Here is a 56929-nt window from a genome sequence, read left to right as displayed (position 1 = left end):
CCTGCCGGTTAACAGCCGGCTGCTCTGCCAATTGAGCTATCGAGGAATGCTGAAACAGCTTAGTCACGTTATCACGAAACCGCTGGCGTGCTTTTCAGCTGGAATCAACCGAAGCGCACTGCCGAAACGCAGCAGGAAAAAGCATACCGCACTGGCGGCGAGACCACGATTCGAGGCCGGCGACGGGAGGGAAGAAGGGGCGAGTGAGGCCGCTCAGGCTCCGCCGTCGAACGTGTCGACCCCGGGCATCCACTGCTGTCCGGGGCTTCCCCAACTGCGTTTGCGTGCAATCTTCGAGGCGGCCTTGGCGTACGAGAACTCAAGCCGGTCGACGTACAGATACCCGTCGAGGTGGTCGTACTCGTGCTGGAAGATGCGTGCGAGCCAGCCGGTGGCACTGACTTCGAACGGTTCGCCGTCGACCGTATATGCCCGCAGGAGCGCATCGGTCGACCTCACCAAGGGGAAACGTTCACCCGGAAACGAGAGGCAACCCTCGGCGTCGAGGTCTTCGTGCGCCTCCTCCACGGGCGGGGGGCTGATCAGCAGCACCGGGTTCACCGCAGCGCCCGAATGCAGCACATCGTCGGTGTCCGTGTACTCGTAGACGAACAGTCGCAGCGCCACACCGACCTGCGGTGCTGCCAGCCCGACACCAGGCGCGGCGTGCATGGTGTCGATCATGTCTCCGACGAGGCGACGAAGGTCGTCGTCGAACGCTATGACGGGCAGGGCGGGGGAGTGGAGTACGGGATCGCCGAAGATCCGAATGGGAAGAACAGCCATGTCGCCAAGCCTATCCGCGCAGAAACCGCGATACTGTCGAACGGTGCCTCCCGAACTCGAAGCTGTGACCGAGCTCGCCCCGAACCTCTTCCAGTCCGTGGGAATCCCTATCGCTCTGATCGGCGCTGTCTTCCTGTCATTCGGTGCGCAGTTCCAGCACCGGGGGGTCGCGAAGGTCGAAGCCGCCAGCCGCGAGGTCAGCGGTGGTCTGGATGTGCGCCAGCTCCTGGCGCTCGTCGGGCGTCCGTCCTGGGTGCTCGGCACGCTCATGCTGGGCCTCGCAATCGTGTTCCAGCTCACGAGCCTGAACTTTGCGCCGATCATCGTGGTGCAGCCGCTCGGCGCGGTGGCTCTTGTCATCACCTCGATCCTGAACGCCCGCGTCAGCCGCACGAAGCTGAACCGGGCATCCGTGGTCTCCATCGTCATGTGTGTCGGCGGGGTCGCGATCTTCGTGCTCATCGCTGCCTTCACCGCCGTCGACAAGCCGATCGAGGATGCGCAACTGGTGACGATCGTCATCATCCTGGCCATTGTGCTCGCGGCCTTCATCACCCTGTTCGTCCTGTTCAGGAAGCGGATGCGCGCCGTCTCGTACATCCTCGGCGCAGGCGTCCTCTACGGATTTGTCGCCACCCTTGCGAAAGTGGTCATCAGCCGACTGCAGCAGGGCGACTTCGAGTGGCTGACGTTCGTCTGCCTGGTGGGACTGCTGGCATCCGCAGCCTTCGGCGGCTATTTCGTGCAGACGGCCTATGCCTCCGGCCCTCCTGACCTCGTCATCGCCGGACTGACGGTGATCGACCCGCTGGTGGCCGTCGGTATCGGCATCATCGTTCTCGGCGAAGCATCCCTCGCTCCGCCCCTGGCCCTGGTCGGCTTCGTGCTGTCCGGCATCCTCGCGATCCTCGGAGTGTTCGGTCTTGCGCGGTACCACCCCCAAACCGGTGCGAAGTCCGTCACGAATCACTCCATACAGTCCGTTCACTAGGGTAGATTCACCCCCACAGCGAAACAGTCCTCGGATGCTCGACCTCCTCGTCCCGAATCAGAAAGTTCTCACTTGTCAGCTTCTTCCGGCACAAACCCTGCTTCAGCAGACGCAGTCCCCGCGAAGCCCTTGAAAATCATCATCGGTGCCGACACTTTCTCGCCGAACGTGAACGGTAGTGCGCGATTCTCCCAGCGTCTGGCATCCGGCCTGGCTGCACGCGGGCACGAAGTGCACGTCGTCGCGCCCTCGGCGTCCCGGAAGCACGGCACCTGGACCGAATCGTACGACGGCCAGGACATCACCGTGCATCGCCTTCGGAGCTTCCGCTGGTACCCGCATGACTGGCTGCGCTTTGCCGAACCGTGGTTCATCAACAAGAACAGCGACCGCATCCTCGCCGAGGTCGAACCTGACGTCGTGCACTTCCAGTCGCACATCATCGTCGGCCGCGGCCTGTCGATTGCTGCGCGGAAGCGCGGCAACGTGCGTGTGATCGGCACCAATCACTTCATGCCCGAGAACCTGCTCGAGTTCACGCTGCTGCCGAAGTCGTGGCAGGAGAAGGCCGTCGGCATGGCCTGGAAGGCCGCCAAACGCACCTTCGGCCGCGCCGACGTCGTGACGACGCCGACCCAGAAGGCCGCGGAGTTCCTCGAGAAGTCGACGGGGCTCGACGGCGTGCTCGCGATCTCCTGCGGCATCGACGCCGACAACTACACTCCCAGTTTCGAGCGACGCACGGCCAACCGGATCCTGTTCGTCGGCCGTGTCACGGGCGAGAAGCAGATCGACGTGCTCATCAAGGCTGTCAGCCTGCTGCCCTCCGATCTTGACGTTCAGCTCGACATCGTGGGCGGCGGCGACCTGCTGAAGCACCTCGAGAACGTGTCGAAGACGCTGGGGGTGGATGACCGGGTGCACTTCAGCGGCTACGTGACCGAAGACGAACTGCGCGAGGCCTACACGAATGCCACCATCTTCGGCATGCCCTCGATCGCCGAGCTGCAGAGCATCGCGACGATGGAGGCGATGGCCTCGGGCCTGCCCGTGGTCGCCGCCAATGCGATGGCACTTCCGCACCTCGTGAAGGACGGCGTGAACGGATATCTCTTCGCGCCCGGCGACGCGCAGCAGATGGCGGACAGGATCGAATCGCTCCTCCGCCTGCCGCAGGACGAACTCGACGCGTTCAAGAAAGCGTCTCTGAAGCTCATCGAGAAGCACGACCTGGTGCGCACGATCGTGACGTTCGAGCGCCTCTACCGCGGAGAGAGCACGGTGGATGTCGCGGCCATCGACGAAATCATGGCGGCAGAGTCGCTCAATACGTCATCGATCCGCATCGTCGACGTGGCTCCCGAGCAGTCCGACGCAGCGCACTGAGCAACAGCTCTTCCTGCTGCGCCGGCAGCGCGAGGGTGGGGCGTGCGGGACTTGAACCCGCGACCGACGGATTATGAGTCCGCTGCTCTAACCAGCTGAGCTAACGCCCCGCGCGCGGAGGGCCTGGGCTCTCGTTGCTCCTTCACGATACAGCGTCCGGAGCAGATGGCGGTGCAGCGCCGCTTCAAGGGCCCTGCCGCGACGGTTGAGACTCCGGCGGCGGCATTCTGGCGCGCGTTTGTTGACGCGGCTGCGGTGTGCCGTTATCGTTTTCACGGCCCGCTTTCCAGGGGCCTTAGGGGACAGCATTACCAGGCGCGCACCTTCGGGCGGCGCTGCCTCAGAATTGGGATAGACGCATGCCAGCACCTACTTCGGTGGAGACATCTTCCTCACAGCCGGTCGACAGACACGTCACCAAGGACATTGCGGTTCGGGGCGGAGTCATGCGCGTGGGGGAGTGGTCTCCGGCGCCCCTGCAGACGGCGGGTTCCGAGCCGGCGGCCGTCGTCCTGGCGCTCCACTCGCTCGCCGGAGCGCATCTCTCCTGGGCCTGGCTGGCCGACCAGCTTCCCGAAGCCAGGATCGTCGCCCCCGACCTCCGCGGTCGTGGCCTGAGCGCCGACCTTCCGGGCCCGTACGGTATCGATGAGCACATCAGCGATGTCCTGTGCATTGTGGATGCCCTGCAGCTCTCAGAGGTGACGCTCGTCGGTCACTCCCTCGGTGCGTTCGTCGCTCTCGGGGTCGCCGCGGCCCGACCGGGGATGATCGTACAGGTCGTGCTCGTCGACGGCGGTCTCCCGCTCACGGTTCCGCTCGCCCTGCATACCGAAGACCTGGTCGAGCTGGTCTGCGGACGGCCGAAGTCCCGGGTCGACTTCGCCTTCAGCAGTCGCGCCTCCCATCGACGCTTCTGGCAACTGCATCCGGCTTTCGCGAAGGACTGGTCGCCCCTCTCCGACGAGTACGCCGACTATCTCGTCGATGAGGTGATCGCGAAGGACGCGAGCATAGAGTTCCGTCCGATTGCGTCCTGCGAGGCGATCGAGACGGATGCCCGCGAGCTCAGCGGCACCGTGACCATTCGTCGACGATTGCGGGAGGCCCCCGGCCCCCTCCATCTCCTGACGGCATGTCGCGATCTCTCGAACCACATGCCCGGAATCTACGCACCCCGGGAACTCGAGCTGACAAGCATCGACGTGCCGCATCTCCGCATCCGTGAGGTGCAGCAGGTCAATCACTACACGATCGTCGAGAGTGTCCGTGGCGCGACAGAGATCGCCCAGGTCGTGCGGGACGGCCTGCACGCGGGGCAGATCTGAACGACCGTCAGCTCATCTGGTGGGGTCGCCGCCCCCGCCGGGGCCGTTCGCTCGAGAGCGGGTGCGGCTGGATGTCTTGACCGAGGATCGAGGTGCGGAGATCATTGAGCCAGCCCAATGCCACCGATGCGAGCAGCTGGTCTGCGTTCTCGGATGCACGTGCGACCCCGTCGCCAGCGGAGTGAGCATCGGAACCGGACGACTGCTGCAGAGCGCCCCAGGCTGCGTTGTAGTCGGCGATCAAGGGCTCTGGATCGACGCCCGGGAGAGTGGCGACGAGCAGCACGTGCTCGACCATCTCGTTCCAGTCGGGCTTTCCGGACCCGCAGCCGGCGATCCAGCTGTTCGCCTCTGCGAGGCCAGCCGCCGAGAGCGAGTAGCGCGGAAGCTGGTTCGCGGCATCCCGCGCCACCTGCACGACGAGCCCTGCGTCCGTCAGGCGGTTGAGGGTCGAATAGATCTGACCGACGTTGATTCCCTGGGCGCGGGCCGTGCGTGTTTCGAGTTCTGTGTGGAGCTGGAGCCCATACGCCGGCCCGAGTGTCAGGAGTGCGAGGATGCCGGATCGCACGGACACGGAGCGCTCCTCTTCCTCGGTGACAACCGGCCACATGCGCATCCGGAGAATGATGTACCGAGTATACGATCAACGAATCACAGTGTTGTGATTCGCCGGGCCAGTCGTGCATACTGGGAGAAGCGCACGGCCGGGAGGTCGAGCCACAAGTGAATACGCTTGTCACCGTTCAGGGTCTCGTTGCCCGAGCATCCATTCACAGGTCGTTGGGGAAGACGTACCTCACGAATGGAGATGAAGATGGTGGCATCAGTCGCACGCGGAGTGATTTACGTTCACTCTGCTCCCCGCGCGCTCTGCCCTCACGTCGAGTGGGCCGCAGGTCGCGCCATTGGTCGTGCCGTGAACTTCGAGTGGATCGAGCAGCCCGTGCTGCGCGGTTCGCAGCGCTCAGAGTTCTACTGGGAGGGTTCCGCCGGCACCGGAGCCGCCATAGCGTCGGCCCTTCGCGGCTGGGAACATCTCCGCTACGAGGTCACCGAGGATCCCGCTCCCGGTCGCGACGGCGGCCGTTGGATGCACACCCCCGACCTCGGCATCTACTTCGCCCAGACCGACAGTGCCGGCAACACGGTCATTCCTGAGGACCGCGTGCGTGCGGCGATGGAGACGGCCGGCACCAACGCGCTCGAGCTGCACCGCGAGCTGCGACTCGCCCTCGGCCAGGCCTGGGATGACGAACTCGAACCATTCCGTTACGCGAGCGACTTTGCGCCCGTGGTCTGGCTGCACTCGGTCGGCTAGCTGCGTTCTAGACCGTCTTGAAGGCCGCCACCGCGTTGTGGCCACCGAAGCCGAAGGAGTTACTGATCGCCAGCAGATCTCCCGCGGGCAGAGCGCGGGGCTCCGTCACGACGTCGAGGAGGATCGCCGGATCCTGTTCGGTGAGGTTGATGGTGGGCGGGGCGAGCCGCTCCTGCAGCGCCTTCACGACGAAGATCGCCTCGATCGCCCCCGCGCCACCGAGCAGGTGGCCCGTCGAGGCCTTGGTCGCGGAGACGGGGATGCCTTCGACGGCTTCGCCGAAGACCCGTCGGAGGGCGTTGTACTCGGCGATGTCGCCGACCGGCGTGCTCGTCGCGTGGGCATTGATGTGGCCGACGTCGTTGAGCGAGAAGCCCGCGTTCTCGATGGCCGCCTTCATCGCACGGGCCGCGGCCGAACCCTCGGGGTCGGGTGCCGTGATGTGGTATGCGTCGCTGGTGACAGAGCCACCGAGCAGTTCTGCGTAGATCTTCGCCCCGCGGGCGACTGCGTGGTCATAGGTCTCGAGCACGACGGCTGCGGCGCCCTCGCCGAGAACGAACCCGTCGCGGGTGACGTCGTAGGGCCGGGAGGCGGTGGCCGGGTCATCCATGCGCTTCGAGAGGGCCTGCATGGCGGCGAACGAGGCGATGGGCAGGGGGTGGATGCACGCTTCCGAGCCGCCCGCGATGATCACGTCGGCGAGGCCGGCCTGGAGGTGGTCGTAGGCGTTGGCGATCGACTCGGTGCTCGAAGCGCACGCGGAGACATCGGTGCGGCTGAAAGCGCGCGCTCCGATGTCCATGCTGATGGCCGCGGCCGCTCCGTTCGCCATGAGCATCGGCACGGTCATCGGCAGCACGCGGCGAGGTCCACGCTCACGCAGGGTGTCCCACGCATCGAGGAGGGTCCAGAGGCCACCGATACCGGTCGCCCAGTTCACTCCGAGACGTTCGGGCTCCACGCCCGGCGAGCCAGCGTCGGCCCATGCCTCGCGGGCAGCGGTCAGCGCGAACTGGCTGTTGGGGTCGAGGCGCTTGGTCTCCTGGCGCGAGAGCACGTCGACGGAGGGCACCACGACCTGGGCGGCCATGGTGATCGGCACGTCCCACTTCTGAACCCAGTCCTGTTCGAGCGCACGGTTGCCGGAAACGCCGCCCAGGAGGGCCTGCCAGCTCTCTTCGGCGGTTCCGCCCAGGGGAGTGGTCGCACCGATTCCCGTGACAACGATTCTTTTGCTCATGCGAGGAACTTTCTGTGGTTCAGGCGGGCGCGTGCTGTGGTTCAGGAGATCAGTGGTGCAGGAGACCGGGGGCGCGAGGGCGACCCCGGTCATCCGGGAACGAACGGGAAGCGGTTACGCCTGTGCGTTCGTGATGAAGGTGACGGCGTCGCCGACGGTCTTCAGGTTCTTGACCTCTTCGTCGGGGATCTTGACGTCGAACTTCTCTTCGGCGTTGACCACGATGGTCATCATCGAGATGGAGTCGATGTCGAGGTCGTCGGTGAACGACTTGTCGAGCTCCACCGTGTCAGCCGCGATTCCGGTTTCGTCGTTGATGAGCTCGGCGAGGCCGGCGAGAACTTCTTCGGTGGACAATGCCATTGTTTTTTCTCCTTGGGTGGTGCCCCTGGAAGGCGGGGATGCTCTCTCCAGTGAGGCGGTGTCGTTTGAGGCGACATTCAGTTTAGGTCAGGCTGGGCGTGTTCCCCGGCAGAACGACCACCTGCGCGCCGAAAACGAGCCCCGCGCCGAAACCGATCTGCAGGGCGAGGCCGCCGGCGGCTTCCGGATGCTCGGTGAGCAGGCGGTGCGCGGCAAGGGGAATCGACGCTGCCGAGGTGTTGCCTGTGGTGGCGATGTCGCGCGCGATCAGCACACTCGCGGGCAGCTTCAGCACCTTGGCGAACTCGTCGACGATTCTCATGTTCGCCTGGTGCGGGATGAACGCGGTGAGGTCGGCGGCTGTGATGCCCGCGGCATCCAGTGCCTGCTGCGCCACCTTCGCCATCTCCCACACCGCCCAGCGGAACACGGACTGGCCGTCCTGGCGCATGGTGGGCCACTCATTGTCGCCGGCGCGGAAGCCGGTGTACGTGCCGTCCATGCCGACGGCACCCCACTTCGACCCGTCCGAGCCGAGGATCGACTTCGAGATGCCCGGGAAGTCACTCGGCCCGACCACTGCAGCTCCCGCGCCGTCGCCGAGCAGGAAGGAGATGGAGCGGTCGGTGGGGCTGACGAAGTCGGAGAGCTTCTCTGCGCCGATGACCAGCACGTAGTCGGCCACGCCCACGCGCACGAGCGAGTCGGCCTGGGCGATGGCGTAGGCGTACCCGGCACAGGCCGCCTCGATGTCGTAGGCGGCGGCGGTGCCGGCCCCCACACGGTGCGCGACGAGCGCGGAGACCGAGGGGGTGACGACGGGGTTGCTGACGGTCGCCACGATGACGGCGCCGATCTGGTCGGCCCGGATGCCCGACTTCTCGATCGCCTCGAGGCCTGCCTCGACCGCGAGATCGACGGCCGTCACCTCTTTCGGCGCACGGCGACGCTCGACGATGCCGGTGCGCTGTTGGATCCACTCGTCGGAGGAGTCGATCGCCTCGATGAGCTGGTCGTTTCCGACCACCAGGCTGCCGCGTGCGGCACCGAACGAGAGGATACGGGTGAATTCGTGGCCGGTTGCCTGCTTCAGGCGCGGAGCCGTCATGAGGTCGCCTCCGAGCCGGCCTTGGCCGAGGTGAGTAGCGCAATCGCTGCCGGCAGGTCGTCAGGGGTCTTCACGGCGACCGACGGCACACCCTTCAGCCCGCGCTTCGCGAGGCCGACGAGGGCCCCAGCGGGGGCGACCTCGATGATGCCGGTGACGCCCGCGTCCTGGAACGAGGCCATGTTGCGATCCCAGCGGACGGGCGAGGAGACCTGGCCGACCAGCAGGTCGAGGAACGCGTCTCCCGTGTCGACGACGCCGCCGTCTCGGTTGGTCCAGATGGTCAGCGACGGATGTGCCGGGGTGAGCGTGGCCGCGACCTCGGTGAGGTGCTCCACGGCGGGCTGCATGTAGCGCGTGTGGAAGGCCCCTGCGACCTGGAGCGGAATGACCCGGGCGCCGCGCGGAGCGAGCGCGGCGAGCCCGGCCAGCTTGTCGAGGGCGCCGGCGACCACGATCTGGCCGCCCCCGTTGAAGTTCGCCGGCTGCAGGTCGAGTGTCTCGAGAACGGCGAGCAGCTCTGCCTCGTCGCCGCCGACGACAGCGCTCATGCCGGTGGGAACGATCGCTGCCGCCCCTGCCATCGCCGAGCCACGTTCGCGCACGAACGTCATAGCGTCGCTCTCGGTGAGGATGCCCGCAGCCTGGGCGGCCGTGATCTCACCGACGGAGTGTCCGGCAACACCGCCGACAGCAGAACGGCGGCCGTCGGCAAGCAGGGCCCCGAGGGTGAGGAGACCGGCAGCCACGATGAGAGGCTGCGCGATGCGGGTGTCGCGGATGGTGTCGGCGTCACTCTCTGTGCCGTACTTCAGCAGGTCGAGGCCTGCCAGTTCGGAGAGTGTGCCGAGGTGGTCGGCGAAAGCCGGCTCAGCAACCCAGGGCGCGAGGAAGCCGGGAGTCTGGGAGCCCTGTCCGGGGCAGACGATGACGATCATGGATTCAGTCTTTCAAGGATATGGAGCTGAGTGATGTGAGAAAGCGATCAAAGATTCGCGGAATGGCTGTAGGAAGCCTCTCGCGCAGACGGATTCAGCGCCTCCGGGCGGAGGGCTCGGGTTCGTTCATCGACCCGAGGATCAGCGCGGACTGCAGGATGAGGGCCTCACGGGCACCCGTGGCGTCCCAGCCGATGACCTGCGAGACGCGCTTCAGCCGGTAGCGCACCGTGTTCGGGTGCACGAAGAGTTCGCGGGCCGTGCCTTCGAGAGAGCGCCCGTTGTCGAGGTAGCACCAGAGAGTGTTCATCAGTTCCGGGCTCTGGTCCTGGAGGGGCCGATACACCCGGTTGACAAGGGTCGAGCGTGCGAGGGGGTCCCCGGCAAGGGCCCGCTCGGGCAGCAGGTCGTCAGCGTAGACGGGGCGGGGGGCGTTCCGCCAGGACTTCGCCACGGCGAAGCCGGCCAGAGCCGCTTTGGCGCTCCGGGATGCCTCTACGAGGCTCGGAACTTCATGCCCTAGCACGAGATGACCCGGGCCGAAACCCGGTTCGAGCGCGCGGGCGATGTCCATGAACGAGAGTGTCGGGGCCACGGCGGCGCCGGGGAGGGGTTCGTCGGCCGATCCGACGGCAGGTTGCGAACGACCGATGACCAGCACGAGACGACCGCCCTGCACCCCGATGAGTACATCGGCGGAGAGATGCCGGGCGGTGCGCCGCAACTGGTCGACGTCGAGCATCCGGGGTGTCGTGCCGACCAGCACGCTGACCTCTCCGTGTCCGTGCCAGCCGAGCGCGGCGATCCGGCTCGGCAGTTCGTCGTCGTATTCACCCGAGAGGATGGAGTCGACGACGAGTGCTTCGAGCCGGGCATCCCAGAGCCCGCGTGCTTCGGCGGCTCGGGCGTAGACGTCAGCTGAAGCGAAGGCGATTTCCCGCGAATAGAGCAGGATCGCCTCACGGAGGGACTGGTCGCCGTTCGCGATGCGCTCCTCCACCACCTCGACGACGACGCGGATCAGCTGCAGCGTCTGCTGCAGGCTCACCGAGCGAAGCAGCTCTCGAGGAGCCGAACCGAAAACGTCGGAGGCGATCCAGGTGGTCGTGGTGGGGTCGTCGTACCAGGTGATGAACGACTTGATGCCGGCTTGCGCAACCAACCCGACGGCCGAGCGCCTCCCCGGCGGCATGTCGCCGTACCAGGGAAGCGTCTCGTCGAGCTTCTTGATCGTCGCCGTCGACAACTCGCCTGACACCGTGCGGAGCCAGGCGAGCGTCTGTTCTTTTGTGCGGGCCATCGTGAGTCAGCGCAGCGCGTCAGCGTGTGCCGGTCAGCTCTCGCCGCCCGCCGACCCTGATGTTCCGGCCGAGACGTCGTGCAGCCGGTACTTGTCGATCGCCCACTGCGGGGCGTTCGGGTCGACCTCGTTGCGAGCAGCGAGCTGTTCGAGCACCCGCACCACAACCGACGGGCCGTCGATCTTGAAGAACCGGCGGGCGGCGGGGCGCGTGTCGCTGAAGCCGAAGTCGTCGGCCCCGAGCGTCGCGTAGTCGCCAGGCACGAACTGCCGGATCTGGTCGGGGATCGCGTGCATGTAGTCGCTCACAGCCACGAACGGCCCTGCCGCACCAGAGAGCTTGTCCGTCAGATAGGGCACCTGCGGCTGCTCGCTCGGGTTCAGGAAGTTGTGCTCTTCGGCCTTGAGACCGTCGCGGCGGAGCTCGGTCCAGCTCGTGACCGACCAGACGTCTGCGGAGACTCCCCAGTCGTCGGCGAGCAGCTGCTGCGCCTCGAGCGCCCACGGCACACCGACACCCGACGCGAGCACGTTCGCCCGCGGGCCACCGTCGACCCAGCCGGACTTCAGGTGGTGGATGCCCTTGACGATGCCCTCGACGTCGACGTTCTCCGGCTCGGCCGGCATAACCATCGGCTCGTTGTAGAGGGTGATGTAGTACATGACGTTCGGGTCGGTATGGGTTCCGCCGTACATCCGCTCGAGTCCGGCGCGCACGATGTGGCCGATCTCGTAGCCGTAGGCGGGGTCGTAGGACACCACGGCCGGGTTCGTCGAGGCGAGCAGGTGGCTGTGGCCATCCGCGTGCTGCAGGCCCTCGCCGGTGAGCGTGGTGCGACCGGCGGTGGCTCCCATCACGAAGCCCCGCGCCATCTGGTCCCCAGCGGCCCAGAGGGCGTCGCCGGTGCGCTGGAAGCCGAACATCGAGTAGAAGACGTAGACCGGGATGAGCGGCTCGCCCTGTGTCGAATACGAGGTGCCGGCCGCGGTGAAGGCCGCCAGGGCACCCGCTTCGTTGATGCCGACGTGCACGATCTGGCCCTGCGGGCTCTCCTTGTAGGCGAGCAGCAGGTCGCGGTCCACCGAAGTGTAGTGCTGGCCGTTCGGGTTGTAGATCTTCGCGCTCGGGAAGAACGCATCCATGCCGAAGGTGCGGGCCTCGTCGGGGATGACCGGAACGACGCGGTTGCCGAAGTCCTTCGACCGCGTCATCTCCTTCAGCAGGCGCACGAACGCCATGGTGGTGGCGATCTCCTGCGTGCCGGAGCCCTTCTTCATGATCGCGTAGGCCGAGTCCTCGGGCAGCGTGATCGCGGTGTGCTTCGTGCGGCGCTCGGGCAGGTAGCCACCGAGCGCACGGCGGCGCTCGTGCATGTACTCGATCGCCTCGTCGCCCTCGCCGGGGTTGTAGTACGGCGGGAGGTACGGGTTCTCCTCGAGCTTGGCGTTCGTGATGGGGATGTGCATCTCGTCGCGGAACTGCTTGAGGTTGTCGAGCGTCATCTTCTTCATCTGGTGGGTGGCGTTCCGCCCCTCGAAGCTCTTGCCGAGGCCGTAGCCCTTGATGGTGTGGGCGAGGATGACCGTCGGCTGGCCCTTGTGCTCACTCGCCGCCTTGAAGGCTGCGTACACCTTGCGGTAGTCGTGGCCGCCGCGCTTCAGGCCCCAGACCTGGTCGTCGCTGTAGTTCTCGATGAGCTTGAGTGCGCGCGGGTCGCGGCCGAAGAAGTTGTCGCGAACGTACCCGCCGTCTTCGGTCTTGTACGTCTGGAAGTCGCCATCCGGAGTCGTGTTCATCAGGTTCAGCAGGGCGCCGTCGGTGTCGTTGGCCAGGAGCGAGTCCCATTCGCGGCCCCAGATGACCTTGATGACGTTCCAGCCGGCACCGCGGAAGAAGCTCTCGAGCTCCTGGATGATCTTGCCGTTGCCGCGCACCGGGCCGTCGAGCCGCTGGAGGTTGCAGTTGATCACGAAGTTCAGGTTGTCGAGGCCCTCATTGGCTGCCACCTGCAGCTGGCCGCGGCTCTCGACCTCGTCCATCTCGCCGTCGCCGAGGAACGCCCAGACCTGCTGGTCGCTGGCGTCCTTGATGCCGCGGTTGGTGAGGTACTTGTTCGACTGCGCCTGGTAGATCGCGTTGATCGGGCCGAGGCCCATCGAGACGGTGGGGAACTGCCAGAACTCGGGCATGAGACGCGGGTGCGGGTAGGAGCTGAGGCCACCGCCGGCGTGCGACTTCTCCTGGCGGAAACCGTCGAGCTTGTTCTCGTCGAGCCGGCCCTCCAGGAAGGCACGGGCGTAGGTGCCGGGGGAGGCGTGGCCCTGGATGAAGATCTGGTCGCCGCCGCCCGGGTGATCCTGGCCGCGGAAGAAGTGGTTGAATCCGACTTCGTAGAGGCTGGCGCTCGACGCGTAGGTCGAAATGTGGCCGCCGACGGCGATGCCGGGGCGCTGAGCACGGTGCACCAGCATGGCAGCGTTCCAGCGGATCCAGGCACGGTACCGGCGCTCGATGTCCTCGTTGCCCGGGAACTCGGGTTCGTTCTCCGTGGCGATCGTGTTGATGTAGTCGGTGGTCGGAACCATCGGAACGCCGAGGTGCAGCTCCTTGCTGCGCTTCAGCAGGCTGAGCATGATCTCCCTCGCGCGACCGTGGCCGCGAGCGGCGACCAGAGCGTCAAGGGATTCGGACCACTCGGCGGTTTCATCGGGATCTGCATCGATGTTGGTCACCGAATACGGGTCTTGATCGTTGACAGTCAACGTCAACCTCTCTCTTCTGGGTTGTAGAGATCATTCATGGCTGGGGTCTCCGGTTCACGGAATCCACACCGCCCTCAAGCCTAGTGAATCCGAGTCGGCACAGAGGCCCTCGCGGAGGGGTTGTCTGCGGATTGGAGGAATAGACTGGATGATTGGGTCTGGCGGGCAAATTACCCGCCACCGGAAGGATCGCCGTCATGGCACTCGAAAACGACACATTCGCCCCCGACTTCGAACTGTCGAACCAGTTCGGCGAGAAGGTGCGTCTGAGCCAGTTCCGCGGCATCAAGCCTGTGGTGATCGTGTTCTTCCCACTCGCCTATTCCGGTGTCTGTACCAGCGAGCTCTGCACGCTGGAGGACAACATCGCGATGTTCCACGACAACAGCGTCGAACTCCTCGGCATCTCGGTCGACTCGAAGTCGGCCCTCCGCGCGTGGAGCGAGGAGAAGGGCTTCGACTTCAACCTCCTCGCCGACTTCTGGCCGCACGGTGAGGTCGCCAAGGAGTACGGGGTCTTCCTCGACGGCAAGGGCTTCTCGAACAGGGCGACGTTCGTGATCGATACCCACGGCATCATCCGGGCCAGCTTCATCACGGCGCCGGGCGAGGCGCGTTCGATCGAGGCCTACCGCGCTGCCCTGCAGGAGCTCGAGCCCGCCGGAGTGTAGGCTTTTCGCACCAAGCGCCTTTAGCTCAGCTGGTAGAGCGCCACGTTTACACCGTGGATGTCATCGGTTCGATCCCGGTAGGGCGCACATCCTGCTTCTTCCGGCCGCCGTCAAGCGCCCGCACTACCCGTTCCAGTAGTCCTTGGTCGAACAGTGGCCGCCAGAGGGTCGCGAAGGCCAGGCTTGCGAGCGTCAGCACCGGCCACGCCAGCTGGTTCTTCACCGGCTGGCCGGGGTCGAGCCAGTAGCGGAACGACAGCACCAGCACGTGGCCGGTGTAGATCGTGAGGGGCATCATCCCCACCGAGGCCAATGGGTACAGGATGCCGCGGACGATCCGGTTCGTGCTGACAAGACAGAGACCGCCGACGAGCGATGCAGCCACACCGACGGCGGAGATGTGCAGCGCCAGCTCGGCGGTGAACGTCTCCGGAGTCACCGCGTATTTCCCCACCAGCTGCCCGGCGACCCCCACGACGAGGCCGCAGCCGAGCATCCAGAGCTGCGTGCGAATCTTCGTGATGTCGAGCCGGGCTAGCACATAGCCGACGGCCAGGAAGGCGATCCAGATGAGAAGCGGATAGCTCCCGTCGACGAACCAGTCGAGTGGCTGAGTGAAGATGCTGCCGGGGATCCTCAGGTGCGGATCCCAGCCCGCGCCGCACTCTCGAGGGCGACGCCGATCGGCAGCGCGACGACGGCGCCGCCCACCGTGGCGAAGAGGGTGCGCGGCCGTTCACCACCGGCGAGCCATTGGAGCACCGAGGAGAGGGGGGCAGGGAGCGTCGGTGGTGTGGGCCAGACTGGGAGTCATGTACGAACTGTTCGAGACGCTGCGGCGGAGCCCCGACATCGAAGCCCCGAACCTGTTCGCGAGCGATGCGAGCGACCGGCTGGTGCTCGACGAGGCTGCGGGGGTGCTCGGCGAGAGCGGGAGCAGGATCGGGAGCGGTGAGGTGGTCGTCATCGGCGACCGGTACGGCGCGCTCACGCTGGGGGCCGCCGCCGAATTCGGGCTGGCGGGCATCCGCACCCACCAGGACAGACTGGTGGGTGAGCAGGCGCTGGCCCGCAACGCCGAAGCCGCCGGGTTGACCGACCGGTATCTGTCGCTCCCGCTGTCGGAGGAGCTCCTCTCGGGCGCGCGCGTCGTGCTGCTGCAACTGCCGCGCGGTCTTGCCGAGCTCGACGAGCTCGCCGACTCCATCGCGCGGTATGCCCATCCGGATGTCGTGGTGTTCGGTGGTGGCCGCATCAAGCACCTCACCCACGCCATGAACGACACGCTCGCGGTGCACTTCTCCGAGGTGAACGCCTCGCTCGCCCGGCAGAAGTCACGGGTGATCGTTGCGCGCGGCGCGCGCCGGCCGGTGGATGCCCTGCCGTACCCGAAGCGCGAACACAACGCCGAGCTCGGTCTGACTGTTGCCGCCCACGGAGGTGTCTTCGCCGGGGTGGGTCTCGACATCGGTACGCGGTTCGTGTTGGAGTTCCTCGACCGGGCCGTGGGAGAGGTGACCGCCGCGCCGCCCACGGAGCGTTCCCTCACCGCCATCGACCTCGGGTGCGGCACGGGAATCATTGCGGCCGTTCTGGCGAGACGCTTCCCGTCCCTGACGGTGATCGCCAGCGACCAGTCCGCGGCGGCGTGCTCCTCCGCCGGCGAGACCATGGCGTCCAACCGGCTCGCCGGTGTGCGGGTGGTGCGCGACGCCGGGTTGGCGCTGCAGCCGGATGCTTCGGCAGACCTGATCGTCTGCAATCCGCCCTTCCATGTAGGGAGCTCGGTACACACCGGGGTGGCTCTCGGCCTGTTCCGTGACGCGGGGCGGGTGCTCCGACCGGGCGGGGTGCTTCTCACCGTGTTCAATTCGTCTCTCGCCTACCAGCCCGATCTTCGCCGTCTGGTCGGCCCGACGCGGGTGTGGGGCCAGAACACCAAATTCTCGGTCACTGCTTCCACCCGATCCGCCACACGCTCGGCGGGCAATTAGTTCTGGGCTTATATTTGCTGATTATCAGTGTTAGCCTTATGTCATGAGTGCTGAATCGAACGTGGCGGTGATCCTGGATCTGGTCGACTCCCGACAGATCGCTGACCGGGCCGCCGCCCAGAAGCTGCTTGAACAGGCCTTCGCTGTGGTGAATGCCGCCGTGGAGCATGTGGAGCCGTTCGCTGCGACCCTCGGCGACGAATTCCAGGCGGTGTACTGCACGCTGGCCGATGCTCTCGAGGCGACACTGCTGGCACGGCTCTCGATGCCAGAAGGGCTCGATGCCCGGGTGGGCATCGGGTGCGGCGAGATCCGCTCCGTCGGTGCGGGGTTGACCGGAGTGCTCCAGGACGGCTCGGCGTGGTGGGCGGCGCGGAGTGCGATCGATGAGGCGCACCTCCGGGCCGACACCCGGGTGCCGACGCTCCGCAGCTGGTACCAGGGCCGGGGTGAGCCGTCGTTCACCGATGCCGCCGTGAATGCATACCTGCTCGGGCGCGACTACGTCGTGGGCGGAATGAGCGCCCGCGAGAGACGGCTCGCTCTCGGGAGGTGGCTCGGCCACTCCCAGTCGGTGCTGGCCGAGCAGGAGGGTGTCTCGCAGTCGGCCGTGTCGCAGTCCCTGAGGCGCGCCGGTGTCACGGCCCTCCAGGCAGGAATCGTGGCTCTGCGGGAGGCGGGTGAAGCATGCTGACGGCCGTGCTGCTCGCTGCGATCGGGTCGGCCGACCTGTGGCGGGGCCTGTTCCGGGGGAGTGAGGTCAGCCGACCCTCGGCCGGGCTGCTGGCGTCGATCGGTGCGAGCTGGGTGCTGCTCGCTGTGCTGGTCACCACCGGGCTCGGCGTGCCGCTCGGGTGGGTGGCGCTCTGCCTGCTGGCAGCGGGGGGCTGGCTCGTGTTGACGACGTCGGACGAACACGCGACGGGGCTCGCCGGGCGCGCGGCGGTCGCCGGGCTCATCGTGCTGGCGGTCATCCTGCTGCTGGCCGACCGAACCGGGCTGGCGCTCTCCGGCTACCTGGTCGACGGCCAGCGGGATGCCGCAACCGCCGCCCTCCGCGACGCGCCACTGCCCCAGATCGCGCTCTTCTTCGGTGTGGGGCTGTTCCTCGCCGAGAGTGCAAACATCGTGGTGCGGATCGCGCTGCACCCCCGGAGCCGGGTGCAGGCGACGTCAATGCCGGTCGATGATGATGATGAGAGCCTGCCCGACGGTGCTTCCCACGACGAAGATCTCACCCGCACCGATCTCAAGGGCGGCCGCCTCATCGGGCCGCTCGAGCGCCTGCTCATCGTCGCCATCGTGCTGGCCGGTCTTGCCCCCATCGCGGCCGCACTGGTCGCCGCCAAGGGCATCGTGCGGTTCCCGGAGATCGCCCAGGATGCCCGGGGCGGCGACGGTCTGTCGGGTACCAAGGCCGAGTACTTCCTGGTGGGCAGCCTGGTGAGCTGGGCCACCGCTGCCGGAGCCATCGCCCTTCTGGTCGCCGCGCGCTGACCATCAGCCCGCAACTGATATTCACCAGATATAAGCCCTGCTCTTCAGAGTCGAACCGCCCCTCAGAGAACGGAAGGATTCGACAGAACAGGGGTCGGCCCTAGAATCGGTGACGTGGATTCCTCAGCTCCCCGCCTCACCCTCCGGCAGGCCAACGACGTCATCGAACGCCTTTGGCCCCTCGGGAATGCCGAGAGCTGGGATTCGCCCGGGCTGCTGAGCGGCTCGCCGGACGCCGTGGTGACGAGCATCCACCTCGCCGTCGACGCCGTCGCCGAGACGGTCGACGAGGCGCTCGAGCTGGGTGCCGATCTGCTTCTCGTGCACCACCCGCTGCTGCTCAGAGGAGTCACGTCGGTCGCCGAGACGACCTACAAGGGTTCGCTACTGGCCCGGCTCATCCGTGGCGGGTGCGCGCTCGTCGCAGCCCACACGAACGCGGACATCGTCGAGAATGGCGTCTCCGACGTCATCGCGACCAGGCTCGGCCTCGCGGATGCCGTGCCCATCGTGCCCGCGACCGGTGCGTCAGCTGTGCCGGGCACAGGCATCGGCCGCGTCGGCGACCTGGCCGAGCCCACCAGCCTCGGGCACCTCGCGCTGAAGCTCGCGGAACTGCTGCCCGCCACGGCGACCGGCATCCGCGTCGCCGGTGCGTACGATCATCCGGTGACGCGCGTCGCTCTCTGCGGAGGAGCAGGCGACTCGCTGCTCCGGGAGTCTGCCGTACGCACTGCGGATGTCTACATCACCTCGGATCTCCGGCACCACCCGGCATCGGAGGCGCGGGAACAGGCCGCCCTCGGAACAGGCCCCGCACTCATCGACGTGTCACACTGGGCGAGCGAGTGGTTGTGGCTCGACGTCGCGGCTGCCGAGTTGCGGCACGCCCTGGCGGGAGTCACGGTCACGGTGAGCGAGCTCCGCACAGACCCGTGGGACTTCGTCGTGACGCAGTAGTCCCTGCCAGGCATCCACGGGTCGCATCCGCCACGACATTCCAGACAATACTTCAGACAGAACTCCATACAGAACCGAAGGATCCCCTCATGAAAGCACCTGTCTCAGAGCAACGGTCGCTGCTCGACCTGCAGGCCGCCGACACACGCCTCAGCCAGCTCGGGCACCAGGCGAAGACCCTCCCGGAGCTGAAGCGGCTCGCCGAGCTGAAAGACCAGATCGGAACCGTGTCGCACAGGCTCTCCTCGGTTCGCGGTGAACTCGAAGACGCCGAACTGGAGATCTCTCGGGTCGAGTCCGACGTCGCCATCGTCACCATTCGCATGGAGCGCGACCGTTCCCGGCTGCAGACGAGCACCTCCACGAAGGACATCCAGGGCCTCGAGCACGAGATCGCGTCGCTGCTGAAGCGCCGCAGTGACCTCGAGGACATCGAACTCGCCGTGATGGAGCGCATCGACGAGATCAACTCCCGTCTCGCGGTGGTCACCGAGGAGATGGGCGCGCTGACGGCCGAGCAGGATGCCCTCCGAACCCGTCGCGACGCCTCCCTCCTGACGCTCGACTCCGAGCGGAAGGGCGTGCAGCTGAACCGTGACCTCATCGCGGGGGCGATCGGCGACGAACTCCTGGCCCTCTACGACCGGCAGCGGGCGCGCTACGGAATCGGCGCTGCCCTCCTCACCCGCGGCGTGTCGATGGGCAGCAACGTGAAGCTGCACGAGAGCGACCTGGCCAAGATCCGCCTGGCGGCGCCGGATGACGTGGTGCTCGATCCCGACAGCAGCTGCATCCTCGTGCGCACGGAGGAGTCCGGCCTCTGACCGGATCGATTCGATCGGGCCGGGTAGACTGGGCCACGCGAAAGGGTCGGCAAGACGGTCGCGTCGGCTCGAGCATCCGTTCTGCGGATGGGACAGCCGCCGAGGAACGTCCGGGCTCCGTAGAGCAGGGCGGTGGGTAACACCCACCCGGGGCAACCCGAGAGAACAGTGCCACAGAGAACAGACCGCCACGGGCGCCGCTTGCGGGGTCCGGGGTAAGGGTGAAACGGTGGTGTAAGAGACCACCAGCGGCCATGGTGACATGGCAGGCTCGGTAAACCTCGCCCGGAGCAAGGTCAGACAGAAGGCGATACGGCTGCTCGCCGTGCCTTCGGGTAGACCGCTGGAGGCGTGCGGCAACGTACGTCGTAGATAGATGGCCGTCCATGGGCGCGCGCGCTTCGGCACGCACGCCCAAGACAGAACCCGGCGTAGCAGTCGGCCCTTTCGCCTTATTTCAGAGAAGTTGCGCTTTCGCCCGGCTCGCCGACCAGCTGGTTCGCGTTCGGGAGCACCTTGGGCTCGAGCGCGAGGCTCGCGGCACCCAGGATGCCCGCGTTGTTGCGGAGCGTCGCAGGGACCATCGGCGTGTTGATCGAGATCTTCGGCAGGAACTCCTGGTAGCTCTTCGACACGCCGCCGCCGACGATGAACAGGTCGGGCCAGAGCAGCTTCTCGAGCTCGGCGTAGTAGGTCTGCAGGCGTGCGGCCCACTGCACCCAGTTGAGGTCGTCGCGCTCCTTGGCCGCATACGAGGCCTTGTGCTCGTAGTCGCCACCGTCGATCTGGATGTGCCCGAGCTCGGCGTTCGGGATCAGCACGCCGTTGTAGATGATGGCCGTGCCGATTCCCGTGCCGAGCGTCGTCATGATGATGAGGCCGTTCTTGCCCTTGGCCGCGCCGTAGCGCACCTCGGCGTAGCCCGCAGCATCGGCGTCGTTCACGAACGTGATGTCCCGCTTCAGGGCGTCTTCGAAGAGCTTCTCCGCCTCGAGCCCGATCCACTTCTTCGACACATTCGCGGCCGACATGGTCTTGCCGTTCTGCACCACCGCGGGAAAGTCGATGCCGATGGGGGCGTCGGCGGGAGCATCCGTCAGCTGTGCAAGCAGTTTCTCGACGGTGCCGACGACATCCTTCGGCTTGCCGCCCTCGGGGGTGTCGAGCTTGATGCGATCGCTCAGAAGCTCGCCGGTCGAGGTGTCGACGATCGCACCCTTGATGCCCGTCCCGCCGATGTCGATGCCGATGGCTATCGAAGAGTCCGTGCTGCCAGTCATCGTGTTCCCTCGTTCTCTGTCTCGGCCGTGAGACGCGGCCGGCGGTTCTATTCTGCCGTGTCGGCGAGGGTCAGAACTTCGGCGCCGCGCTCGGTCACCACAAGTGTGTGCTCGAACTGCGCGCTGAGCGAGTGGTCGCGGGTGACCACCGTCCAGCCGTCGTTCCAGAGCTCGTTGTCCTGGGAGCCGAGCGTGAGCATCGGTTCGATGGTGAAGACCATGCCGACCTGGATCTCGTCGTCGAACTGGGGTGCCGAGTCGTAGTGCGGGATGATCAATCCCGAGTGGAACTGCTCGCCCACCCCGTGCCCTGTGTAGTCGCGCACGACTCCGTAGCCGAACCGTTTCGCATACGACTCGATGGCGCGGCCGATGACGTTGATCTGCCGGCCGGGGGCCACGGCCTTGATGCCGCGGTTCATCGCCTCGCGGGTGCGCTCGACGAGCAGGCGCACGTCTTCGGCCGGCTGCCCCGCGACGAAGGTGGCGTTCGTGTCGCCGTGCACGCCGTTCTTGTAAGCGGTGATGTCGATGTTCACGATGTCGCCGTCATCCAGCACGGTGTTGTCTGGAATCCCGTGGCAGATGACCTCGTTCACACTCGTGCAGAGCGACTTGGGGTAACCGCGGTAGCCGAGCGTGGACGGATAGGCACCGTGCTCGATGAGATAGGCGTGGCCGAGGGCATCCAACTCGTCCGTCGTGACGCCAGGCGCGACATGGGCCCCCACGTGCGCGAGGGCGTTCGCAGCGATGCGCGAGGACTCCCGGATGCCCGAGAGCCGTTCGCCCGTGTAGACGTCGCTGCCGCCGCCTTCGTCCGGCTCGCGGCGGCCGACATACTCGGGTCGTTCGATCGCGGCGGGAACGGTTCGGAGCGGGGAGATCCGGCCCGGGGTGAGGTGGCCTGCGGAGTCCTTGGGCATAGGATCTATCGTAGTTCACGACCCCTTGGAGCACTCATGTCAGGCGATCCCTCGAAGCAGTACTGGTACAACACCAACACCGGCGACGTGGAGTTCGGTTACGTCTCACCCGCTCCGGATCGGGTCGGCCCGTTCGAGACGAAGGCCGAGGCCGAACACGCCCTCGAGACTCTCCGTGCGAACTCGGCCAAGTGGGCCGAGGAGGACGCCGCGAACGACTGAGTATCAGGAAGCTTCAGGTTGCGACCCGGAAGATCCGTCCGGTCGAATACCCAGAACGGGAAGAACGGCGTGGGAGGAAGCTCGAGCACCTTCTCGAGCGTGCCGCGGGCGATGTCGAGACGCATCAGGCTCTCCGTCGCCAGATGAAGAACACCCCACGGTATTCGCGGGTGATGCTGAAGGGGAGTGTTTCCGGGGGCACGCTTGCGAAGCGGACGGCGGTCCCGCCTTCGCGCAAGACGACCAGAATGTCACCCGTCCGCCAATCGAGGGCGTACAGGCGTCCCCGAGTGTCGGCGCTGAGCGCGATCGGCTTAGAGCCGAGGGGAAACGAGGCGAATGTCTCCGTCAGTTTTCCCTCCCCACTGATCTTCGAGATGGTGCCGGCGCGATCATTCGAGCAGTAGACCGCACCGCGGGATTCCACGAGAGCGGTCGGCCAGCTCGTGTTGGCGAGCGCGAAGTGTTCCACGGTGCCGTCGGCCGGGTCGATGCGATGCGATGAATGCTGTCCGGTTTGTGAGTCGCCACCCAGACCGATCCGGAGGCGGCGGCCAGCATGGCGTGGATGGCGACATCCTTACCTGAAGCGACCGCATAGCGATGTCGAACAGTTCCCCGGGCATCCAACTCGATGACCGAGGAGGCCAGGTCGCAGGCGACGAACAGGTGCCCGCGGCGGTCGGAGGCCGGGTGGGCCGGGCGGGTCTCCTCTCCGAAGTCGGCGAAGAGTTCGATTCTCACGGGAGGCTCAGCCTGATCATCGAACCGGCGAGGAAGCCCACGGCCAAGACTGCTCCGTCGGCTCGCACGGTGCAGTCTGTCAGGGCGAGACGCTGTTCGGGAAAGCCCTCGATCGAGGAAGTAGTCAGGTCTCCTGTCGGCGACAGCGTGGTGACGGCATTCTGATCGAACGAGGGCAGGTACGCCGTTCCCTCAGGGGCGATCTCGATGACGTGAGCCGCCAGTGATTCCGGCCGCTCCTCCCCGGTGATGTGCGTCACGCCGGTCGCGAGCTCCAGCTGGGCCACACTTCCGTCGGCACCGCTCGCGATCAGTCGGCGGCCGTCAGCCGAACAGGCAAGGGCAGAGCTGGGAACTCCGTCACGCGGAGTCCAGAATCCGACGTCAGTCGTGCCGTCTGGACTGATCCGGTCGATGCGGCAAGTCGTCCAGTCTGCGACGTAGAGAGTGCCGGCACGATCGACCGCGACTGCGGAGGGGTCGAGGTCGAACTCGAGCGCGACGCGGCTCACCCCGTTGCCCTGCTCGGTGTCAACGCGGAGGAGGAAGGTCATGCTGGTTGCGGCGATGTACGCGCGGCCGTCAGCGCCAACGGCCAGCGCCGTCGGCGAGACATCCGCCGGCAGCAGAATCGAGACGGAACGCGCGCTGTGCGAATCGATCAGAACGATCGAGGGGGGATCTGAAGCGAGGAGGCAGAGCTGGTCCTCGGGAGTGATCGACATCGTCTCGACCGCTCGGACGCCATCGGGGAGCGGATGAATCGACAGACGATTGCCGAAGTGGTCGAGCTTCACCACCGGATCACCCTCGGCGAAGGCCACGAACAGAGCACCCGCTCGGTCGGTCACTGTCGCCGTCGGGAAGCTCAGACGACCGAATTGGGCGAAGACCGTGCCGAGCATACCTCCATCATAGTCGAGGAGACCTCATGTCAGCTGTGCGCGACCAGATGCGGATTCGGGCGGTCGCGTAGTCGGCAGCGGAGAGCCGGCCGCTGGGGTCCAGCGCGCACGACCACAGCGCGCACGACCACAGCGCGGTGTCATCGCCACCGAAGTCGAGGATGTCCATCTGGGGCACGTCACCCGGGGTGTATCGCGAGATCAACGAGCAGGGCTTCGAGCGCGAACGGTACTGCCGGCGAAACCGGGAATCGTTCGACGAGGTCACCCGTGGCAGAGAGTCATTTTTGTGTGGCTGTGGCGGGTCGGGGCGGTCAGGGTTTCGAGGGTCGGAGTCAGATCCGCAGGATCTGGCCACGCGAGTAGTCGGCGACGACGAGCCGCCCCGCTGGGTCGTAGGCACAACACACGATGTGGCGATCTCCGAGGTCCACCGTTCGGGAAACTGTCGGCGTGGACATGTCGACACTCATCACCATGCCCCCTCCGCCGGCGACCGAGAATTCGCCATGCGACTCCGCCATGCCGAACGCGGTGAAGGGCGACTACGGGTAGTTCAGGATCTCCGCGAGGGCGCCGTCCCCTGTTTCAAGGCGGAAGAGCCCTGAGCCTGCTGCGATGAAGACCGCTCCCTGGTGTTCGTCCGTCATGGCGACCGGCATTGTGCGAAGCGGCAATCGCGCGCACTCCTGCGTTGTTGTCTCGCCACCGTGGCCGGCGGAGCCATCGGCCGCAATCTGCAGGATCGCGCCCGTCTGCCAGTCCGCTGAGTAGAGCGTGCCGTCCGTGCCTGCGCTGAGGGCGATCGGCTCGGCGCCGAGCGGCAGCTGCACGAACACCTCGGTGAGCCCACCATCCGGGCCCACTCGCGTCATCGTTCCGCTTTGCGTGGTCGCCGCGAAGATCGAACCCCGGCTCTCGACCAGGGCCGAGGGGCTGATGTCGGCTGCGAGCGGGTACGTGACGAGCGTGCCATCGCCGGGGGAAATCCGGTGAAGGCTCGACGGCCGATGGCTCGCCACCCATACTGAGCCATCGGATGTCGCCAGCAGCGCCTGCACGGCGAACTCCTCGCCGGGGGCGATCCCGTGGCGGCGGAGACGGAGCCCCGGGCATCCACCTCGATCACAGACGACGTCAGGTCGCAGGCGACGAACAGATGCCCCCGGCGGTCGAAGACCATGTGAGCTGGGCTGGTCTCCCAGCCGAGATCGGCGAAGACCATGCCCAACATCCCCTCATCATAGACGAGGAAGATTCATCTCAGTCTCGCGCGGCCGGGTCAGCCTCGAAGGAAGGTGCGCGCCCGACCAAGGGACGCAGGTCGCGCCAAGGGACGGGCGTCAGGACGATTCGGGTCCCTTCGCCCAGCTGGGAGAGTCTGCTCGGGGCGGTCAGCCCTCGTACTCGTGCTCGGGGGCCGGGTAGGCGCCGGAGGCGACGTCGGCGCGAAAAGCGGTGACGGCATCCGTCAGCACCTGAGTGAGGTTCGCGTATTGCTTCACGAAGCGGGGGGTACGGCCCTGCGAGAAGCCGGCGAAGTCGGTCCAGACGAGCAGCTGGCCGTCGGTGTTCGGGCCCGCACCGACACTGATGGTCGGGATGCGGAGCTCCTTCGTGATGCGGCCGGCGATGTCGCTCGGAACCATCTCGAGCACCACGGCGAACGCCCCCGCGTCCTCCACGGCGTGGGCGTCGGCGAGCAGCGCCTCGGCGCCTTCACCCCGGCCCTGGATGATGTGCCCGCCGAGGCCGTGCTCACTCTGCGGGGTGAAGCCGATGTGGCCCATCACGGGGATGCCGGCATCCACGATGCGCCGGATCTGCGGGGCGCTCCGCACCCCGCCCTCGAGCTTCACGGCATGTGCGTTCGACTCCTTCATGAACCGCACAGCGGTGTGCAGGGCGTCGTCGGGGCCACCTTCGTAGGACCCGAACGGCATGTCCGCGATCACCAGGGCGCGCTTCGCTGCACCGGCGACGGCGCGCGTCAGGGGAATCAGCTGATCGACCGTCACCGACAGCGTCGTCTCGTTGCCGAAGACGTTGTTGCCCGCCGAGTCGCCGACCAGCAGGAAGTCGATGTCTGCAGCGTCGAAGATCGCTGCCGAGAGCTGGTCGTAGGAGGTGAGCCCCACGATCGGCACGCCGTTCTCCTTCGCATTCTGGAAGTGCCGGGTGCGTACGCGCTTTCGGGGGGACTGCTCCGTCATGCCCTCAGTCTACCGAGGGCAAGTGAGACTCCCGCGGTCAGGTGAGACGTGCGTCGGCGTCTCACCTGACCGCGGGGGTCTCAAGAGACGGCGGTCGGGCGGTAAGTGATCGGCAGGCGGCGGTCGCGCCCGAAGGCCGTCCGCGAGATCTTCGTACCGATAGCGCTCTGGCGACGCTTCCATTCGGAATGGTCGACGAGACCGATGATGCGGTCGACGACATCGGCGTCGAAACCGCGGGCGACAAGCTCGTCACGGCCGAAGCCGCCGTTGATGTAGTCCTCCAGCAGAGCATCCAGGATCTCGTACTCGGGCAGCGAGTCCTGGTCGGTCTGGTCGGGCCGGAGCTCGGCCGACGGCGGTTTCGAGATCGAGTTCTCGGGGATCGGCGGGGTTTCTCCGCGCCGCGCCGCAAAGGAATTCCGCCAGCGCGCCAGCTCCCAGACCAGCATCTTCGGAACGTCTTTCAGAGGTGCGAAGCCGCCCACCGAATCGCCGTAGATCGTCGAATAGCCGACCGCGAGTTCGCTCTTGTTGCCCGTCGTGAGCACGAGGTGGCCCAACTGGTTCGAGAGCCCCATCAGGATGATGCCCCGGATGCGCGCCTGCAGGTTCTCGGCCGCGACACCGTCGAGCGCGAGCTGGGTCTCGATGGGCTGCACGAGATCGGCGATCGCCTGGGTCTCGTAGTGCACGCCGATCCGCTCGGCGAGGTCGTCGGCGTCGGAGCGCGAGTGATCGCTCGACCAGCGACTCGGCATCGACACGCCGTACACGTTGGCCGCCCCGATAGCGTCGGCGGCGAGCACGGCGCAGACGGCCGAGTCGATGCCGCCGGAGAGCCCGAGGACGACCGAGCGGAATCGGTTCTTCCGCACGTAGTCGCCGAGGCCCAGCACGAGCGCGTTCCAGACCTGCTCGAGTTCGTCGGGCACGACGGCGATGTCGGAGGTGAGCGCGGTCTGCGGCGAGGAGGAGCCGGTGGCCGGCAACGAGAGCGTCACCCGCGCGACATCCGGCGGCAGATCATCCAGCGTCGCCGCTTCGGGGTCGATGTCGACCACGAGCAGGTGCGGCTGGAACTGGGGTGCGCGCGCCAGGATCTCACCGGCGGGGGAGACCACCACGCTGTCTCCGTCGAAGAGCAGGTCGTCCTGGCCGCCCACGATGTTCACGTAGGCGACGATCGTGTCGTTCTCCTTCGCGCGCCGCACCACGAGCGGCAGCCGCACCTCGTTCTTGTCGCGCTCGTAGGGCGAGGCGTTGATGACGAGCAGCACCCCGGCATCGGCGGAGGCGACCCGGTTCACCGGCCCGCCGTCACGCCAGAGGTCCTCGCAGATGATGAGCGCGACGTCGACCCCGCGCATCCGGAGCACGAGGAGTTCGTCGCCGGCGATGAAGATCCGGTACTCGTCGAAGACCGAGTAGTTCGGCAGGTGATGTTTCGCGTAGCGCGCCTTGATCTCACCGTTCTGGATGATCGAGGCCACGTTCTGGGCGATCGCCGTCGGCGCGTTCGTGGTGGTGAAGGCGCGGGGCTCGAAGGGCCCATCGGGATGCCCCACCACGACCACGATGTCGCCGAGGCCGGCCGAGGCGAGCTCCGTCGCCAGCGCCGCGACGCGGGCGCGGCAGGCGGCAAGGAACGACGGCCGGGAGGCGAGGTCTTCGATGGGGTAGCCCGAGAGGGCCATCTCCCCGAACGCGACGAGGTCGGCCCCCGCGTCCCGGGCGCGGCGGACCGCGGCGACGATCTCGGCAGAGTTGCCTTCGAGGTCTCCGACAATGGGGTTGGTCTGGGCCAGCGCTAAGCGAAGTCTCGGCATAGCCACTAGCCTAATAGTGGCAGAACCACGTGCCGGAAAGAGGTAACAACCGTCGATGGATAAGCAGCGCGACTTCGTTCTTCGTACCATTGAAGAACGCGGTGTCAAGTTCGTTCGGCTGTGGTTCACCGACGTGGTCGGCACCCTCAAATCCGTGGCCATCGCCCCCGCAGAGGTCGAGGGGGCCTTCGCCGAGGGGCTCGGTTTCGACGGCAGCGCCATCGAGGGCCTCACCCGCTCGTTCGAGGCGGATGTGCTCGCGCATCCTGATCCCACCACCTTCCAGATCCTGCCGTGGCGGGGCGAGGTCGACCCGACGGCGCGCATGTTCTGCGACATCACAACGCCCGACGGGCAGCCCGCCGTCGCAGATCCTCGCAACGTGCTGAAGCGCACCCTTGCGAAGGCCGGGGATCGCGGGTTCTCGTTCTACACGCACCCCGAGATCGAGTTCTACCTGCTGAAGTCGTCGAAGTACGGCCCCGACGGCCCCGAGCCCGTGGACAAGGCGGGGTACTTCGACAACGTTCCGGGCGGTACCGCGCACGACTTCCGTCGCCGGTCGGTGCGGATGCTCGAAGACCTCGGCATCTCGGTGGAGTTCAGCCATCACGAGGCCGGCCCCGGGCAGAACGAGATCGACCTGCGCTACGCCGACGCTCTGACGACGGCCGACAACATCATGACCTTCCGCACCGTCGTGAAGGAGGTGGCGATCGAGCAGGGCGTCTATGCGACCTTCATGCCGAAGCCACTCTCCGGGCATCCGGGATCGGGGATGCACACCCACATGTCGCTCTTCGAGGGCGACTCGAACGCGTTCTTCGAGGCCGGGGCCGAGTATCAGCTGTCGAAGATCGGCCGTCAGTTCATCGCGGGGCTGCTGAAGCACGCCCCCGAGATCACGGCCGTCACGAACCAGTTCGTGAACTCGTACAAGCGGCTCTGGGGTGGCGACGAGGCGCCGAGCTTCGTCTGCTGGGGCCACAACAACCGTTCCGCACTGGTGCGTGTTCCGCTCTACAAGCCGAACAAGGGGCAGTCGTCCCGCGTCGAGTACCGGGCGATCGACTCTGCAGCGAACCCGTACCTCGCGTACTCGCTGCTGCTCGCTGCCGGGCTCAAGGGCATCGAGGAGGGCTATGAGCTGCCGGCCGAGGCCGAGGACAACGTCTGGAGCCTCAGCGACACGGAGCGCCGCGCGCTTGGCTACAACGCTCTGCCCGCGAGCCTCGACCAGGCCATCGGCGAGATGGAGAAGTCGGAGCTGGTGGCGGAGACCCTCGGCGAGCACGTCTTCAACTACGTGCTTCTGAACAAGCGTCAGGAGTGGGCCGCCTACCGCGACCAGGTCACGCCGTTCGAGTTGCAGAGCAACCTGGAGATGCTGTAGCGAGGCCCCGATGGCACGCATTCAGGGCCCGCTGAGCCTCACCGAACTGGCCAGGGTCGGCTTCTCCGAACTGTCCGCGGCGACGCGTGATCTCGAACTGGCGAGCGAGCTGGGCTCGGTCGCGATGGATGATCTGCTCGCGTCGCTCCGACTGACAGCCGACCCCGACCAGGCACTGACCTACCTCGTGAGGCTGTTGCGGTTGCCGGCGACGCCCACGGTGTCATTGCTCGCCGAGGAACCGACGCGCACGCGCCTGCTGAGGGTCGTCGGCGCGTCCGCCGGGTTCGGTGACTTCTTCCTCCGGCACCCCGAGGAGCTCGGAGCGCTGGCGGAGCGCATCTCGCGCCTGCCGACGGCTGACGAGCTCCAGGATGACCTCTTGAACTCCGTCGCAGCCGTCGACGGGTTCGCCACCGTGCAGGGCGGCGGCAGTTCGGGCGACGGCGACTGGACCCTCCTCCGCATCCGCTACCGCCGCGTGCTCGCCCAGATCACCGCGTACGACCTCGAGCAGTCCGACCCCGTCGCGGGCGTCGGTGCGATCGCCCACACCCTCGCCGATCTGGCGGCGGCCGCGCTCGACGCCTCGCTGGCGTGTGCGCGCAGCCGGGCATCCACTCGGGGGCGGAGCCGGTGGGTGTTCGCACACGACGAGGTCGCTCTGACGAGGCTGGCGATCATCGGCATGGGCAAGTCGGGCGCCCAGGAACTCAACTATGTGAGCGACGTCGACGTGATCTTCGTCGGCGAGGGTGACGAAGATGCGGGGCTCAGTACCGGCAGGGCGATCGACATCGCGACCGCCCTGGCCATGATGACCATGCACGGCATCATGGAGACCACCATGGAGCCGCCGCTCTGGGAGGTCGACCCGAACCTCCGTCCGGAGGGCAAGGCGGGCGCGCTGGTGCGCTCGCTCGAATCGCACCTCGCCTACTACGAGCGCTGGGCGAAGAGCTGGGAGTTCCAGGCGCTGCTGAAGGCGCGGCCTCTGGCGGGGGATCAACTGCTCGGTGCCCGGTACGTCGAGGCGGTGGCTCCCAAGGTGTGGACGAGCGCGTCGCGGGAGGGGTTCGTCGAGTCGGTGCAGAAGATGCGCCAGCGGGTCACCGACCACATCCCCGCCGACGAGGTCGACTACCAGCTGAAGCTCGGCCCCGGTGGGCTCAGGGACATCGAGTTCACCGTGCAGCTGCTGCAACTCGTTCACGGGCAGAACGATCCGCTGGTGCGCCAGGCCGGCACACTCGCGGCCCTGCCCGCGCTGGCCGACCAGGGGTACATCGGGCGCGTGGAAGCGCACGAGTTCGCCCACGACTACCGGGTGCTCCGCCTGATGGAGCACCGGCTGCAGTTGCGGCGCCTGAGTCGCACGCATCTCGTTCCGCGCGACGAGTTCGGCCAGCGGGTTCTGGCGCGGGCGACCGAGCTCGCGGCCAGCGCACCGGCGCTGCTCGAGATCTGGAACGCGATCAAGGTGCGGGTGCGCACCCTCCACGAGCGGCTGTTCTACCGTCCGTTGCTCGCTGCCGTCGCCGCTCTCGGTCCCGACGAGATCAGCCTCACCAGCGAGCAGGCCACCGCGCGCCTCGCTGCGATCGGGTTCCGCGACCCGAAGGGCGCGCTCGGGCACATCCGGGCAATGACGGCCGGGATGTCCAGGCGCGCCGCGATCCAGCGCCACCTGCTGCCCGTGATGCTGCAGTGGTTCGCGAACGGAGCAGACCCCGACTACGGCCTGCTCGCCTTCCGGCGGCTGAGCGACACGCTGGGCGAGACGTACTGGTTCCTGCGGATGCTGCGCGACTCCTCAGGCGCCGCAGCTCGTCTCACGCAGGTGCTCTCGGGCTCGCGATTCGCGGCCGAACTGCTCGAACGGATCCCCGAGGCGGCCGCGTGGCTGGAGAACGACCACGAGCTGCGGCCCCGCCCGTTCGAAGTGCTCACCGGCGAGACCGACGCGATCATCGCTCGCCACGACACCCCTGATGCGGTGGCCGCGGCGCTCAGGTCGGCCCGCCGGCGGGAGGTGCTTCGGCTCGCCTGCGCAGCGATCCTCGGCCTGGTGACGGTGCAGGAGCTCGCCAAGGGGCTGACGGACATCACCACCGTGTTCCTGCAGGGAACGCTGAACGCGATCCGTGGATCCGCTGCCCTGTCACGCGGTGACGGCATCGAGTTCGCGGTCATCGGCATGGGGCGCTACGGCGGGCGCGAGATCGGTTTCGGATCGGACACCGACGTGATGTATGTCTACCGCGCCGTCTCCGTCGACATCGAAACCGCCCAGTCGGTCGCGCGTTTCATCGTGAACGAACTGGTGCGGCTCACCGAGGACCACCGTCTCCCCCTCGAACTCGACATCGATCTCAGGCCTGAGGGGAAGAACGGGATCGTCGTGCGGTCGCTCGACAGCTACCGCGCCTACTACAAGCGCTGGTCGCTGACCTGGGAGGCCCAGGCGCTGCTGCGCGCCAGGGGAGTCGCCGGCGACGTTTCCCTGATGCGCGCATTCGAGGCCGTCGCCGACGAGGTGCGCTACCCGCGCGCCATCGAGGAGAACGCGGTGCGCGAGGTCAAACGCATCAAAGCGCGGGTGGAGAAGGAACGGCTGCCGCAGGGAGCGGATCCGGCCCGCCATCTGAAGCTCGGCCGGGGGTCGCTGAGCGATGTCGAATGGTACGTGCAGCTGCTCCAGCTCGAGCATGGGGCCGAGCATCCGGAGTTCCAGACCACGTCGACCCTCGATGCCCTCGATGCGGAGGTCAGAGCGGGGTACGTGAACGAGGAGGATGCGGCGAAACTCAGGGAAGCGTGGATCTTCGCGTCGCGGGCCCGTTCGGCGATGACTCTGTGGATCAACCGCACGGTGGATGTGCTTCCCTCCGACCGGCGGCAACTCGAGGGTGTTGCGCGGCTCCTGGAGTATCCGCCCGGCTCGGCGACCGCGCTCGAAGAGGACTACCTCGCCGTGACCCGCCGCTCGCGAGCGGTCTTCGAGCGGGACTTCTACGGCGCGCTGTAGGCTGAGTCATACTCACGTACTTTGAAGGAATCCCGATGACCGACCCCGGCTCCACTCCTCTCAGGAAGTCCGTGCTGAGCGGCCTGTCCGGCAACGAGATGTACTGCATCGACCTGCTGGGCTACCACCCCGGCAATCTGCTCGTCGGCAACAGCGTCTTCTCCCGCGGGTTCCTCGGTTCCCTCAGCGCGGGGTTCCGGGGGATGGTGGGCGGTGAGGTCACCGCGATCACCGACATGATCACCCAGGGTCGACACCTCTCGATGCAGCGGCTCATCGCCGAGATGCAGCAGAGCCAGGGTCACGGGGCCACGAGCGTCACGACGGAGCTGATCTTCCACGCCCAGAACATCGAGTTCCTGTCGGTGGCGTCGACCGTTCACCAGAAGGCGGGAGCACCGGATGTCGCGTTCACGACCTCGAGCGACGGCCAGGAGCTGTTCTGCCAGATCGACGCGGGTTACCAGCCGATCTCCTTCGTCATGGGCAACGTCGCCTACTCCATCGGTGTCGGGCGAGGCATAGCCGGTGCCTTCCGACAGCTCGCCCGCGGTGAGGTGAAGGAGTACAGCGATCTCTTCAGCCAGACCCGCAACCTCGCACTGCAGCGAATCGTCGCCGAGGCGCAGTCGGTGGGCGCCAATGCGGTTGTCGGCATCACGACGAACATCCTGCCGTTCGGCGGCACGGCTGTGCAGGAGATGCTGATGGTCGGCACGGCCTCGAGGCACGACATGTCCGATCCGGCTCTGTCGGCGATGGGGGTCGTCACGAGCGACCTGACCGCCGAAGAGATGTGGAGCCTCGCGCGGATCGGCTACGCGCCGATGAAGCTCGTCATGGGCACCTCGGTGTACTCGCTCGGCCTCGTCGGCGGAATCACCTCGGCGTTCAAGAACTTCGTCAAGGGCGAGATCAGCGAACTGACGCAGCTGATCTACGGCGCCCGCGAGGAGTCGCTGGCCACAGTGCAGCAGCAGGCCACGGAAGTCGGTGCAGACGATGTGATCGGCATCAAGACGTACGTCTACGACCTCGGCGGCGGGCTGATCGAGTTCCTCGCCATCGGTACGGCCGTCAAGCGTTCGACGGTGGCCTCCACCCGCTCGGAGCAGCTTCCGCCCCAGGCGATCATCCGCGATCGCGACACGTTCTTCAATTCCGCGGAGGCTGCGTACGGGGTCACGCTGACACAGAACCAGCAATGATTCCGGCACAATTCATTGCGCGGAGCAAACGGTCTTCTCGACGGCTCCGAACAAACACTCTGTGAAAGCGTCCAGACTCCTCAAATCCCACCGCCGTGCGCAGAGACTCGTGAAGACAGAGGCAGAGGCGTCAGCTGAGCGGGAGGTGGAGCAGGGGCTCCGCGAACTCGGCCGGATGCGCCGTCACGGTTCCATCTCCGAGACCGAGTTCGTCTCCCGCCGGAGCGCCCTCATGCTGCCGGTGATCGAGCGGCCTGTGCTCGGCTAGCGCAGGCGTTCCGTCCGGACACGCAGAAACGGGGCCGCCCTCTCCAGAAGGAGGAGCGGCCCCGCTCGGTCTGCAGAGGTGTGACTACACGCCGTAGTAGAGCTCGAACTCGAACGGGTGCGGGCGCTGGGCGATCGGCTTGATCTCGTTCTCGCGCTTGTACTCGATCCAGGTCTCGATCAGGTCCTGGGTGAAGACGCCGCCCTTAGTCAGGAACTCGTTGTCGGCTTCGAGAGCCAGCAGGGCCTCGCCGAGCGACGCGGGAACCTGGGGGATGTTCTTCGCCTCTTCGGGCGGAAGCTCGTAGAGGTCCTTGTCGACCGGCTCGTGCGGCTCGATGCGGTTCTGGATGCCGTCGAGGCCGGCCATGAGCTGCGCGGCGAACGCGAGGTAGGGGTTGCCCGATGCATCCGGGGCCCGGAACTCGATGCGCTTCGCCTTCGGGTTCGTGCCGGTGATCGGGATACGGATTGACGCCGAACGGTTGCCGGCCGAGTAGACCAGGTTCACCGGAGCTTCGAAGCCCGGAACCAGACGGTGGTACGAGTTGACGGTCGGGTTCGTGAAGGCAAGCACCGCGGGGGCGTGCTTCAGGAGTCCGCCGATGTACCAACGGGCGATGTCGCTGAGCCCGCCGTAGCCGGCCTCGTCGTAGAACAGCGGGGTGCCGTCGTTCCAGAGCGACTGGTGGGTGTGCATGCCCGATCCGTTGTCGCCGAAGAGCGGCTTCGGCATGAAGGTCGCCGTTTTGCCCCATTGGGCAGCCGTGTTCTTCACAATGTACTTGAACTTCAGGATGTCGTCTGCCGCGTGCACCATGGTATCGAAGCGGTAGTTGATCTCGCCCTGGCCGGCGGTGCCCACTTCGTGGTGCGCACGCTCGAGGATGAGGCCGGAGTCGATCAGTTTCAGCGAGATGTCGTCGCGGAGATCGGCGTGCTGGTCGACCGGGCTGACGGGGAAGTACCCGCCCTTGAAGGGGGTCTTGTTGGCGAGGTTGCCACCCTCTTCTTCGCGGCCGGAGTTCCAGGCGCCTTCGCTGGAGTCGACGGAGTAGAAGCTCTTGTTCTGCTTCACTTCGTAGCGCACGTCGTCGAAGATGTAGAACTCGGCCTCTGGGGCAAAGAACGCGGTGTCGGCGATGCCGGTGGAGGCGAGGTACTTCTCCGCCTTCTTGGCAACCTGGCGCGGGTCGCGGGAGTAGATCTCACCGTTCCGCGGGTTGTAGATGTCGAAGATGACGATCAGGGTGCGCTCGACGCGGAACGGGTCGATGTAAGCGGTCGAGACATCCGGGATGAGCTGCATGTCGGATTCGTGGATCGACGCGAACCCACGAATCGACGAGCCGTCGAACATCTGGCCGACGGAGAAGAAGTCCTCGTCAACTGTCGAAGCGGGAATGTTGAAGTGCTGCTGCACGCCGGGAAGGTCGGTGAAGCGGATATCAAGGAACTTGACGTCGGTGTCCTTGATGAACTTGAGCACCTCGGAAGAATCACTGAACATTTGAGAGACTCCAAATGGCTTGGTACTGAATGGCTTGGATGTGCTCAGTTGTGAACACAACTTCCGTCAGGGTATCGCGAAGCCATTACTCCGCCGTGTCACGATTGTTTCGGGCATGTTACGTGCAGGGTCGTCAAAGCGACGTGTCCTAGACTCGCACGCGTGTCGAACGTAAAGCCCCCGTCCCGCTGGTCTGGCGCTGCACCGAGCAAATGGCCCGGCGAGCGGCTGGGTTTCCCTGATGAGGGTCGTGGCTCTGTCGGCCGACCGGGGCGGCGCATCTTCGCGCTCCTGATCGACTGGGCAGCCTGTTTCGTGGTGTACGCCGCTTTCTTCTTCCAGAATCCATGGGCATCGACCATCATCTTCATGGTCGAGCAGATCGTGCTGATCGCGTTCACGGGCGGGGGATTCGGCCACCTGATCCTCGGCCTCCGCGTGGTGAAGGTCGACGGCACCTATGCGGGATGGTGGCGCCCGATCATCCGCACCGCCCTTCTTGTGCTCACGATTCCCGCGCTGATCTGGGACTCAGACCAGCGCGGGCTCCATGATGTGTTCGCGGGAACGGTGTTGGTGCGCAGGTAGCGGCGACGGGCATCCGCATGCCCGCGACGGCGGCCTACAGGATGAAGAGCATCTCCTGGTAGGTCGGCAGGGCCCAGAGGTCGTCGGCGACGATCTCCTCGAGCGTGTCCGCCGCGGCGCGCACCGCTGACATGGCGGGCAGCAGGGCGTTCCTGGCGTGCTCGGCCTCGGCCAGCGCTTCGTGGTGGCTGTCGTCGTCGAGCGCGTCCTTCAGCACCACGAGTGCCGCACGGAGCTCGGCGAGAGGCACCGAGACCACATCGAGCGTCGAGGTATCGGTCTCGACCCCCGCCGCCTTGAGGGCGCCGATGTTCAGGGCGAGTTCGGTCTGGTGGCGAACGGCCGCCGGCAGCACGACGGTGGTCCCCAGCTCCAGCGTCAGGCGCGCCTCGACACCGATCGTGAGCGTGTACTGCTCGAGGCCGATCTCGTACCGGCTGTGCATCTCGCGGTGGTTGAAGACCTTGTACTTCTCGAAGAGTTCCATCGCCGGCTCGGTGATGAGCTCGGGCAGGGCATCCAGCGTCGTCTTCAGGTTCGCGAGCCCGCGTTTCTCTGCCTCGATCGGCCAGGCATCGGCGTACCCGTCGCCGTTGAAGACAACGGAGCCGTGTTCGTTGATGATCTCGGTGAGGAGCGTCTGAACGGCCTGGTCGAAGTCGGTGCCCTCGGTCACGGCGGCCTCGAGGTACGTCGCCATGTAGTCGAGCGAGTCGGCCATGATCGTGTTGATGGTCGTCATGGGCCCCGCGACCGACTGCATCGAACCGGGCGCGCGGAACTCGAACCGGTTGCCGGTGAAGGCGAACGGGCTGGTGCGGTTGCGGTCACCCGGATCGGTCGGCAGCACCGGCAGCGTGTCGACTCCGATGACCATCTTGCCCTTGCCCTTCGAGCTCGTGGCCGGGCCTTTCGCGATCTGCTCGAACACGTCGGCCAGCTGGTCGCCGAGGAAGATCGAGATGATCGCCGGGGGAGCCTCGTTGGCGCCGAGGCGATGGTCGTTGGTCGCGCTGGCGACGGATGCCCGGAGGAGCCCCGCGTACGTGTGCACGGCACGGATGACGCCCGCACAGAAGACCAGGAACTGCGCGTTCTCGTGGGGTGTGTCGCCAGGCACGAACACGCTGCCGACCTGGGAGTTGCCAAGGCTGAAGTTCACGTGCTTACCGGATCCGTTGACGCCCTGGAACGGCTTCTCGTGGAACAGGCACTCCATGCCGTGCTTCTTGGCGATGGTCTTGAACGTCGTCATCAGCAGCTGCTGGTGGTCGGCCGCGAGGTTGGCCTTCTCGAACATCGGGGCGATCTCGAACTGGCCGGGAGCGACCTCGTTGTGGCGGGTCTTGGCCGGGATCCCGAGCTTGAAGAGCTCGCGCTCTGTGTCCATCATGAAGCCGAGCACGCGCTCTGGGATCGCGCCGAAGTAGTGGTCGTCGAACTCCTGGCCCTTGGGGGGTTTGGCGCCGAACAGGGTGCGGCCCGCGTTCAGCAGGTCGGGGCGGGCGAGGAAGAAGTGCCGGTCGACGAGAAAATACTCCTGCTCGGGGCCGCAGTACGACACCACGTGTTCGGGATCCGTGTGTCCGAAGAGGGTCAGGATGCGCTCGGCGTGGGTGCCCATCGCCTGCTGCGAGCGGAGCAGCGGCGTCTTGTGGTCGAGGGCCTCGCCGGTCATCGACACGAAGACGGTCGGGATGCACAGGGTGTTGCCGTTCGGGTTCTCGAGCACGTAGGCGGGGCTCGTGACATCCCAGCCGGTGTAGCCGCGGGCCTCGAACGTGTTGCGGAGTCCGCCGTTCGGGAAGCTGGACGCATCGGGTTCACCCTGGGTGAGGGTCTTGCCCGCGAACTCGGCGAGGGCCGTACCGTCGCCGATCGGCTCGAAGAAGCTGTCGTGCTTCTCGGCAGTGAGACCGGTCAGAGGGTAGAAGACGTGCGCGTAGTGGGTGGCACCCTTCTCGAGCGCCCAGTTCTTCATCGCACTCGCCACGGCGTCGGCGACAGCCGGATCGAGCATTGCTCCATGCTCGATCGTCGCGGTGACCGATTTGTAGACCGACTTCGGCAGGCGCTTCTGCATGACGACCTGATTGAAGACGTTCTCCCCGAAGATCTCGCCGGGTGCCTCCGAGTCGATGAAGCTGACCGCGGGAGGCACGTAGGCCTCGACGTCGCGAACAGCCTGCAAACGGACCTTGTTGCTCATGTGTGACCCCTTGTGTGCGCGGAGTTCGTCCGCAGGGCGGCTGTATCCGGTGGGGCAAATCTAGGGAGCGCTTGAGTCCGGGTTGTTTCGGATGCGTGACGGTCTGTGACCGGCTGGAGCGGTCAGGACTGCTCAGCGACCGCGCTGCGGGCGGGCCTTCATCGGGTCGACACCTTTAGGGATCGGCAGGTTGCCGGAGCCGAGGGAGGTGAGCCTGTTGCTGACGGCCAGCACCTCGGGCTTGGTGAGGTTCGGTTTGATGCGGTTGAGCTTCGCGGGCACCTTGTGCAGGGGAATCGCGTCGTCGTCGGGCCCGACGTAGAGGAAAGTGACCGGAACATTCGGCAGAACGCGCAACACCTTGCGGCGCTCTTCTTCGAGCATCCGTGTTGTGCGGGACTTCGGTCCCTCGCTGATGAGCACGACGCCTCCCCGGCCGACGGCGCGGTAGACCGCATCCTGCGTCTTGCCGTTGACGGCCACGGGCATCTCGCTGCCCCGCCAGCTGCGCTTCAGCGAGCTGCGGAGCACGGCGCCGACAGCACCCGGCTGGCCGGCGATCTGCCCGTAGGCGGCCGCTTCTGCCCGTCGACCGAGCACGATGAGGGCGATAAGCACGCCGGCGAGAACCCCGGCGACGATCCACATGGCGATCACGAAGCCGTTGCCGTCGCTGAGCAACAGGGCGAGAACCAGGCCGACGGCCACGGGCACGAGGATGCTCAACGCCAGCAGCAGAACGATGTTCTTGTCGTACCGGCGGGTCATCTGGAAGACCTGCCACATCTGCTTGAGGCGGCCGTCCTCCTTCGGCTTCTTGGGAGCCTTCGGGGCTTTGTCTTTGCTTCGTGCCATACATCCATGGTACCGAGTCGGAACGTCGACGGATGCTCGGAAGGCCGCATCCGCTCGTCCACTTGTGGCGCTGTGGGCGAACTGTCCACAGATCCGGGTTCTGGATGCCCGGGTGCCGCTGTATGGCGGCAGGCTCGTCTTCCATGCACCGAACACTCTCCACGCCCCGAACGCTCTCCACGCCCCGGATGACTCTCTCCACCCTGCTGGCCGATCGCCCGATTGCCGCGGGGGAGGCCGTCACCGTGCTCGTGCCGCTGCTCCACACCCTCGATGACCTGCATTCACTCGACTGTACGCACGGCCGGTTCTCAACCGACACGGTGCTGTTCGACGACACGGGACGGGCGACCTTCGACGGCTGGGACGACTGTGTGGAGCACAGGCGCAGTGATGTTCTGGCGCCGTCCTTCCGGGCGGCCATGGTCGACGACTGCCGGCGGTTCGTCGAGCTCGTGCGTCAGGTGGTGCCTGTCGATGCGTCGGCCGCTGGCGCTGGCGGCGCGGGTGGTGTTGGTGGTTCCGGTGGCATCGGCGGTGCTGGTGGTGCCGGCGGTCCCGGAGGTGCCGGTTCGCGCGGGCTCCCGTTCCTCGCTGAGGCGCTGGCCAGGCTGGAGCGTGGGAGGCGGGAGCCGTTCGTGCGGGAGTGCGAGGAATGGTTGTTCGCTCTGGCGGAGCCGTCGGCGGTGCTGTTGTCGCAGCCAGTGCCAGTGCCAGTCACGGTGCCGGTGGTCGGGGAGGGCGGGATTCCCGTCGACGAGGCATACGACTGGGGTTCGGAGAGGGCCGGTGCGCTTGCCGGGGTGCAGGCGGATGTCGATGCGGTGGCCCGCGACGATGCGGAGGCGGATCGCCTTCGGGCGCGCATGCGGTCCGGGCTGGCGGGGGTGGTTGCCTGGGTGCGTCAGCGAGGCGGCTCCGTGGGGGCGTGGGCGGGCGCGCGGGAGAGGGGCCGGCGAGTCCGGCTGCGCACGCTAGTGGTGGCGACCACGGTGTGCGTACTGGCCGTCGTCGGCGCGCTGGTCACGCTGCCGGGCGGCGGTTCCGGAGGCCATGAAACGGGGTCGTCTTCGGCACCCATCTCGGCAGCACCCATCTCGGCAGCACCCATCTCTGCAGCACCCGCATCTGCGGCACCCTCGACGGTGGTCAGGCCGGGGAAGGACACCGCGGCGCCGGCGGCGGGAGCAGCAGGAGAAGCGCGGGGTCCGGAGGTGGCGGCTTCGATCTCCGCGGCGGAATCGGCGGCCGTGGTGGCGGCGGACCCCGTTGCGGCGGCGACCGCCCTTCTCGATCTCCGGGCCCGCTGCCTGGCGGCCAGATCCGAGCCTTGTCTCCAGGGCGCCGAGCAGGCGTTGTCGTCGGTGCTGCAGGCGGACGCGGCGTCGGTGGCCGACGCGCGGGCCGCGGTCCCGACGGGTGTCGACGGAAACGTGGCGCCAGGCGTGGGCGGCATTGTTCCGCCCGGCGTGCTCCGGTTGGTGCAGACCGTCGGGGCCTCGGCGCTCGTGGAGGTGGTGCACGATGACCCACAACGAGAACCGGCCTCGCTCCTTCTGGTGAAGGGCGAGGCCGGTTGGCGTCTTCGGGAGTTGTTCGGTGACTGGCCGTAGGCCTGGTCCCGGACCTCCCTGAGGTTCCGAGGACTGCTCCTAGATTCCGAGCACTGCTTCGAAGGTGCCGTCTTCGAGGCGGTTCTTGACCGCGACGAGGAACCGGGCAGCGTCGGCGCCATCGACGATGCGGTGGTCGTAGCTGAGCGCGAGAAAGACCGTCGAACGGATCGCGATGGCGTCGCTTCCGTCGACCGAGATGACGACGGGCTTCTTCGCGACGATACCGGTGCCGAGGATGGCCACCTGGGGGAGGAAGACGATCGGGGTGTCAAAGAGTGCGCCACGCGAACCGGTGTTGGTGAGCGTGAACGTGCCGCCACCGAGCTCGTCGGGCTTCAGCTTGTTGTCGCGGGTGCGGGCAGCGAGGTCGGCGATCTCCTTGGCGAGACCGGCGAGGTCGAGCTCGCCGGCGTTCCGCACCACGGGGGTGAGCAGACCGCGTTCGGTGTCCACGGCGATGCTGATGTTCTCGTGGTCGGGGTACACGATCGAGTCGCCGTCGATCGTGGCGTTGATGATCGGGTACGCCTTCAGCGCCTCAGCGGCGGCGAGGGCGAAGAACGGCAGGAACGAGAGTTTCGTGCCGGTCTTCTCGGCGAACTGGCCCTTGACCCGGTCGCGGAAGGCGGCGACCTTCGTGACGTCGACCTCGACGACCGAGGTGAGCTGGGCGCTGGTCTGCATCGAGATGACGGCGCGCTCGGCGACCACCTTGCGGAGACGGGACATCTTGACGGTCGATCCGCGGAGCGGAGACGTCTCGAGAGCGACTGGCGCCTTCGCCGCGGCGGGCGCAGAGGCCGGCACTGCCGATGCCTTCGCGTCGACAGCGGCCAGCACGTCTTCCTTGCGGATACGACCGCCGACACCGGAACCGGTGACCGTCGAGAGATCGATGCTGTTGTCGTTGGCGAGCTTGCGGACAAGCGGGGTGACATAACCGGCGTTGCTGCCGGCGGAGTCGGCGCCCGGGGTGGCTGCTGGTGCCGGTGTAGCTGCCGGAGCAGGTGACGCGGCGGCTGCGGGAGCGGCAGCGGCGGGTGCCGGCGGGGCTGCCACGGCGGGTGCCGCCGGTGCTGTCACTGCGGATGCAGGCGCTGGGGGTGCAGGCGATGCGGGTGCAGGCGATGCGGGTGCAGGCGCTGCGGCCGCGGGAGCCGGTTCGGGAGCGGGTGCCGGAGCCGGTGCCTGGGCCTCGGTCGGGGCGTCCACGGACGGGACCTCGGCGGCAGGAGCCTCTGCGGCCGGTGCCGGTGCGGCCTCCGGGGCAGGCTCAGCAGCAGGCTCGGCGGCGGGGGCCTCAGGCTCGGCGGCAGCCGCGCCCGATCCGTCGCCGATCGTGACCAGCGGGGTGCCGACCTCGACGGTCTCGTCCTCCTGCACCAGGATCTGCTCGATGACACCTGAAATGGGAGAGGGGATCTCCGTGTCGACCTTGTCGGTGGACACCTCGAGTAGGGGCTCGTCGACTTCGACGTGGTCGCCCACGTTCTTGAGCCAGCGGGTGACCGTTCCCTCGGTCACACTCTCGCCGAGTGCCGGAAGGTTGACGGATTCGCTCATCGGTTGGTCTCCTCTTCGCAAAAGATTTCAGTTCTGCGTGTTCAGTGTGTCAGTTCGTACAGTGACTCAGTACGAGTTTAGGCGGGCGGCCCTCTCGCGGGGTGTTGCTGCACGGCCCGGAGGTACTGGGCGCGAGCAGCGCCCGCCGCCGCAGGAGCGACGGCGGGCACGGGTACTACATCGCGTGAAGCGGTTTGCCGGCGAGCGCGAGGTGCGCTTCACCGAGTGCTTCGTTCTGCGTGGGGTGCGCGTGCACGAGCGACGCGACGTCTTCGGGGTATGCCTCCCAGTTGACGATGAGCTGGCCCTCGCCGATGAGCTCGCCGACGCGGGCGCCGATCATGTGGATGCCGACCACCGGGCCGTCGTTCACCCGCACGACCTTCACCGAACCGGAGGTGCCGATGATGTGGCTCTTGCCGTTGCCGGCGAGGTTGTAGTCGTACGACGAGACCTTGTCGGCACCGAACTTCTCGGCGGCCTTCGCCTCGGTGTAGCCCACGGAGGCGACCTCGGGGTCGGAGTAGGTGACCTTCGGGATGTTCACGTCGTCGACGACCTGCGGCTTCAGGCCCGCGATCTCCTCCGCGACGAAGATGCCCTGCTGGAATCCGCGGTGCGCGAGCTGGAGGCCGGGAACGATGTCGCCGACCGCGAAGACACCCTCGAGGTTCGTCTGCAGGCGCTCGTTCGTGATGACGAACCCACGGTCGATGGTGATGCCCGCCTCCTCGAAGCCGAGCCCTGCCGTCGACGGGCCGCGGCCGACGGCCACCAGCAGCAGATCGGCCTCGACGGTGGTGCCGTTCTCGAGGGTCACGACGACGCCCTGGTCGTTCTGCGTGACGCTCTGGAAGCGGATGCCGAGCGAGAACTCGATGCCGCGCTTGCGGTAGGCCCGCTCGAACTGCTTCGAGACCGACTCCTCCTCGTTCGGAACGAGGTGGGGGAGTGCCTCGATGATCGAGACCTCGGCGCCGAACGACTTCCACACGCTGGCGAACTCGACCCCGATGACACCGCCACCCAGGATCGCGACCTTCTTGGGGATGTAGTCGAGCGCGAGCGCGGTCTCGCTCGTGATGACGCGGCCACCGATCTCGAGGCCCGGGAGCGTGCGTGAGTACGACCCCGTGGCGAGGATCATGTTCTTGCCGGTGTAGATGTCGTCTCCGACCTGCACCGTCTTGGGGGCGACGAGCTTGCCCTCGCCGCGCACGACCGTGATCTTCCGCGCCTTGATGAGGCCCTCGAGCCCCTTGAACTTGCTCGTGACGATGCCTTCGCGATAGGCGGTCACCGCGGCGATGTCGATGCCGTTGAACGTCGTGTTCACGCCGTACTTGGCGGATTCGCGCGAGACATCCGCTACCTCGGCGGAGTGCAGCAGCGCCTTCGTGGGGATGCACCCGCGGTGCAGGCACGTGCCGCCGAGTTTGTCCTTCTCGACCAGCGCGACGGTGAAGCCGAGCTGCACGGCGCGGAGGGCGGCAGCGTAGCCACCGCTTCCGCCGCCGAGGACGACGATGTCAAAATTGGTTTCCGACACTTGAGAGACTCCCTTATGCATCGAGCTTGGTGACTGCACCCGCGCCTCGGCAGGTGTCTTGACGGCGAGTTATTTTTTCGCCCAACTGAGCCTACTACGCTCCCTCGGTGCTCATCCTTTCGGCCAGGTCGATCAGCGTGCGGACGGTCACGCCGGTCGGCCCCTTTCCGGTGAAACCGTAACCCTCGCCGCCGTTCAGTGCGGGGCCTGCGATGTCGAGGTGCGTCCACGGGATCGGGCCGCTGCCATCGGCCTTCTGCCCGACGAACTCCCGCAGGAAGATCGCCGCGATCAGCATCCCACCCGCCGTGTTGCCGGGCTTGATGTTCTGCAGGTCGGCGATGTCCGAGTTCAGCAGCGGCCGGAGCTCGGCGGGCATCGGCATGTGCCAGAGCGTCTCGGAGGTGGATGTTGCCGACGCGAGCACCGACGCAACGAGGTCGTTCTCACCCATCACTCCGACATACCGGTTGCCGAGCGCCGTGACCTGCGCCCCGGTGAGCGTTGCCACATCGATGATCGCGTCGGGGTGCTCCTCACTGGCCGCGACCAGGCCGTCGGCCAGGACGAGGCGCCCCTCTGCATCGGTGTTCAGCACCTCGACGGTCTTGCCGCCGTAGATCTTCAGCACGTCACCGGGGCGGATCGCCGAACCCGAGGGCATGTTCTCGGCAAGGCACAGCCACGCAGTGATGCGGACGGGCAGGGCGAGAGCGGCAGCGGCAAGAGCGACGGCGAGAACGGTCGCGGCTCCCGTCATGTCGTCCTTCATGCCGATCATCGACGCCGGGGGCTTGAGTGAGAGTCCGCCGGAGTCGAACGTGATCCCCTTGCCGACGAGCGCGAGGTGCCGGGATGCACCGCTCGGCTGGTACGAGACCCTGACGAGTCGCGGGCCGCGCGTAGAGCCCTGCCCCACGCCGACGATCCCGCCGAAGCCCTCGGCCTCGAGCGCGGGCACGTCCCACACCTTCAGGTCGACAGGAAGTTCTCCGGCAGCCCGCCTGGCCTCCTCGGCGAAGGTCTCGGGATAGAGGTCGAGGGGGGCGGCGTTCACGAGGTCCCGTACCAGGGCGACGGCGCGGGCCGTCTCACGGGCAGGAACCACCGCGGATTCCGCGTCCTCGAACGCGGTCGTGAGCACCAGGCTGCTGGCCGCCCGGGAGCGACCCTCCATCGTCGAGAACCGGTACTCGGTGTAGTCGTAGGCGCCCATGGCCGCACCTTCGAGGATCGCCCTGGCATCCGCGACCGAGGTGACGGGAAGGCCGAGCGCAACGGTCTCGAAGCCCCGCACGCGACGGGTCGCGGCCCCGGCGGCGTACCGCAGGGCATCCGGCGTCGCTTCCGAAGCGCCGAGCCCCACCAGGATCACGACGTGAGACTGGATGCCCGCAATGGGCCCGACCCGCTGCACCTCGTCCTTCGTGCCGCCGAAACCGAGGCCCTCGAACATCCCCTCGAGGGCGGATCGCGCTTCACCCGGCAGGCTCTCACCGCCCAGGACGACCACGCGGTCATCCACCTTCGAGACGGCGAGGACAAGGGCATCCGCAGCGATCTCTGCGGCGGACTGTGACGTGACGGAAATATCGGAGAGGCTCATGCGCTTAACCCTATCTACGCCGATGTGTCACCACGGCGCCTGCGTTCGCCACGGGCGGACCGTTCCCAGGGAGCGCCGGGCGGTGACCGGATTAGAGTGAGTACATGAAGGATCCGACTGAGTTGTTCGAGCTGGCAGACGAGGTCGACCTGATTCCCGAGGGGTTGCCGCTCGTCGCAGCGCTGACCGGTTTCACCGACGCGGGCGCCGCAGTCAGTCAGTTCGGCGACTACGTGCTCGACACCCTGAACAATCGCGTGGTCGCCGAGTTCGACCCCGACATCCTGCTCGACTACCGTGCTCGCCGGCCCATCGTCGACTTCGACCAGGACCACCTGAGCGACTACCAGCCGCAGACCCTGCGGCTCTACCTCGTCAGCGACGAGCTGGGCCAGCAGTTCCTCTTTCTGAGCGGATTCGAGCCCGACTTCCGCTGGGAGCAGTTCACCGCAGCGATCGTGCACCTGGTCGACCGGTTCCAGGCGAAGACCACCACCTGGGTGCACGCGATCCCGATGCCCGTGCCGCACACCCGCGCCATCGGCGTCACAGTGAGCGGCAACCGGGTCGAGCTGACCGATGCCCTGTCAGTGTGGCGCCCGCACACCCAGGTTCCGGCTAACGTGCTGCACCTGGCCGAGTACCGGCTCCAGCAGCTGGGGCACCCGGTGGCGGGCTTCGTGCTGCTCATCCCGCACTACCTCGCCGACACCGAGTACCCCCTCGCTGCGGTCTCGTCTCTCGAGAGCATCAGCGCGGCGACCGGGCTCATCTTCCCGACAGACAGGCTGAGAGAAGAGGGGCGCGAGTTCCTCACGAAGATCGACCAGCAGGTGAAGGCGAATGCGGAACTCGAGAAGCTGGTCGGCACGCTCGAGGAGCGACACGACAGCTACATGCAGAATGCCGGTGTGCGTTCGCCGCTGACCGACGAAGACGGTGAGCTTCCCTCTGCCGACGAGATCGCTGCGGAACTCGAGAACTTCCTGGCGATCAAGCGCCGCGGAGACGACTCGGGCCCGGGTTTCGGCGGGCTCTGAACTTATGGTCGGCCCTTCGGGCCGCGCTGTACGAGCTCGGGGTGGGGCTCGGGGTGGCGGTCGGAGCATCGGTAAACTTGTCCGGTGAACTCAAAACGGTCGTGGTTCGTCTTCGGGATCGCCGCCCTGGCCTATGTGTCGGCGGTGCTCCAGCGGACCACGCTCGGGGTGGCGGGGGTCTCCGCCGCTGAACGCTTCGACACCTCGGCCGCCATCCTGTCGAGCCTGGCCGTCGTGCAGCTGATCGTCTACGCTGCGCTCCAGATCCCGAACGGCATCCTGATCGACCGGGTCGGACCGAAAGCACTGATCGTGGTGGGAACCGCCGTGATGGTGGTCGGCCAGCTGACCCTCGCCTTCTCGACGGACGTCGGCACGGCGATCCTCGGCCGGATCCTCGTCGGCGCTGGCGACTCGGCCGTCTTCATCTCGGTCATCAGGCTGGTGAACTCGTGGTTCTCCGGCCGGATCGTGCCGCAACTCTCCCAGTGGATGGGCAATCTCGGGGCGATCGGCCAGATCCTCTCGGCCGTGCCGTTCGCGATCGTGCTGCACGCCGCCGGCTGGACGACCGCCTTCGCCTCTGCGGCCGCGGTGGGTGTGCTGGCGTTCATCCTGGGCGTCATCGTGCTCGCCGACCGTCCGGCTGACGCCGTGGTCGGCACCCAGCCAACCCTTCGCGACGTGCTGTCCCGGCTCGGCCCGACCCTCCGCCGGCCCGGAACGCAGCTCGGGTTCTGGTCGCACTTCGTGACCCAGTCCTCTGGCACGGTGTTCACGATCTTCTGGGGCTTCCCCTTCATGGTGTCGGCCCTCGGCTACAGCCCCGGGCTGGCGTCGGGTCTCCTCGTCGTGATCGTGCTGGTCGGGCTGGTTTCGGGTCCGATCCTCGGTGTGCTCACGGCACGATTCCCGACGCGGCGTTCGAACCTGGTGATCGGGATCGTGGTGATGCTGGCAGTCGTCTGGACGGCCGTGCTCGTCTGGCCCGTCGCCCCGCCGCTCTGGCTGATGGTGTTGCTCGTCGTGTCGATGGGGGCCGGCGGTCCCGGATCCCTCATCGGGTTCGACTTCGCCCGCACCTTCAACCCGCCGCACACCCTCGGGTCGGCGAACGGCGTGGTGAACGTCGGCGGATTCACGGCGAGCTTCGTGATGCTCTTTCTCATCGGAGTCATCCTGGACGCACTGCACAATGCGGGTTTCAGCGCGGATCTCTACAACGTGAGCGCCTTCCGGATCGCCTTCGCGGTGCAGTACGTGATCATCGGGGGCGGAGTGCTGTTCCTCCTCAGAGCCCGTCGGCGAGCCCGCCTGCAGTTGGAGGAGGACGAGGGAATATCGGTGGGGCCGCTCTGGGTTGCACTCTCTGCAGCCTGGGCGCGAAAGCGGACTTGACAAAAGCGCCACCTGTCAGCCAAGGTTCGCAATCCGTGCAATAATTGTAGCCAGAGACCCGTTCTTGTATTGGGGTGGTCCGCATGTCGGCCACGCAAAGTCCCAGCACTTGACATGGGTCTTAGTAATGTCAGAAAACAACTCTGGGTGACAGTGGCGCGGGGGCGCAGATCTCTTACGTCCCGTCGCAACCTCTTCCCGTGTGAAAGGTGATCCGTATGGCCACCACGAAGGCTCCCGCGGCAAAAGCCGCCGCCACGAAGACCTCCACTGCCGCGAAGGCGGCAGTCAAGACCCCCGCCAAGACGGCGGCTCCGAAAGCCACGAAGACAGCCGCCAAGGGCAAGGCGACGGCCAGCAAGGCGAAGTCCGATCCCGATACCGAGGACGAAGACGCGGTCGACGCCGGCGAGCTCGAGACCGACGCTCCTGACGACGCCGTTGTGGTCGTCGCCGAGGGCGATGCCGCCGTCGACGGTGATGCCGCTGCAACGAGCGACGACGACTCCGACGACGACAGCCCCAAGAGTGCAACGACCGAGGCCCTGCCCACGGGTGCGCTCGTGCTGTCGCTCGTCGATGACGACGACGACGTGCCGGTGTACTCGAGTGCCATCACAGGTGCGACGGCAGACCCCGTCAAGGACTACCTGAAGCAGATCGGCAAGGTCGCCCTGCTGAACGCGGCCGAAGAGGTCGAGCTCGCGATGCGCATCGAGGCGGGCCTGTTCGCCGAAGACAAGCTGGCGAACTCCGAGGGTCTGAGCCCCTCCGCCAAGCGCGAGCTGCAGTGGGTCGCGAAAGACGGACAGCGCGCGAAGAGCCACCTGCTCGGCGCCAACCTCCGTCTCGTTGTCTCGCTCGCCAAGCGCTACACCGGCCGCGGAATGCAGTTCCTCGACCTCATCCAGGAGGGAAACCTGGGCCTCATCCGTGCCGTCGAGAAGTTCGACTACACCAAGGGCTTCAAGTTCTCGACGTATGCGACCTGGTGGATCCGCCAGGCCATCACCCGCGCCATGGCCGACCAGGCACGCACCATCCGTATCCCGGTGCACATGGTCGAGGTCATCAACAAGCTCGCCCGCGTGCAGCGCCAGATGCTCCAGGACCTGGGCCGCGAGCCCACGCCCGAGGAGCTCAGCCGCGAGCTCGACATGACGCCCGAGAAGGTCGTCGAGGTTCAGAAGTACGGCCGCGAGCCGATCTCACTGCACACGCCTCTCGGTGAAGACGGCGACAGCGAGTTCGGTGACCTCATCGAGGACACCGAGGCCGTCGTCCCCGCCGATGCCGTGGGCTTCACGATGCTGCAGAAGCAGCTCGAGTCGCTGCTCGACTCGCTCTCCGAGCGCGAGGCGGGCGTCATCCGCATGCGGTTCGGCCTGGGGGACGGCATGCCGAAGACCCTCGACCAGATCGGTGACACGTTCGGCGTGACGCGTGAGCGCATCCGCCAGATCGAGTCGAAGACCATGGCCAAGCTCCGTCACCCGTCGCGGTCGCAGTCCCTGCGCGACTACCTCGAGTAAACCGGTGGGAGTTCGCACCAGCGCGGCCGTCGCAGTCGGTCGCGCTGTACGGGTTGCCGCGCGGCTGCGCGGCGGCGGATCTGCGATCCCGGGCACGGTTGCGCTCCGCATCGCGCCCCGTTTCCTCGAAGACACGATCGCTGCGATCCCGCGCGGGGTCGTCGCGGTGTCGGGCTCGAACGGCAAGTCGACCACCACGAACATGCTGGCGGCGATCCTCCGGGAGCACGGCCTGAAGGTGTTCACGAATCCCTCCGGTGGAAACCTGCCGCAGGGCATCGCCTCGTCGGTGCTCTCGCAGGTGGCCCTGAACGGGCGGCTCGACGCCGACATCGCGATCCTCGAAGTCGACGAGGGGTACGGGCCCAAACTCACGAAGCTGCTGAAGCCCCGTACGGTGCTGCTGCTGAACATCCAGATCGACCAGCTGAACCGTTACCACGAGCCCGACCGGGTCGTGCGGATGCTCGAACAGGTCGCAATGACGGCCACCACCTCGCTCATCCTGAACCGTGACGACAACCATCTCGTCGACATGGACAAGCGCATCCCGGGTAGCAGGGAGGTCGCCTTCTTCGGTGCCTCTGCCGAGCTCATCACCGGAGCGGCGCACGGCGTGGCCTCCGCCGATCGTTTCGGCGACGCCCACGCGGCCGCCGGCACGCGCGAGGCCGCCGTGACCGTCACGGCGCTCGGCGACTCGAGCGCGACCCTCAGCATCGACGGGCAGCAGATCGACGTGCGGCTCCCGGCGCGTGGCCTGCACTACGCTCTGGATGCCGCGGGCGCAGCCGCCACGGCCCGCTCCGTGCTCGGTGCCGACTTCCGCCCCGAGAAGGTCACGTCTGCCCTCGGCGGGCTCACGACGGTCTACGGTCGCGGCGAGCTCCTGGAGGTCGACGGGGAGAGCATCGAGATCATCATGATGAAGAACCCGGCCAGCCTCCAGCTGAACCTCGACTCGCTCGAGACCCAGCCCGAGCAGGTCTTCATGGCGATCGACGAGGGCACGCCCGATCCGTCGTGGATCTACGACATCGACCTCTCGAGCCTCTCGCACGTCGACGTGATCACGGGATCGAAGGCCTGGCAGTTCGCGGTGCGACTCGGGTATGCCGGCATCCCGGTCGGAACGGTCGACCTCGATGTGCGCGCGGCCGTGAAGCAGTTCCTCGCGCTGCCGCGCCCCGCGAGCGGCCGGAAGACGATGATTCTGAACTACGAACAGATGATGGGGATCCGCAAGATCCTCGGCTTCAAGGAACTGGAAGGCGGTGGCCAGGCATGAGCGATGCTTCTGACACGTCGCGCCCCGCGACCGAGCGGCTGAACATCCTGCATCTCTTTCCGCGGACACTCGGGATGAACGGGGAGAACGGCAACGTCGACATCCTCGTTCACCGTGCCGAGGCCCGCGGTCTCAGCGTGAACGTCAAGCGCTACGAAGACGGCGATTCGCTGCCCGCTGCGGTGGATCTGGTGTTCATCGGCAGCGGGCCGGTCTCGGCGCAGCTGGAGACCCAGCCGTGGTTGAGCGTGCTCGCCCCGCCGCTCCGCGCGCTGGCCGCGCACGATGTGCCGTTCCTGGCCGTCGGCGCCGGGTTCCAGCTGCTGGGGGAGAGTGTGACGCTGGCTGACGGCACCGTGCTCGCCGGAGCAGGGGTGTTCCCGGTCACGACCACGGTGGCGGGGGAGCGTGTGGTCGGTGACTTCGTCGTCTCGTCGCCCGTGCTCGGCACGCTCGTCGGGTTCGAGAACCGTGGGTCGTACGTTGACATCCTTGATGCGGCGCCGATCGGGCACGTCGTCTACGGACGGGGCAACGTCGCTGCGACAGGCCCCGGTGCGTCTGCGGGCGCAGCGGCCATCGCGGCGTCGGGTGCGACCGCTGAGGGCACCGTGCGGGTGGCACCGGATGATCGGGTTGAGGGGTACTGGGTCGGAAACCTGGTGGGAACCCACCTGCACGGCCCGGTTCTCGCGAACAACCCTGCCCTCGCGGACTGGCTGCTCACGGCGGCGCTGGCGCGTCGCGGCGAGACCCTGCCCCCCGCTCCGGCCTCGCTTGCCGAGATCGACCGCCGAGCATCCAAGGCTCGCGACACCATAGCCGCAGCCCCCCTCAGCGAATAAGTGAGCGCGGCGGGCGGCCTGAACGGCCGCTCGCTCCCAGCGCGGCACGACCCCATCGAGACGGGAGTTTCAGTCGTTCCGACGCGAGCGAAGCGACTGAAACTCCCGAGTCGAGGGGCTACTAGGTATCGATGCGGTCTTTCGACATGGTGTCGCTGCCGGCGATGATGAACTCCTTGCGGGGGGCCACGTCGTCGCCCATGAGCAGCTCGAACGTGCGCTCGGCGGCGGCCGCGTCATCCACCCGCACCCGGCGGAGCATCCGGTGGGCCTTGTCCATCGTGGTGAGCGCGAGCTGGTCGGCATCCATCTCGCCGAGGCCCTTGTAGCGCTGGATCGGGTCCTGGTACTTCTTGTTGCTCTTCTTCAGGCCCGCCAACACGCCGTTCAGTTCAGCCTCTGAATACGTGTAGATCGTCTCATTCGGCTTGGTTCCGGGGTTCATCACGACCACACGGTGCAACGGCGGAACGGCCGCGAATACCCGCCCGGCGTCGATCATCGGCCGCATGTACCGGAAGAAGAGCGTCAGCAGCAGGGTGCGGATGTGCGCTCCGTCGACGTCGGCGTCGCTCATCAGGATGATCTTGCCGTAGCGCGCGGCAGAAAGGTCGAACGTGCGGCCGGAGCCTGCGCCGATCACCTGGATCATCGAGGCGCACTCGGCGTTCGAGAGCATGTCGCTCACGGAGGCCTTCTGAACGTTCAGGATCTTGCCCCGGATGGGCAGCAGCGCCTGGAACTCGCTGTTGCGCGCCTGCTTCGCCGTACCGAGCGCGGAGTCGCCCTCGACGATAAACAGCTCGCTGCCCGTCACGTCGCTCGACCGGCAGTCGACGAGTTTGGCCGGAAGCGACGAGCTCTCGAGCGCGTTCTTGCGGCGCTGCGTCTCCTTGTGGGCCCTGGCGGAGATCCGCGACTTCATCTCGGCCACCACCTTGTCGAGCACCAGGGCGGTCTGCGTCTTGTCGTCGCGCTTCGTCGAAGAGAACCGTTCGGTGAGCGTCTTCGTGACCACCGAGGTGACGATGGCCCGCACGGCCGGCGTGCCGAGGATCTCCTTGGTCTGCCCCTCGAACTGCGGCTCGGGCAGGCGCACGGTGAGCACCGCAGTGAGCCCAGCGAGCACGTCCTCCTTGTCGAGCTTGTCGTTGCCGACCTTCAGCCGGCGCGCGTTGTCCTCGACGGTCTTGCGGAGAAAACGCAGCAGCCCCGCCTCGAAGCCGGCGAGATGCGTGCCGCCCTTCGGCGTGGAGATGATGTTGACGAAGGTCTTGAGTTCGGTCTCGTATCCCGTTCCCCAGCGGAGGGCGATGTCCACCGCGCAGTCGCGGGTGAGCTCGGTGGGCACCATCGCGCCGGCGTCGCTCAGCACCGGCACGGTCTCGGTGAAGGTGCCGGCACCTTCGAGGCGCCAGGTGTCGGTCAGCGGGGCATCCGGAGCCAGGAAGTCGACGAACTCGGCCAGGCCACCGTCGTACTTGAAGGATTCGTGGAGGGGCACCTCGCCGCGGTTGTCGGTGATGTCGAGTGCCAGGCCTGACACCAGGAAGGCCGTCTGGCGGGCCCGGTCGATGAGCTCCGAAGTCTGGAACTCGGTCGACTCCGTGAAGATCTGCGGGTCGGCCCAGTACCGGATGCGCGTGCCTGTCACGCCACGCTTCACCTTGCCCACCACCCGCAGCTCGCTCTGGTTCTCGAAGGGCGTGAAGGGAGAGCGCGGGGAGGGAGTCGCCGGATCGGCGTCGGCGAAGTTGCCGGGCTCGCCGCGATGGAACGACATCGCGAACGTCTTGCCGTCGCGGTCCACCTCCACGTCGAGCCGCTCGCTCAGCGCATTCACCACCGACGCGCCCACGCCGTGCAGGCCTCCGGATGCCGCGTACGATCCCGAACCGAACTTGCCGCCTGCGTGGAGCTTCGTGAACACCACTTCGACGCCGCTGAGGCCCGTGCGGGGCTCGATGTCGACCGGGATGCCGCGGGCCCGGTCACGCACCTCGACGCTGCTGTCGGCGTGCAGGGTGATGGAGATCTCGTCGCCGTGGCCGCCGAGCGCCTCGTCGACCGAGTTGTCGATGATCTCCCACAGGCAGTGCATCAGACCCTTGGGACCCGTCGAGCCGATGTACATTCCGGGGCGTTTCCGCACCGCCTCGAGACCCTCCAGTACCGACAGGTGCCTGGCCGAGTAGTCGGACGATGCCAAAGGAGCTCCTAGCTGGGACGTGACTGAAGATGACGGCAAGGGGGGCGCGGCGCCCGCCCCGACGTCTTAGCCTAGTGAGATCATCCGTCATCCACCGCGATGACACTCGCTCCAGAAGGCTCGGCTACGCGCAGAGCGAAACACAGGCGAATGTAACATCGTGGGAACATACTCATGCTTGTATGGGTTCTACAGATTGTCTGAGGTAACAAGCCGTGAGGAGCCAGAAGATGCAATCAATTGCAACAGAGACCAACGTGGTGGGCGATCTGCAGGCGAGCCGCCAGCTGACCGGAGCCGACCGTTGTGACAGCTGCGGTGCACAGGCTTACATCCGTGTCGAGATGAACAGCGGTGACCTGCTGTTCTGCGCGCACCACGGCCGTGAGGTTCACGCCAAGCTGTTCCCCATCGCCAAGAGCTGGCACGACGAGTCCGACCGCCTGCTCGAGCAGCGCTAGGCTCCACAGCCCCCGAACGCGAGCGGCCCCGTCTTCCACCGGACGACGGGGCCGCTTCTTCGTACCCGCTCCGGTTACGGGAGGATGGCGGCGGAGCCGACAGAGTCGACCGGGGCCGCCAGCGGGGTGCCGGAGGCGTCACGCTTCGCGCCCGCCTCGGGCAGGGTGCGAACGGCGCCGTCTGACGAGACGGCCAAGGCGGGCGCTGAACCCACCCAGGCGAGCTGCAGGGCGTCTTCGCCGCGGAGGAATCGGTGCGCCCGCACGCCGCCCGTGGCACGGCCCTTCGGCGGGAACTCTCCGAACTCGGAGACCTTCGCAGAGCCTGCGTCGGTGCCGGGCAGAGTGCCGGAGCTCGACGCCACCGTCACAACGACGACGCGGGGCGCGGGTGCCTCGGCCAGCTCACCCTCGATGGGCTCGTCCCCGTTCGCATCCGCGGCCGGCGGGGTCGTATCGACGGCGCTGAACGCGATCACGGTCGCGCCAGCGCCAAGACTGATGCCGGCCATCCCACCGGCGAGGCGGCCCTGGGGGCGCACGGCGGCAGCTCCGAAGTGCAGCAGTTGGGCATCCGACGCGACGAAGACGAGGTTCGACGTCTCGGGAGCCTGCTCGGCGCCGACCACCTCGTCGCCCTGCTTGAGCGTGATGAGTTCGAAGTCGGGCTTGTTCGGCCAGTCTCCCGGGGTGACGCGCTTCACTGTTCCGAGCTTCGTGCCGAGCGCTATGGGTACCTCTGAGGTGAGCGAGACGAGGGCGACCACACGCTCGCCGCGACCGAGGGTGAGGTAGTCGGCGATCCGCACCCCTGCACCGAGCTGAACCGAGTTGACCGGGGCGACGGGCAGGTCGAGCACGCTCATCCGGAGCACGCGGCCGAGGGTGGTGACCGCGCCGATCTCGGTGCGCGTGGTCGTGTCGACGACCGACCGCACGGCGTCGTGCTTGCTGCGCCGCGGGGGAGCGCCGGAGGGGCGCGCGGAGGGGGTCGTTCCCAGACTCTCAGTACCGACGCTGCCAGTACCGACGCTGCCAGTACCGACGTTGCCTGCGCCGACGCTGCCAGCGCCGTCGCTGTCACCCCCGCCCGAGACGATCTCGGCCGCCGTGGGCAGGTCGACCCGCATGGTGCGCCCCGTCGTCGAGAGGAACACCCGGCACGGCACATCCGCCAGTTCGAGCGAGACCTGCGCCTTGCGGGCAGCGGCGGTCGAGGCGGGAGCCGGCCGCGCCTCGGTGAGGAGCGTGCGGCGAGGGGTTCCGAGGGCGTCGGCGACCTCATCCAACTCTTCGGAGACGGTCTGGCGAATGAGAGCCTTACTGGCCAGCAACGCCTCCAGATGTTCGATCTCCTTCAACAGCTGGTCGCGTTCGGTCTCGAGCTCGATGCGGGAGAAGCGGGTGAGCCGGCGCAGCCGCAGCTCGAGGATGTAGTCGGCCTGCAGCTGGTCGAGGTCGAACACGTCGATGAGCCGGGTGCGTGCCTGATCGGTGTCATCCGAGTTGCGGATGACCTGGATCACCTCGTCGATGTCGAGGATGGCGATCAACAGCCCGAGCAGCAGGTGCAGACGTTCGCGGCGCTTCGTCAGCCGATACCGGGTGCGGCGCGTCGTGACCTCGATGCGGTGGTCGACGTAGACCTGCAGCAACTGCTTCAGCCCGAGCGTTTGCGGGCTGCCGTTCACCAGGGCGACGTTGTTGATGTTGAACGAGTCCTCGAGCGGGGTCTGCCGGTAGAGCTGCTCGAGAACGGCCTCCGGGCTGAACCCCGTCTTGATGCCGATAACGAGCCGCAGACCGTTCACGCGGTCGGTCAGGTCGGTGACATCCGAGATGCCCTGGAGTTTTTTTGAATTGACGCCGTCCTTGATCTTCGAGATGACCTTCTCGGCTCCGACGAGATACGGGAGCTCGGTGACGACGAGGCCGACCTTCCGGGCGGTGAGCGTCTCGACACTGACCTTCGCGCGGGTCTTGAAGGCCCCGCGGCCGGTGGCGTAGGCGTCGCGGATGCCCGCCAGACCCACGATCGTGCCGCCGCCCGGCAGGTCGGGGCCCGGGATGAACTGCATCAGGTCATCCACACTCGCGTCGGGATGGGTGATCAGGTAGCGCGCCCCGGCGACCACCTCGATGAGGTTGTGCGGGGCCATATTCGTGGCCATGCCGACGGCGATCCCGCTCGCCCCGTTCACCAGCAGGTTCGGGTAGGCGGCGGGCAGCACATCCGGCTGCACCTCGGTGTTGTCGTAGTTGGGGATGAAGTCGACGACGTCCTCGTCGAGACCGTCGGTCATGTACAGCGCGGCGGGGGCCGGGCGGGCCTCGGTGTACCGGGATGCCGCGGGGCCGTCGTCAAGCGACCCGAAGTTGCCGTGGCCGTCGACAAGGGGCAGGCGGAGTGTCCAGCTCTGGGCGAGGCGCACCAGCGCGTCGTAGATGGAGGCGTCGCCGTGCGGGTGGAGCTTGCCCATCACATCGCCCACGACACGGGCCGACTTCACATGCCCGCGGTCGGGACGCAGGCCCATGACGCTCATCTGGTAGATGATGCGGCGCTGCACCGGCTTCAGCCCGTCACGGGCATCCGGGAGCGCGCGAGAGTAGATGACCGAGTAGGCGTATTCGAGAAAGGACCCCTGCATCTCACTCGACACATCGATGTCTTCGATGTTCTCGATGATGTCGGGCTCGGGCTCGGGTGTTCTCGGCGTCATTTGCCCCCCATGATACCGGCCACCGACGCTCGGTTCCGGCAACGGACCCGCTCACCCTGAGCGTGTCCTGGGGCCCTGCCGGGCTGCTCGATGTTCACTCCTGCCAGCAGAACCGCGCCGACGTCAGGTGGCGGTTGACGAACACATAGCCCGTTCCGTTGTAGCCGAAGTCCAGCCAGAACGGCGCGTTGAGGGATCGCAGCTGCGCGAGCAGTCGCCACGTCGGGTCGCCGTAGGGAAACGCGTCTCCCGCGCGGAACGCGGGTGTGCCGCCGAGCTTCGAGCCGAGAACCGCCGCACCGTACTCCTGCCATTCCGTCGCCGCCATGCGGAGGTATCGCTTCTCGTCGACGAACTCCGGATCCTCGCGCGGTTCGAGGCGCGCTGTGAAGATCACAGGCTGGCTTGTCGGACTCGACCGGCCCAAGGTGATGGTGCGCGATACGGCT

At 66.8% G+C, this 56929-nt stretch carries 50 protein-coding genes, 3 tRNA genes and 1 other RNA gene (2 of these 54 cut by a window edge); 25 read left to right on the top strand and 29 right to left on the bottom strand.

All coding sequences use genetic code 11. From position 1 onward, the window contains the following. Positions 1–46 (bottom strand) — tRNA-Asn (locus tag B7R22_RS09170) (it extends 27 nt beyond the left edge of the window). A gap of 167 nt (positions 47–213) precedes the next feature. Then, a complete protein-coding gene (gene def / locus B7R22_RS09165) occupies positions 214–786 on the bottom strand; it encodes a peptide deformylase (RefSeq protein ID WP_116411433.1) in 573 nt (190 codons plus the stop codon). A gap of 43 nt (positions 787–829) precedes the next feature. Here def and B7R22_RS09160 point away from each other — a divergent pair, with 43 nt between their 5' ends. Together B7R22_RS09160 and B7R22_RS09155 are read left to right on the top strand one after the other, a co-directional pair. Further along, the gene (locus tag B7R22_RS09160) at positions 830–1777 is read left to right on the top strand and encodes a DMT family transporter (protein ID WP_253258972.1); all 948 of its coding nucleotides are present in this window, start codon (positions 830–832) and stop codon (positions 1775–1777) included. A gap of 72 nt (positions 1778–1849) precedes the next feature. Next, complete coding sequence (locus B7R22_RS09155; protein ID WP_253258971.1) at positions 1850–3163, top strand: glycosyltransferase; 1314 nt, start codon at positions 1850–1852, stop codon at positions 3161–3163. Positions 3164–3199: 36 nt separating this feature from the next. On the opposite strand, the gene B7R22_RS09150 is transcribed toward B7R22_RS09155, so the two are convergent. After that, positions 3200–3273, bottom strand: a tRNA-Ile gene (locus B7R22_RS09150). 249 nt (positions 3274–3522) lie between these two features. Between B7R22_RS09150 and B7R22_RS09145 the strand changes: the two genes are divergently transcribed. Beyond that, positions 3523–4491: an alpha/beta fold hydrolase gene (locus tag B7R22_RS09145; RefSeq protein ID WP_116411431.1), complete on the top strand. Its 969-nt coding sequence runs from the start codon at positions 3523–3525 to the stop codon at positions 4489–4491. A gap of 7 nt (positions 4492–4498) precedes the next feature. Here B7R22_RS09145 and B7R22_RS09140 read toward each other — a convergent pair whose 3' ends face one another. Next, on the bottom strand, positions 4499–5068 hold the full coding sequence (locus tag B7R22_RS09140) for a PadR family transcriptional regulator (RefSeq protein WP_172582283.1): 570 nt from the start codon (positions 5066–5068) through the stop codon (positions 4499–4501). A 240-nt stretch (positions 5069–5308) separates the two neighbouring features. Here B7R22_RS09140 and B7R22_RS09135 point away from each other — a divergent pair, with 240 nt between their 5' ends. Continuing rightward, positions 5309–5812, top strand: a complete 504-nt coding sequence (locus tag B7R22_RS09135; RefSeq protein ID WP_116411457.1) for a DUF3145 domain-containing protein — start codon at positions 5309–5311, stop codon at positions 5810–5812. 7 nt (positions 5813–5819) lie between these two features. Here B7R22_RS09135 and B7R22_RS09130 read toward each other — a convergent pair whose 3' ends face one another. The 6 genes from B7R22_RS09130 to aceE form a co-directional block, all read right to left on the bottom strand. After that, on the bottom strand, positions 5820–7055 hold the full coding sequence (locus tag B7R22_RS09130) for a beta-ketoacyl-[acyl-carrier-protein] synthase family protein (RefSeq protein ID WP_116411429.1): 1236 nt from the start codon (positions 7053–7055) through the stop codon (positions 5820–5822). A 114-nt stretch (positions 7056–7169) separates the two neighbouring features. Beyond that, positions 7170–7418, bottom strand: coding sequence for an acyl carrier protein (locus tag B7R22_RS09125; protein ID WP_116283255.1), 249 nt, complete (start codon positions 7416–7418; stop codon positions 7170–7172). Between the two features lie 82 nt (positions 7419–7500). Then, on the bottom strand, positions 7501–8526 hold the full coding sequence (locus tag B7R22_RS09120; RefSeq protein ID WP_116411428.1) for a beta-ketoacyl-ACP synthase III: 1026 nt from the start codon (positions 8524–8526) through the stop codon (positions 7501–7503). Then, positions 8523–9464: an ACP S-malonyltransferase gene (locus B7R22_RS09115; RefSeq protein ID WP_116411427.1), complete on the bottom strand. Its 942-nt coding sequence runs from the start codon at positions 9462–9464 to the stop codon at positions 8523–8525. Before B7R22_RS09115 ends, B7R22_RS09120 begins: the two co-directional genes overlap by 4 nt. Before the next feature lie 94 nt (positions 9465–9558). After that, a complete protein-coding gene (locus B7R22_RS09110; RefSeq protein WP_116411426.1) occupies positions 9559–10764 on the bottom strand; it encodes a PucR family transcriptional regulator in 1206 nt (401 codons plus the stop codon). 33 nt (positions 10765–10797) lie between these two features. Continuing rightward, a complete protein-coding gene (gene aceE / locus B7R22_RS09105) occupies positions 10798–13527 on the bottom strand; it encodes a pyruvate dehydrogenase (acetyl-transferring), homodimeric type (RefSeq protein WP_116411456.1) in 2730 nt (909 codons plus the stop codon). Between the two features lie 197 nt (positions 13528–13724). Between aceE and B7R22_RS09100 the strand changes: the two genes are divergently transcribed. Beyond that, positions 13725–14198 (top strand): peroxiredoxin, encoded by a 474-nt coding sequence (locus B7R22_RS09100; RefSeq protein ID WP_116411425.1) that lies wholly within the window; start codon positions 13725–13727, stop codon positions 14196–14198. A 14-nt stretch (positions 14199–14212) separates the two neighbouring features. Next, positions 14213–14285 (top strand) — tRNA-Val (locus B7R22_RS09095). Here B7R22_RS09095 and B7R22_RS20230 read toward each other — a convergent pair. Together B7R22_RS20230 and B7R22_RS20075 are read right to left on the bottom strand one after the other, a co-directional pair. Further along, the gene (locus B7R22_RS20230) at positions 14245–14694 is read right to left on the bottom strand and encodes a DUF418 domain-containing protein (RefSeq protein WP_116411455.1); all 450 of its coding nucleotides are present in this window, start codon (positions 14692–14694) and stop codon (positions 14245–14247) included. The genes B7R22_RS09095 and B7R22_RS20230 overlap by 41 nt on opposite strands. A 140-nt stretch (positions 14695–14834) precedes the next feature. Next, positions 14835–14960: a hypothetical protein gene (locus B7R22_RS20075; RefSeq protein WP_301182606.1), complete on the bottom strand. Its 126-nt coding sequence runs from the start codon at positions 14958–14960 to the stop codon at positions 14835–14837. Between the two features lie 50 nt (positions 14961–15010). Here B7R22_RS20075 and B7R22_RS09085 point away from each other — a divergent pair, with 50 nt between their 5' ends. The 6 genes from B7R22_RS09085 (at position 15011) to rnpB (ending at position 19923) form a co-directional block, all read left to right on the top strand. Next, entirely contained in the window at positions 15011–16192 is a 1182-nt protein-coding gene (locus B7R22_RS09085) for a class I SAM-dependent methyltransferase (RefSeq protein ID WP_116411424.1), read from the top strand. 43 nt (positions 16193–16235) lie between these two features. Next, the gene (locus B7R22_RS09080) at positions 16236–16886 is read left to right on the top strand and encodes a SatD family protein (protein WP_116411423.1); all 651 of its coding nucleotides are present in this window, start codon (positions 16236–16238) and stop codon (positions 16884–16886) included. After that, positions 16880–17689, top strand: a complete 810-nt coding sequence (locus B7R22_RS09075) for a hypothetical protein (protein WP_116411422.1) — start codon at positions 16880–16882, stop codon at positions 17687–17689. Before B7R22_RS09080 ends, B7R22_RS09075 begins: the two co-directional genes overlap by 7 nt. A 114-nt stretch (positions 17690–17803) precedes the next feature. Then, positions 17804–18649, top strand: a complete 846-nt coding sequence (locus B7R22_RS09070) for a Nif3-like dinuclear metal center hexameric protein (protein WP_116411421.1) — start codon at positions 17804–17806, stop codon at positions 18647–18649. Positions 18650–18738: 89 nt separating this feature from the next. Then, the gene (locus B7R22_RS09065; RefSeq protein WP_116411420.1) at positions 18739–19473 is read left to right on the top strand and encodes a zinc ribbon domain-containing protein; all 735 of its coding nucleotides are present in this window, start codon (positions 18739–18741) and stop codon (positions 19471–19473) included. A 42-nt stretch (positions 19474–19515) separates the two neighbouring features. Continuing rightward, positions 19516–19923: RNase P RNA component class A (rnpB, locus tag B7R22_RS09060), an RNA gene on the top strand. Between the two features lie 2 nt (positions 19924–19925). Here rnpB and ppgK read toward each other — a convergent pair. Continuing rightward, entirely contained in the window at positions 19926–20753 is an 828-nt protein-coding gene (gene ppgK, locus B7R22_RS09055; protein WP_116411419.1) for a polyphosphate--glucose phosphotransferase, read from the bottom strand. A gap of 47 nt (positions 20754–20800) precedes the next feature. After that, positions 20801–21679, bottom strand: a complete 879-nt coding sequence (gene map, locus B7R22_RS09050) for a type I methionyl aminopeptidase (RefSeq protein ID WP_116411418.1) — start codon at positions 21677–21679, stop codon at positions 20801–20803. A gap of 36 nt (positions 21680–21715) precedes the next feature. Between map and B7R22_RS09045 the strand changes: the two genes are divergently transcribed. Next, the gene (locus B7R22_RS09045) at positions 21716–21901 is read left to right on the top strand and encodes an SPOR domain-containing protein (protein ID WP_116411417.1); all 186 of its coding nucleotides are present in this window, start codon (positions 21716–21718) and stop codon (positions 21899–21901) included. Positions 21902–22025: 124 nt separating this feature from the next. Here B7R22_RS09045 and B7R22_RS19185 read toward each other — a convergent pair whose 3' ends face one another. The 6 genes from B7R22_RS19185 to B7R22_RS09010 form a co-directional block, all read right to left on the bottom strand. Beyond that, positions 22026–22373 (bottom strand): hypothetical protein, encoded by a 348-nt coding sequence (locus tag B7R22_RS19185; RefSeq protein ID WP_116411416.1) that lies wholly within the window; start codon positions 22371–22373, stop codon positions 22026–22028. A 268-nt stretch (positions 22374–22641) separates the two neighbouring features. Then, positions 22642–23550 (bottom strand): hypothetical protein, encoded by a 909-nt coding sequence (locus tag B7R22_RS09035; protein ID WP_116411415.1) that lies wholly within the window; start codon positions 23548–23550, stop codon positions 22642–22644. Between the two features lie 335 nt (positions 23551–23885). Further along, the gene (locus B7R22_RS20070) at positions 23886–24011 is read right to left on the bottom strand and encodes a hypothetical protein (RefSeq protein ID WP_301182605.1); all 126 of its coding nucleotides are present in this window, start codon (positions 24009–24011) and stop codon (positions 23886–23888) included. Positions 24012–24095: 84 nt separating this feature from the next. Next, the gene (locus B7R22_RS09020) at positions 24096–24611 is read right to left on the bottom strand and encodes a hypothetical protein (protein ID WP_116411412.1); all 516 of its coding nucleotides are present in this window, start codon (positions 24609–24611) and stop codon (positions 24096–24098) included. 333 nt (positions 24612–24944) lie between these two features. Then, positions 24945–25763, bottom strand: a complete 819-nt coding sequence (gene panB, locus B7R22_RS09015; RefSeq protein WP_116411411.1) for a 3-methyl-2-oxobutanoate hydroxymethyltransferase — start codon at positions 25761–25763, stop codon at positions 24945–24947. A gap of 80 nt (positions 25764–25843) precedes the next feature. Continuing rightward, positions 25844–27592 (bottom strand): NAD+ synthase, encoded by a 1749-nt coding sequence (locus B7R22_RS09010; protein WP_116411410.1) that lies wholly within the window; start codon positions 27590–27592, stop codon positions 25844–25846. Positions 27593–27647: 55 nt separating this feature from the next. Between B7R22_RS09010 and B7R22_RS09005 the strand changes: the two genes are divergently transcribed. The 4 genes from B7R22_RS09005 to B7R22_RS19175 all read left to right on the top strand — a co-directional run bounded on the left by B7R22_RS09005 (position 27648) and on the right by B7R22_RS19175 (position 33489). Continuing rightward, positions 27648–28985, top strand: coding sequence for a glutamine synthetase family protein (locus tag B7R22_RS09005; protein ID WP_116283241.1), 1338 nt, complete (start codon positions 27648–27650; stop codon positions 28983–28985). Between the two features lie 10 nt (positions 28986–28995). After that, complete coding sequence (locus tag B7R22_RS09000; protein WP_116411409.1) at positions 28996–32013, top strand: bifunctional [glutamine synthetase] adenylyltransferase/[glutamine synthetase]-adenylyl-L-tyrosine phosphorylase; 3018 nt, start codon at positions 28996–28998, stop codon at positions 32011–32013. A gap of 35 nt (positions 32014–32048) precedes the next feature. Continuing rightward, positions 32049–33221 (top strand): heavy metal-binding domain-containing protein, encoded by a 1173-nt coding sequence (locus B7R22_RS08995; RefSeq protein WP_116411408.1) that lies wholly within the window; start codon positions 32049–32051, stop codon positions 33219–33221. 109 nt (positions 33222–33330) lie between these two features. Next, on the top strand, positions 33331–33489 hold the full coding sequence (locus tag B7R22_RS19175) for a hypothetical protein (protein ID WP_172582281.1): 159 nt from the start codon (positions 33331–33333) through the stop codon (positions 33487–33489). Between the two features lie 84 nt (positions 33490–33573). On the opposite strand, the gene glnA is transcribed toward B7R22_RS19175, so the two are convergent. After that, positions 33574–34998, bottom strand: a complete 1425-nt coding sequence (glnA, locus tag B7R22_RS08990; RefSeq protein ID WP_116283239.1) for a type I glutamate--ammonia ligase — start codon at positions 34996–34998, stop codon at positions 33574–33576. A gap of 162 nt (positions 34999–35160) precedes the next feature. On the opposite strand from glnA, the gene B7R22_RS08985 reads away from it, so the two are divergent. Further along, positions 35161–35586, top strand: coding sequence for an RDD family protein (locus B7R22_RS08985; RefSeq protein ID WP_116411407.1), 426 nt, complete (start codon positions 35161–35163; stop codon positions 35584–35586). Positions 35587–35620: 34 nt separating this feature from the next. Here B7R22_RS08985 and B7R22_RS08980 read toward each other — a convergent pair whose 3' ends face one another. Continuing rightward, complete coding sequence (locus B7R22_RS08980; protein ID WP_116411406.1) at positions 35621–37795, bottom strand: glutamine synthetase III family protein; 2175 nt, start codon at positions 37793–37795, stop codon at positions 35621–35623. 132 nt (positions 37796–37927) lie between these two features. Beyond that, positions 37928–38650 carry a DUF4191 domain-containing protein gene (locus B7R22_RS08975; RefSeq protein ID WP_116411405.1) on the bottom strand — a complete coding sequence of 241 codons (723 nt, stop codon included), beginning with the start codon at positions 38648–38650 and terminating at the stop codon, positions 37928–37930. A gap of 188 nt (positions 38651–38838) precedes the next feature. Here B7R22_RS08975 and B7R22_RS19170 point away from each other — a divergent pair, with 188 nt between their 5' ends. Next, positions 38839–40263: a hypothetical protein gene (locus B7R22_RS19170; RefSeq protein ID WP_172582280.1), complete on the top strand. Its 1425-nt coding sequence runs from the start codon at positions 38839–38841 to the stop codon at positions 40261–40263. Between the two features lie 39 nt (positions 40264–40302). On the opposite strand, the gene sucB is transcribed toward B7R22_RS19170, so the two are convergent. The 3 genes from sucB to B7R22_RS08950 form a co-directional block, all read right to left on the bottom strand. Next, complete coding sequence (gene sucB / locus B7R22_RS08960) at positions 40303–41829, bottom strand: 2-oxoglutarate dehydrogenase, E2 component, dihydrolipoamide succinyltransferase (protein WP_116411403.1); 1527 nt, start codon at positions 41827–41829, stop codon at positions 40303–40305. A 175-nt stretch (positions 41830–42004) separates the two neighbouring features. After that, positions 42005–43399 (bottom strand): dihydrolipoyl dehydrogenase, encoded by a 1395-nt coding sequence (gene lpdA, locus B7R22_RS08955; protein WP_172582279.1) that lies wholly within the window; start codon positions 43397–43399, stop codon positions 42005–42007. 73 nt (positions 43400–43472) lie between these two features. Beyond that, a complete protein-coding gene (locus B7R22_RS08950; RefSeq protein WP_116411401.1) occupies positions 43473–44984 on the bottom strand; it encodes a leucyl aminopeptidase in 1512 nt (503 codons plus the stop codon). Positions 44985–45088: 104 nt separating this feature from the next. Here B7R22_RS08950 and B7R22_RS08945 point away from each other — a divergent pair, with 104 nt between their 5' ends. The 5 genes from B7R22_RS08945 to B7R22_RS08925 all read left to right on the top strand — a co-directional run bounded on the left by B7R22_RS08945 (position 45089) and on the right by B7R22_RS08925 (position 51087). Further along, positions 45089–46024 (top strand): proteasome assembly chaperone family protein, encoded by a 936-nt coding sequence (locus tag B7R22_RS08945; protein WP_116411400.1) that lies wholly within the window; start codon positions 45089–45091, stop codon positions 46022–46024. A gap of 84 nt (positions 46025–46108) precedes the next feature. Further along, positions 46109–47422, top strand: coding sequence for an MFS transporter (locus B7R22_RS08940; protein WP_116411399.1), 1314 nt, complete (start codon positions 46109–46111; stop codon positions 47420–47422). A gap of 218 nt (positions 47423–47640) precedes the next feature. Continuing rightward, positions 47641–48954: an RNA polymerase sigma factor gene (locus tag B7R22_RS08935; RefSeq protein WP_116411398.1), complete on the top strand. Its 1314-nt coding sequence runs from the start codon at positions 47641–47643 to the stop codon at positions 48952–48954. Positions 48955–48958: 4 nt separating this feature from the next. Then, entirely contained in the window at positions 48959–50242 is a 1284-nt protein-coding gene (locus B7R22_RS08930) for a MurT ligase domain-containing protein (protein ID WP_116411397.1), read from the top strand. Further along, positions 50239–51087, top strand: a complete 849-nt coding sequence (locus B7R22_RS08925; protein WP_116411396.1) for a type 1 glutamine amidotransferase — start codon at positions 50239–50241, stop codon at positions 51085–51087. The genes B7R22_RS08930 and B7R22_RS08925 overlap by 4 nt, the downstream gene beginning before the upstream one ends. 121 nt (positions 51088–51208) lie before the next feature. Here the strand turns inward: B7R22_RS08925 and B7R22_RS08920 are convergent, their stop codons facing one another. Further along, entirely contained in the window at positions 51209–53296 is a 2088-nt protein-coding gene (locus tag B7R22_RS08920; RefSeq protein WP_116411395.1) for a DNA gyrase/topoisomerase IV subunit B, read from the bottom strand. A gap of 230 nt (positions 53297–53526) precedes the next feature. Here B7R22_RS08920 and B7R22_RS08915 point away from each other — a divergent pair, with 230 nt between their 5' ends. After that, a complete protein-coding gene (locus B7R22_RS08915) occupies positions 53527–53757 on the top strand; it encodes a DUF7455 domain-containing protein (protein ID WP_116283225.1) in 231 nt (76 codons plus the stop codon). A gap of 74 nt (positions 53758–53831) precedes the next feature. On the opposite strand, the gene B7R22_RS08910 is transcribed toward B7R22_RS08915, so the two are convergent. Continuing rightward, complete coding sequence (locus B7R22_RS08910; protein WP_116411394.1) at positions 53832–56480, bottom strand: DNA gyrase/topoisomerase IV subunit A; 2649 nt, start codon at positions 56478–56480, stop codon at positions 53832–53834. A 94-nt stretch (positions 56481–56574) separates the two neighbouring features. Continuing rightward, on the bottom strand, positions 56575–56929 hold the 3' portion of the coding sequence (locus B7R22_RS08905; protein ID WP_116411393.1) for a DUF1963 domain-containing protein. The gene runs 353 nt beyond the window's last position; the window shows 355 of its 708 coding nt (coding positions 354–708); its start codon lies beyond the right edge, outside the window; its stop codon occupies positions 56575–56577.

The sequence above is a fragment of the Subtercola boreus genome (assembly GCF_003399635.1).
Classification (GTDB): Bacteria; Actinomycetota; Actinomycetes; order Actinomycetales; family Microbacteriaceae; genus Subtercola; species Subtercola boreus_B.
This window is presented reverse-complemented; position numbering and strand designations above follow the sequence as displayed.

What these genes read in the sequence shown, in the direction of transcription:
- def (WP_116411433.1), bottom strand. Translation starts at nt 786, where the DNA reads ATGGCTGTTCTTCCCATTCGGATCTTCGGCGATCCCGTACTCCACTCC.
- B7R22_RS09145 (WP_116411431.1), top strand. Translation starts at nt 3,523, where the DNA reads ATGCCAGCACCTACTTCGGTGGAGACATCTTCCTCACAGCCGGTCGAC.
- B7R22_RS09135 (WP_116411457.1), top strand. Translation starts at nt 5,309, where the DNA reads ATGGTGGCATCAGTCGCACGCGGAGTGATTTACGTTCACTCTGCTCCC.
- B7R22_RS09130 (WP_116411429.1), bottom strand. Translation starts at nt 7,055, where the DNA reads ATGAGCAAAAGAATCGTTGTCACGGGAATCGGTGCGACCACTCCCCTG.
- B7R22_RS09125 (WP_116283255.1), bottom strand. Translation starts at nt 7,418, where the DNA reads ATGGCATTGTCCACCGAAGAAGTTCTCGCCGGCCTCGCCGAGCTCATC.
- B7R22_RS09120 (WP_116411428.1), bottom strand. Translation starts at nt 8,526, where the DNA reads ATGACGGCTCCGCGCCTGAAGCAGGCAACCGGCCACGAATTCACCCGT.
- B7R22_RS09115 (WP_116411427.1), bottom strand. Translation starts at nt 9,464, where the DNA reads ATGATCGTCATCGTCTGCCCCGGACAGGGCTCCCAGACTCCCGGCTTC.
- B7R22_RS09110 (WP_116411426.1), bottom strand. Translation starts at nt 10,764, where the DNA reads ATGGCCCGCACAAAAGAACAGACGCTCGCCTGGCTCCGCACGGTGTCA.
- B7R22_RS09100 (WP_116411425.1), top strand. Translation starts at nt 13,725, where the DNA reads ATGGCACTCGAAAACGACACATTCGCCCCCGACTTCGAACTGTCGAAC.
- B7R22_RS20230 (WP_116411455.1), bottom strand. Translation starts at nt 14,694, where the DNA reads ATGCTCGGCTGCGGCCTCGTCGTGGGGGTCGCCGGGCAGCTGGTGGGG.
- B7R22_RS09085 (WP_116411424.1), top strand. Translation starts at nt 15,011, where the DNA reads ATGTACGAACTGTTCGAGACGCTGCGGCGGAGCCCCGACATCGAAGCC.
- B7R22_RS09080 (WP_116411423.1), top strand. Translation starts at nt 16,236, where the DNA reads ATGAGTGCTGAATCGAACGTGGCGGTGATCCTGGATCTGGTCGACTCC.
- B7R22_RS09075 (WP_116411422.1), top strand. Translation starts at nt 16,880, where the DNA reads ATGCTGACGGCCGTGCTGCTCGCTGCGATCGGGTCGGCCGACCTGTGG.
- B7R22_RS09065 (WP_116411420.1), top strand. Translation starts at nt 18,739, where the DNA reads ATGAAAGCACCTGTCTCAGAGCAACGGTCGCTGCTCGACCTGCAGGCC.
- ppgK (WP_116411419.1), bottom strand. Translation starts at nt 20,753, where the DNA reads ATGACTGGCAGCACGGACTCTTCGATAGCCATCGGCATCGACATCGGC.
- map (WP_116411418.1), bottom strand. Translation starts at nt 21,679, where the DNA reads ATGCCCAAGGACTCCGCAGGCCACCTCACCCCGGGCCGGATCTCCCCG.
- B7R22_RS09045 (WP_116411417.1), top strand. Translation starts at nt 21,716, where the DNA reads ATGTCAGGCGATCCCTCGAAGCAGTACTGGTACAACACCAACACCGGC.
- B7R22_RS09035 (WP_116411415.1), bottom strand. Translation starts at nt 23,550, where the DNA reads ATGCTCGGCACGGTCTTCGCCCAATTCGGTCGTCTGAGCTTCCCGACG.
- B7R22_RS20070 (WP_301182605.1), bottom strand. Translation starts at nt 24,011, where the DNA reads ATGTCCACGCCGACAGTTTCCCGAACGGTGGACCTCGGAGATCGCCAC.
- panB (WP_116411411.1), bottom strand. Translation starts at nt 25,763, where the DNA reads ATGACGGAGCAGTCCCCCCGAAAGCGCGTACGCACCCGGCACTTCCAG.
- B7R22_RS09010 (WP_116411410.1), bottom strand. Translation starts at nt 27,592, where the DNA reads ATGCCGAGACTTCGCTTAGCGCTGGCCCAGACCAACCCCATTGTCGGA.
- B7R22_RS09005 (WP_116283241.1), top strand. Translation starts at nt 27,648, where the DNA reads ATGGATAAGCAGCGCGACTTCGTTCTTCGTACCATTGAAGAACGCGGT.
- B7R22_RS09000 (WP_116411409.1), top strand. Translation starts at nt 28,996, where the DNA reads ATGGCACGCATTCAGGGCCCGCTGAGCCTCACCGAACTGGCCAGGGTC.
- B7R22_RS08995 (WP_116411408.1), top strand. Translation starts at nt 32,049, where the DNA reads ATGACCGACCCCGGCTCCACTCCTCTCAGGAAGTCCGTGCTGAGCGGC.
- glnA (WP_116283239.1), bottom strand. Translation starts at nt 34,998, where the DNA reads ATGTTCAGTGATTCTTCCGAGGTGCTCAAGTTCATCAAGGACACCGAC.
- B7R22_RS08980 (WP_116411406.1), bottom strand. Translation starts at nt 37,795, where the DNA reads ATGAGCAACAAGGTCCGTTTGCAGGCTGTTCGCGACGTCGAGGCCTAC.
- B7R22_RS08975 (WP_116411405.1), bottom strand. Translation starts at nt 38,650, where the DNA reads ATGGCACGAAGCAAAGACAAAGCCCCGAAGGCTCCCAAGAAGCCGAAG.
- B7R22_RS19170 (WP_172582280.1), top strand. Translation starts at nt 38,839, where the DNA reads ATGACTCTCTCCACCCTGCTGGCCGATCGCCCGATTGCCGCGGGGGAG.
- sucB (WP_116411403.1), bottom strand. Translation starts at nt 41,829, where the DNA reads ATGAGCGAATCCGTCAACCTTCCGGCACTCGGCGAGAGTGTGACCGAG.
- lpdA (WP_172582279.1), bottom strand. Translation starts at nt 43,399, where the DNA reads ATGCATAAGGGAGTCTCTCAAGTGTCGGAAACCAATTTTGACATCGTC.
- B7R22_RS08950 (WP_116411401.1), bottom strand. Translation starts at nt 44,984, where the DNA reads ATGAGCCTCTCCGATATTTCCGTCACGTCACAGTCCGCCGCAGAGATC.
- B7R22_RS08945 (WP_116411400.1), top strand. Translation starts at nt 45,089, where the DNA reads ATGAAGGATCCGACTGAGTTGTTCGAGCTGGCAGACGAGGTCGACCTG.
- B7R22_RS08935 (WP_116411398.1), top strand. Translation starts at nt 47,641, where the DNA reads ATGGCCACCACGAAGGCTCCCGCGGCAAAAGCCGCCGCCACGAAGACC.
- B7R22_RS08925 (WP_116411396.1), top strand. Translation starts at nt 50,239, where the DNA reads ATGAGCGATGCTTCTGACACGTCGCGCCCCGCGACCGAGCGGCTGAAC.
- B7R22_RS08915 (WP_116283225.1), top strand. Translation starts at nt 53,527, where the DNA reads ATGCAATCAATTGCAACAGAGACCAACGTGGTGGGCGATCTGCAGGCG.
- B7R22_RS08910 (WP_116411394.1), bottom strand. Translation starts at nt 56,480, where the DNA reads ATGACGCCGAGAACACCCGAGCCCGAGCCCGACATCATCGAGAACATC.